Origin of the sequence: Pseudomonas sp., from assembly GCF_050739655.1 — a bacterium.
Lineage (GTDB): Bacteria > Pseudomonadota > Gammaproteobacteria > Pseudomonadales > Pseudomonadaceae > Aquipseudomonas.
Map to the genome: position 1 here is coordinate 1 of NZ_JBOIBY010000462.1, position 51805 is coordinate 51805.

The 51805-nt window shown below is 58.6% G+C and carries 71 protein-coding genes and 3 pseudogenes (1 of these 74 cut by a window edge); 31 read left to right on the top strand and 43 right to left on the bottom strand.

Annotation, left to right across the window (positions count from 1 at the left end):
* The 6 genes from ACRESJ_RS22165 to ACRESJ_RS22190 form a co-directional block, all read right to left on the bottom strand.
* A partial coding sequence (locus ACRESJ_RS22165) for a phage tail tip fiber protein (protein WP_431759826.1) occupies positions 1–3011 on the bottom strand: 3011 nt, incomplete at its 3' end.
* The gene (locus ACRESJ_RS22170) at positions 3008–3406 is read right to left on the bottom strand and encodes a DUF6950 family protein (protein ID WP_431759827.1); all 399 of its coding nucleotides are present in this window, start codon (positions 3404–3406) and stop codon (positions 3008–3010) included. The genes ACRESJ_RS22165 and ACRESJ_RS22170, both read right to left, overlap by 4 nt.
* A gap of 2 nt (positions 3407–3408) precedes the next feature.
* On the bottom strand, positions 3409–4011 hold the full coding sequence (locus tag ACRESJ_RS22175; protein WP_431759828.1) for a hypothetical protein: 603 nt from the start codon (positions 4009–4011) through the stop codon (positions 3409–3411).
* The gene (locus ACRESJ_RS22180) at positions 4011–4595 is read right to left on the bottom strand and encodes a hypothetical protein (RefSeq protein ID WP_431759829.1); all 585 of its coding nucleotides are present in this window, start codon (positions 4593–4595) and stop codon (positions 4011–4013) included. The genes ACRESJ_RS22175 and ACRESJ_RS22180 overlap by 1 nt, the downstream gene beginning before the upstream one ends.
* An 18-nt stretch (positions 4596–4613) precedes the next feature.
* Complete coding sequence (locus ACRESJ_RS22185; protein WP_431759830.1) at positions 4614–8318, bottom strand: phage tail tape measure protein; 3705 nt, start codon at positions 8316–8318, stop codon at positions 4614–4616.
* A gap of 66 nt (positions 8319–8384) precedes the next feature.
* On the bottom strand, positions 8385–8783 hold the full coding sequence (locus tag ACRESJ_RS22190) for a hypothetical protein (protein WP_431759831.1): 399 nt from the start codon (positions 8781–8783) through the stop codon (positions 8385–8387).
* A gap of 134 nt (positions 8784–8917) precedes the next feature.
* Here ACRESJ_RS22190 and ACRESJ_RS22195 point away from each other — a divergent pair, with 134 nt between their 5' ends.
* Positions 8918–9322: a hypothetical protein gene (locus ACRESJ_RS22195; RefSeq protein ID WP_431759832.1), complete on the top strand. Its 405-nt coding sequence runs from the start codon at positions 8918–8920 to the stop codon at positions 9320–9322.
* A 273-nt stretch (positions 9323–9595) separates the two neighbouring features.
* Here the strand turns inward: ACRESJ_RS22195 and ACRESJ_RS22200 are convergent, their stop codons facing one another.
* From ACRESJ_RS22200 to ACRESJ_RS22335, 28 genes are all read right to left on the bottom strand, one after another.
* Positions 9596–10111, bottom strand: coding sequence for a hypothetical protein (locus ACRESJ_RS22200; protein ID WP_431759833.1), 516 nt, complete (start codon positions 10109–10111; stop codon positions 9596–9598).
* A 48-nt stretch (positions 10112–10159) separates the two neighbouring features.
* Positions 10160–11329, bottom strand: coding sequence for a phage tail tube protein (locus ACRESJ_RS22205; protein ID WP_431759834.1), 1170 nt, complete (start codon positions 11327–11329; stop codon positions 10160–10162).
* Positions 11330–11389: 60 nt separating this feature from the next.
* Positions 11390–11788 (bottom strand): phage tail terminator-like protein, encoded by a 399-nt coding sequence (locus ACRESJ_RS22210; RefSeq protein ID WP_431759835.1) that lies wholly within the window; start codon positions 11786–11788, stop codon positions 11390–11392.
* Complete coding sequence (locus ACRESJ_RS22215; protein WP_431759836.1) at positions 11785–12165, bottom strand: HK97 gp10 family phage protein; 381 nt, start codon at positions 12163–12165, stop codon at positions 11785–11787. The genes ACRESJ_RS22210 and ACRESJ_RS22215 overlap by 4 nt, the downstream gene beginning before the upstream one ends.
* On the bottom strand, positions 12165–12551 hold the full coding sequence (locus ACRESJ_RS22220) for a glutamate 5-kinase (protein ID WP_431759837.1): 387 nt from the start codon (positions 12549–12551) through the stop codon (positions 12165–12167). Before ACRESJ_RS22220 ends, ACRESJ_RS22215 begins: the two co-directional genes overlap by 1 nt.
* A 2-nt stretch (positions 12552–12553) precedes the next feature.
* Positions 12554–12931: a hypothetical protein gene (locus ACRESJ_RS22225; RefSeq protein ID WP_431759838.1), complete on the bottom strand. Its 378-nt coding sequence runs from the start codon at positions 12929–12931 to the stop codon at positions 12554–12556.
* 3 nt (positions 12932–12934) lie between these two features.
* Positions 12935–13204 (bottom strand): hypothetical protein, encoded by a 270-nt coding sequence (locus ACRESJ_RS22230; protein WP_431759839.1) that lies wholly within the window; start codon positions 13202–13204, stop codon positions 12935–12937.
* A gap of 55 nt (positions 13205–13259) precedes the next feature.
* Complete coding sequence (locus ACRESJ_RS22235; protein ID WP_431759840.1) at positions 13260–14228, bottom strand: major capsid protein; 969 nt, start codon at positions 14226–14228, stop codon at positions 13260–13262.
* 10 nt (positions 14229–14238) lie between these two features.
* Positions 14239–14976 carry a DUF6651 domain-containing protein gene (locus ACRESJ_RS22240; protein ID WP_431759841.1) on the bottom strand — a complete coding sequence of 246 codons (738 nt, stop codon included), beginning with the start codon at positions 14974–14976 and terminating at the stop codon, positions 14239–14241.
* A 135-nt stretch (positions 14977–15111) separates the two neighbouring features.
* The gene (locus ACRESJ_RS22245) at positions 15112–16170 is read right to left on the bottom strand and encodes a phage minor head protein (protein ID WP_431759842.1); all 1059 of its coding nucleotides are present in this window, start codon (positions 16168–16170) and stop codon (positions 15112–15114) included.
* A gap of 3 nt (positions 16171–16173) precedes the next feature.
* Positions 16174–17553, bottom strand: coding sequence for a DUF4055 domain-containing protein (locus tag ACRESJ_RS22250; protein WP_431759843.1), 1380 nt, complete (start codon positions 17551–17553; stop codon positions 16174–16176).
* A gap of 2 nt (positions 17554–17555) precedes the next feature.
* Complete coding sequence (locus tag ACRESJ_RS22255; RefSeq protein WP_431759844.1) at positions 17556–19043, bottom strand: terminase; 1488 nt, start codon at positions 19041–19043, stop codon at positions 17556–17558.
* Positions 19044–19045: 2 nt separating this feature from the next.
* A complete protein-coding gene (locus ACRESJ_RS22260) occupies positions 19046–19654 on the bottom strand; it encodes a hypothetical protein (RefSeq protein ID WP_431759898.1) in 609 nt (202 codons plus the stop codon).
* Between the two features lie 298 nt (positions 19655–19952).
* Positions 19953–20141, bottom strand: coding sequence for a hypothetical protein (locus tag ACRESJ_RS22265; protein ID WP_431759845.1), 189 nt, complete (start codon positions 20139–20141; stop codon positions 19953–19955).
* The gene (locus tag ACRESJ_RS22270; RefSeq protein WP_431759846.1) at positions 20138–20332 is read right to left on the bottom strand and encodes a hypothetical protein; all 195 of its coding nucleotides are present in this window, start codon (positions 20330–20332) and stop codon (positions 20138–20140) included. The genes ACRESJ_RS22265 and ACRESJ_RS22270 overlap by 4 nt, the downstream gene beginning before the upstream one ends.
* Positions 20333–20335: 3 nt before the next feature.
* Positions 20336–20665: a phage holin, lambda family gene (locus ACRESJ_RS22275; RefSeq protein ID WP_431759847.1), complete on the bottom strand. Its 330-nt coding sequence runs from the start codon at positions 20663–20665 to the stop codon at positions 20336–20338.
* A 288-nt stretch (positions 20666–20953) separates the two neighbouring features.
* Positions 20954–21631 (bottom strand): hypothetical protein, encoded by a 678-nt coding sequence (locus ACRESJ_RS22280; protein WP_431759848.1) that lies wholly within the window; start codon positions 21629–21631, stop codon positions 20954–20956.
* A complete protein-coding gene (locus ACRESJ_RS22285) occupies positions 21628–22239 on the bottom strand; it encodes a recombination protein NinG (RefSeq protein ID WP_431759849.1) in 612 nt (203 codons plus the stop codon). The genes ACRESJ_RS22280 and ACRESJ_RS22285 overlap by 4 nt, the downstream gene beginning before the upstream one ends.
* On the bottom strand, positions 22230–22508 hold the full coding sequence (locus ACRESJ_RS22290; protein WP_431759850.1) for a hypothetical protein: 279 nt from the start codon (positions 22506–22508) through the stop codon (positions 22230–22232). The genes ACRESJ_RS22285 and ACRESJ_RS22290 overlap by 10 nt, the downstream gene beginning before the upstream one ends.
* Positions 22505–22975 carry a hypothetical protein gene (locus ACRESJ_RS22295; protein WP_431759851.1) on the bottom strand — a complete coding sequence of 157 codons (471 nt, stop codon included), beginning with the start codon at positions 22973–22975 and terminating at the stop codon, positions 22505–22507. The genes ACRESJ_RS22290 and ACRESJ_RS22295 overlap by 4 nt, the downstream gene beginning before the upstream one ends.
* Positions 22972–23529 (bottom strand): hypothetical protein, encoded by a 558-nt coding sequence (locus tag ACRESJ_RS22300; protein ID WP_431759852.1) that lies wholly within the window; start codon positions 23527–23529, stop codon positions 22972–22974. Before ACRESJ_RS22300 ends, ACRESJ_RS22295 begins: the two co-directional genes overlap by 4 nt.
* Positions 23526–23981: a hypothetical protein gene (locus tag ACRESJ_RS22305; protein ID WP_431759853.1), complete on the bottom strand. Its 456-nt coding sequence runs from the start codon at positions 23979–23981 to the stop codon at positions 23526–23528. Before ACRESJ_RS22305 ends, ACRESJ_RS22300 begins: the two co-directional genes overlap by 4 nt.
* A gap of 1 nt (position 23982) precedes the next feature.
* Positions 23983–24789: an ATP-binding protein gene (locus ACRESJ_RS22310; RefSeq protein ID WP_431759854.1), complete on the bottom strand. Its 807-nt coding sequence runs from the start codon at positions 24787–24789 to the stop codon at positions 23983–23985.
* Positions 24779–25564: a YdaU family protein gene (locus ACRESJ_RS22315; protein WP_431759899.1), complete on the bottom strand. Its 786-nt coding sequence runs from the start codon at positions 25562–25564 to the stop codon at positions 24779–24781. Before ACRESJ_RS22315 ends, ACRESJ_RS22310 begins: the two co-directional genes overlap by 11 nt.
* Complete coding sequence (locus ACRESJ_RS22320) at positions 25564–26301, bottom strand: phage antirepressor KilAC domain-containing protein (RefSeq protein WP_431759855.1); 738 nt, start codon at positions 26299–26301, stop codon at positions 25564–25566. Before ACRESJ_RS22320 ends, ACRESJ_RS22315 begins: the two co-directional genes overlap by 1 nt.
* A 358-nt stretch (positions 26302–26659) precedes the next feature.
* Complete coding sequence (locus tag ACRESJ_RS22325; RefSeq protein ID WP_223535338.1) at positions 26660–26866, bottom strand: hypothetical protein; 207 nt, start codon at positions 26864–26866, stop codon at positions 26660–26662.
* Between the two features lie 269 nt (positions 26867–27135).
* Positions 27136–27324, bottom strand: a complete 189-nt coding sequence (locus ACRESJ_RS22330; protein ID WP_168757765.1) for a hypothetical protein — start codon at positions 27322–27324, stop codon at positions 27136–27138.
* Between the two features lie 29 nt (positions 27325–27353).
* The gene (locus tag ACRESJ_RS22335; RefSeq protein WP_431759856.1) at positions 27354–27560 is read right to left on the bottom strand and encodes a Cro/CI family transcriptional regulator; all 207 of its coding nucleotides are present in this window, start codon (positions 27558–27560) and stop codon (positions 27354–27356) included.
* Positions 27561–27668: 108 nt separating this feature from the next.
* Between ACRESJ_RS22335 and ACRESJ_RS22340 the strand changes: the two genes are divergently transcribed.
* From ACRESJ_RS22340 to ACRESJ_RS22380, 9 genes are all read left to right on the top strand, one after another.
* The gene (locus tag ACRESJ_RS22340) at positions 27669–28541 is read left to right on the top strand and encodes a S24 family peptidase (protein ID WP_431759857.1); all 873 of its coding nucleotides are present in this window, start codon (positions 27669–27671) and stop codon (positions 28539–28541) included.
* 40 nt (positions 28542–28581) lie between these two features.
* Positions 28582–28770 carry a hypothetical protein gene (locus tag ACRESJ_RS22345; RefSeq protein WP_431759858.1) on the top strand — a complete coding sequence of 63 codons (189 nt, stop codon included), beginning with the start codon at positions 28582–28584 and terminating at the stop codon, positions 28768–28770.
* Positions 28771–28822: 52 nt separating this feature from the next.
* Complete coding sequence (locus tag ACRESJ_RS22350; RefSeq protein ID WP_431759859.1) at positions 28823–29056, top strand: hypothetical protein; 234 nt, start codon at positions 28823–28825, stop codon at positions 29054–29056.
* 86 nt (positions 29057–29142) lie between these two features.
* A complete protein-coding gene (locus ACRESJ_RS22355; RefSeq protein WP_431759860.1) occupies positions 29143–29343 on the top strand; it encodes a hypothetical protein in 201 nt (66 codons plus the stop codon).
* A gap of 28 nt (positions 29344–29371) precedes the next feature.
* The gene (locus ACRESJ_RS22360; RefSeq protein ID WP_431759861.1) at positions 29372–29590 is read left to right on the top strand and encodes a hypothetical protein; all 219 of its coding nucleotides are present in this window, start codon (positions 29372–29374) and stop codon (positions 29588–29590) included.
* Between the two features lie 104 nt (positions 29591–29694).
* Positions 29695–30441: a HipA family kinase gene (locus ACRESJ_RS22365; protein WP_431759862.1), complete on the top strand. Its 747-nt coding sequence runs from the start codon at positions 29695–29697 to the stop codon at positions 30439–30441.
* A complete protein-coding gene (locus ACRESJ_RS22370) occupies positions 30438–31274 on the top strand; it encodes a DUF3037 domain-containing protein (RefSeq protein WP_431759863.1) in 837 nt (278 codons plus the stop codon). Before ACRESJ_RS22365 ends, ACRESJ_RS22370 begins: the two co-directional genes overlap by 4 nt.
* A gap of 175 nt (positions 31275–31449) precedes the next feature.
* Positions 31450–31686: a hypothetical protein gene (locus ACRESJ_RS22375; RefSeq protein ID WP_431759864.1), complete on the top strand. Its 237-nt coding sequence runs from the start codon at positions 31450–31452 to the stop codon at positions 31684–31686.
* 117 nt (positions 31687–31803) lie between these two features.
* Complete coding sequence (locus tag ACRESJ_RS22380; RefSeq protein WP_431759865.1) at positions 31804–32049, top strand: hypothetical protein; 246 nt, start codon at positions 31804–31806, stop codon at positions 32047–32049.
* Positions 32050–32085: 36 nt separating this feature from the next.
* On the opposite strand, the gene ACRESJ_RS22385 is transcribed toward ACRESJ_RS22380, so the two are convergent.
* Positions 32086–32280, bottom strand: coding sequence for a hypothetical protein (locus ACRESJ_RS22385; RefSeq protein ID WP_431759866.1), 195 nt, complete (start codon positions 32278–32280; stop codon positions 32086–32088).
* Between the two features lie 250 nt (positions 32281–32530).
* Positions 32531–32851: a DUF1654 domain-containing protein gene (locus ACRESJ_RS22390; RefSeq protein WP_431759867.1), complete on the bottom strand. Its 321-nt coding sequence runs from the start codon at positions 32849–32851 to the stop codon at positions 32531–32533.
* A gap of 400 nt (positions 32852–33251) precedes the next feature.
* Between ACRESJ_RS22390 and ACRESJ_RS22395 the strand changes: the two genes are divergently transcribed.
* From ACRESJ_RS22395 to ACRESJ_RS22470, 16 genes are all read left to right on the top strand, one after another.
* A complete protein-coding gene (locus ACRESJ_RS22395) occupies positions 33252–33440 on the top strand; it encodes a hypothetical protein (protein WP_431759868.1) in 189 nt (62 codons plus the stop codon).
* 74 nt (positions 33441–33514) lie between these two features.
* A complete protein-coding gene (locus ACRESJ_RS22400) occupies positions 33515–33952 on the top strand; it encodes a hypothetical protein (RefSeq protein ID WP_431759869.1) in 438 nt (145 codons plus the stop codon).
* Positions 33949–34143, top strand: coding sequence for a hypothetical protein (locus ACRESJ_RS22405; RefSeq protein ID WP_431759870.1), 195 nt, complete (start codon positions 33949–33951; stop codon positions 34141–34143). The genes ACRESJ_RS22400 and ACRESJ_RS22405 overlap by 4 nt, the downstream gene beginning before the upstream one ends.
* Positions 34144–34393: 250 nt before the next feature.
* On the top strand, positions 34394–34615 hold the full coding sequence (locus tag ACRESJ_RS22410; RefSeq protein WP_431759871.1) for a hypothetical protein: 222 nt from the start codon (positions 34394–34396) through the stop codon (positions 34613–34615).
* Positions 34612–34812, top strand: a complete 201-nt coding sequence (locus ACRESJ_RS22415; RefSeq protein ID WP_431759872.1) for a DUF551 domain-containing protein — start codon at positions 34612–34614, stop codon at positions 34810–34812. The genes ACRESJ_RS22410 and ACRESJ_RS22415 overlap by 4 nt, the downstream gene beginning before the upstream one ends.
* Before the next feature lie 156 nt (positions 34813–34968).
* Positions 34969–36123: a hypothetical protein gene (locus ACRESJ_RS22420; RefSeq protein WP_431759873.1), complete on the top strand. Its 1155-nt coding sequence runs from the start codon at positions 34969–34971 to the stop codon at positions 36121–36123.
* Positions 36124–36130: 7 nt separating this feature from the next.
* Positions 36131–36913: an ERF family protein gene (locus ACRESJ_RS22425; RefSeq protein WP_431759874.1), complete on the top strand. Its 783-nt coding sequence runs from the start codon at positions 36131–36133 to the stop codon at positions 36911–36913.
* The gene (locus tag ACRESJ_RS22430) at positions 36897–37514 is read left to right on the top strand and encodes a lambda exonuclease family protein (protein ID WP_431759875.1); all 618 of its coding nucleotides are present in this window, start codon (positions 36897–36899) and stop codon (positions 37512–37514) included. Before ACRESJ_RS22425 ends, ACRESJ_RS22430 begins: the two co-directional genes overlap by 17 nt.
* A gap of 9 nt (positions 37515–37523) precedes the next feature.
* The gene (gene ssb, locus ACRESJ_RS22435) at positions 37524–37997 is read left to right on the top strand and encodes a single-stranded DNA-binding protein (protein ID WP_431759876.1); all 474 of its coding nucleotides are present in this window, start codon (positions 37524–37526) and stop codon (positions 37995–37997) included.
* A 1-nt stretch (position 37998) separates the two neighbouring features.
* Positions 37999–38355 (top strand): hypothetical protein, encoded by a 357-nt coding sequence (locus ACRESJ_RS22440; protein ID WP_431759877.1) that lies wholly within the window; start codon positions 37999–38001, stop codon positions 38353–38355.
* A gap of 81 nt (positions 38356–38436) precedes the next feature.
* Positions 38437–38748: a hypothetical protein gene (locus ACRESJ_RS22445; RefSeq protein ID WP_431759878.1), complete on the top strand. Its 312-nt coding sequence runs from the start codon at positions 38437–38439 to the stop codon at positions 38746–38748.
* 25 nt (positions 38749–38773) lie between these two features.
* Entirely contained in the window at positions 38774–39124 is a 351-nt protein-coding gene (locus tag ACRESJ_RS22450; protein WP_431759879.1) for a hypothetical protein, read from the top strand.
* Between the two features lie 9 nt (positions 39125–39133).
* Complete coding sequence (locus tag ACRESJ_RS22455) at positions 39134–39364, top strand: hypothetical protein (protein WP_431759880.1); 231 nt, start codon at positions 39134–39136, stop codon at positions 39362–39364.
* A gap of 268 nt (positions 39365–39632) precedes the next feature.
* A complete protein-coding gene (locus ACRESJ_RS22460; protein WP_431759881.1) occupies positions 39633–39878 on the top strand; it encodes a hypothetical protein in 246 nt (81 codons plus the stop codon).
* On the top strand, positions 39875–40600 hold the full coding sequence (locus ACRESJ_RS22465) for a hypothetical protein (protein WP_431759882.1): 726 nt from the start codon (positions 39875–39877) through the stop codon (positions 40598–40600). The genes ACRESJ_RS22460 and ACRESJ_RS22465 overlap by 4 nt, the downstream gene beginning before the upstream one ends.
* Before the next feature lie 226 nt (positions 40601–40826).
* Positions 40827–41300, top strand: a complete 474-nt coding sequence (locus ACRESJ_RS22470) for a hypothetical protein (RefSeq protein ID WP_431759883.1) — start codon at positions 40827–40829, stop codon at positions 41298–41300.
* 21 nt (positions 41301–41321) lie between these two features.
* Here ACRESJ_RS22470 and ACRESJ_RS22475 read toward each other — a convergent pair whose 3' ends face one another.
* Positions 41322–41711, bottom strand: coding sequence for a hypothetical protein (locus ACRESJ_RS22475; protein ID WP_431759884.1), 390 nt, complete (start codon positions 41709–41711; stop codon positions 41322–41324).
* 224 nt (positions 41712–41935) lie between these two features.
* On the opposite strand from ACRESJ_RS22475, the gene ACRESJ_RS22480 reads away from it, so the two are divergent.
* Positions 41936–42499: a hypothetical protein gene (locus ACRESJ_RS22480; RefSeq protein WP_431759900.1), complete on the top strand. Its 564-nt coding sequence runs from the start codon at positions 41936–41938 to the stop codon at positions 42497–42499.
* 61 nt (positions 42500–42560) lie between these two features.
* Here ACRESJ_RS22480 and ACRESJ_RS22485 read toward each other — a convergent pair whose 3' ends face one another.
* Entirely contained in the window at positions 42561–42737 is a 177-nt protein-coding gene (locus ACRESJ_RS22485) for a hypothetical protein (protein ID WP_431759885.1), read from the bottom strand.
* Positions 42738–43197: 460 nt separating this feature from the next.
* Here ACRESJ_RS22485 and ACRESJ_RS22490 point away from each other — a divergent pair, with 460 nt between their 5' ends.
* From ACRESJ_RS22490 to codA, 3 genes are all read left to right on the top strand, one after another.
* Positions 43198–43410: a helix-turn-helix transcriptional regulator gene (locus ACRESJ_RS22490; RefSeq protein WP_431759886.1), complete on the top strand. Its 213-nt coding sequence runs from the start codon at positions 43198–43200 to the stop codon at positions 43408–43410.
* Between the two features lie 63 nt (positions 43411–43473).
* Entirely contained in the window at positions 43474–43830 is a 357-nt protein-coding gene (queD, locus tag ACRESJ_RS22495; protein ID WP_046042818.1) for a 6-carboxytetrahydropterin synthase QueD, read from the top strand.
* A 259-nt stretch (positions 43831–44089) separates the two neighbouring features.
* Entirely contained in the window at positions 44090–45334 is a 1245-nt protein-coding gene (gene codA, locus ACRESJ_RS22500; RefSeq protein ID WP_431759887.1) for a cytosine deaminase, read from the top strand.
* Positions 45335–45515: 181 nt separating this feature from the next.
* On the opposite strand, the gene ACRESJ_RS22505 is transcribed toward codA, so the two are convergent.
* Positions 45516–46508 (bottom strand): diaminopimelate epimerase, encoded by a 993-nt coding sequence (locus ACRESJ_RS22505; protein WP_431759888.1) that lies wholly within the window; start codon positions 46506–46508, stop codon positions 45516–45518.
* A gap of 182 nt (positions 46509–46690) precedes the next feature.
* On the opposite strand from ACRESJ_RS22505, the gene ACRESJ_RS22510 reads away from it, so the two are divergent.
* Complete coding sequence (locus ACRESJ_RS22510; protein ID WP_431759889.1) at positions 46691–47842, top strand: MFS transporter; 1152 nt, start codon at positions 46691–46693, stop codon at positions 47840–47842.
* Between the two features lie 370 nt (positions 47843–48212).
* On the opposite strand, the pseudogene ACRESJ_RS22515 reads toward ACRESJ_RS22510, so the two are convergent.
* The 4 genes and pseudogenes from ACRESJ_RS22515 to ACRESJ_RS22530 form a co-directional block, all read right to left on the bottom strand.
* A pseudogene (locus ACRESJ_RS22515) lies at positions 48213–48842 on the bottom strand (TonB-dependent receptor domain-containing protein); the annotation flags it as partial.
* Between the two features lie 112 nt (positions 48843–48954).
* Positions 48955–49949, bottom strand: a pseudogene (locus ACRESJ_RS22520) (FecR family protein).
* Positions 49950–50094: 145 nt separating this feature from the next.
* Positions 50095–50507: pseudogene (locus tag ACRESJ_RS22525) on the bottom strand (sigma factor).
* A gap of 85 nt (positions 50508–50592) precedes the next feature.
* Positions 50593–51805, bottom strand: partial view of an ATP-binding protein gene (locus tag ACRESJ_RS22530; protein WP_431759890.1) — the 3' portion only. The gene runs 152 nt beyond the window's last position; the window shows 1213 of its 1365 coding nt (coding positions 153–1365); its start codon lies beyond the right edge, outside the window; its stop codon occupies positions 50593–50595.

Genomic DNA, 51805 nt, shown 5'->3' on the forward strand with positions numbered 1-51805 from the left:
AACACGTTGTTGGCGTCGTAGACCGATACGTTCAATGAGTTAATCACCAACCGCCCCTGCCCAGGAACGATGCCGTTAATTTCTAACGTGCCGTCCTTGTTCAGAATCCATCCTTGCTGTCCGGCGACATAGTTGGTCGAGCTGATGTAGTTGCCAATTTTGGCGTTGGTGATGGCGCCGTCCATGATGAATGCCGAGTTCATGAACACTTGGCCGCCTTGCACTGCAAACGGAACCGAAAGGGCGCCACCTGCAATGGTGTTGACGATGGCAAAACGGTCGGCTGCGACCAGGAACTGGCTCTGCAAGCCGGCCCCCGTGTTCTCGATGCCGAGACCTATGCCTGCCGCGATGTACTTGCCATCTGCGGCAATCTGCATCTTTACCGACCACATCGTCGACAACTTTCCGGAAGTGTCAGCGTAAGCCGTCGCTGTCTCCTGAATCTCGGCTGTATTGTTGTCGACCGTCGCCGTCAGTTGGGTGATCTTCGTTGCCGTCGCCGACTCGTTTGTGGCCACCACCTGCTCAAGCTCGGTGATGTTCGCCGCGTTCTCGTCGATCTTGGCGTCGAAGGTCGTCAGGCGGCGTGCTGTAGCCTCGTTTTCAGAGGTGCGCACCTTTGTTTCCGTGGCCATAGATGCGGTGCTTTCCCAGCCTTTCAGTGCATCCGCCAGCTCCCCTTCGCCATTGTCGTCTCTCGACGATGCCTGCAGCGCTTGGAAGGCTGTCGCCTGGGCGGTGACCACGCCGTCAATTACGGTTATGTCGGCGGTATTGGTCGCCACCTGCTGTGCCAAGCCGTTGGCGGTTTCAACCGTCTGCCCAACGTCGAGCCAGTACGCCGGGTTAGGCGGAGGCGTATCGAGTGGAACGTCGCCGGTCGCTTGATAGATCCGTTTGCCGACTACGACCAGGTCGTACTCAACGTAGGTCGATTCTGGGTCATACGCCTTAAGGCCATCCATCGCATCGATCTGCGCCTGAAGCCCCGGGATCTTATCGATCTCGTCGACGATGTCTTGCCCGAGTTCAGTTCGGCCAATCTTCCCAGCCAGCGCCGCGAGATAGGCTGACACGTCGTTCGAGGTCTGAGTCGGCACATAAAGGAACGAGCTTTTCCCGTAGGCGTTCGACGAGCGGATGAAGTAGTAATAGTTCGTCCAGAACCCAAGGCCGGTATGGGTGAAGGACAAGCCCTGCCCCAAGTAATCCGCATCATTGGCCGTAGCTGTCGGCGACGTGCTGAAGAAATACTCGTAGGTGCCGCCATTGAGGCCGGTCGCGGGGTTCTGCGGGATCAGCACGATGTTGTCGATCGAGGACTGCACCACGCAGCTTTCAGGAATGGGCGGCCCCATGATGCCTACAGTGATAGTCGCCTCGCCGGAACGAGCCATTGGTCCCAGCGCCGCCACGCTCATCGTGTAGCTACCAGACGGAAGGCCGTTGATGGCGCACTCGGTCGACGTTGCTGGCACCGAGTGTGACTGAACAGCCGTTGCACCCTGGCGAACAATGACGACGTAGGACGACACAATCCCGGCCGGAGGCGACCAGGACAGCACGCCCTGCACTACTTCGGCCCCGGTGTTTTGCGTCCAGGTCAGGCCCGTAGGCGACCCAAGGCCGCCGGCTGGCAGATTGATGAAGCCCAGCGGGTTGTAAGGTTCGCCCACGGCATCATCGAAGATCGCCGCTTCGTATTGCTTGACCTGAACAGTGCAGCCTTCGCCGCCACTCATTGACCAGTCGGAAACGATGAACTCGCCAAGGATGTTCAGCGACGGAAGGTTGACCCGAACCACGCGACCCGGCCGGCAGTTGTAGCCGGAGAAGTTCATCGGGATACTGATCGCGCCACCGGCTCGGCGTCGGCGCAACTCCATGTTCGCTAGGCGCTGCGCCTGATAGGGGTCGGTGACGTACGAATAAGTGAGCGTTTCCGCTGCCTCGCCGCCATCCTCGACGATCCACTCGGCGACACTGACTTCCGGGTAGTCGGTCTCTGTCCAGGACTGAGCGGGGTCGATAAACGTCCCGCGAACGGTGTTGATCGCTGAGTCATTGGTCGATTCAGTGCTGCCGGTGACAGTGCCGATCACCATGTCTTCGGTGATTTCGAAGTCGTACGGGCCGTAATAGGCGCCAGCCTGGAACATCCAGCGGCCACCCACGCGGATCAGATGCCCACCAGACGCAGCCTCAAGCTTCTGCAGAACGCCGGTGCGCTGCTCATCCGCGCCAATCACGCAGCCTGTCCGGTAGCGCTGACTGGTAGATCCATCGGCATTGGTCAGCGCCTCGTCACAGACGTTGGCCGCACTGGCGAAGGTCTCAAACACGATCTCGTCGTCAGGCACGCCGCAACGAGCCCGCAGGAACCAGAGCAAGTGCAGTGCTGTGTTGGCGCTGTAAACGGCGGTACCGGTGCGCGGGTCGTAAACGTCATTACGGCCACGCACGACAAATCGCGTATCTGGAATGCCCGATGGAAACTTCTCGGCGCTGTAGCGCAGGGAAACCCGAACATAGGAAAGCCCGCGGCCGATCTGGCTGTCTTTCCAGTCCGGGCAGTTAGCCTTTAGAAACGCATACACTTGGGTCGGGTTTACGACGAGCTCGTAGCTGGCCAGCGCGCCGAAGGTGCTGATCTCTTCCTCGCCCAAATAGATGGCTTCCAGCGCATCAATGGCGCCTTCGCACAGCACATAGACCAGGTGCAGCCATTCGCCCTCGCCCTGCGCGCCCGACTGCTCTTGCGCCCAAACGAGAACGCCGCCGGTTGAAACTCGACCGAGGATGAAGCGAGCCGGCGCTTTTGACGACCGGACGGTCTGCGCCGATGGCTCGTTGTCGCGCAAAGGTGACTTGGCAGTAAGCTTTTCCTGTTGCTCGGCCGCGTAGAAGGCCAGCGCCGCACCAGCAGCTGCGCCCCATGGACCGCCTTGAACGAAACCAATGGTTGCGCCGACCGCGACCTGGGCTATTTTCTTTACGCCGCTGCTCATTCAACCCTCCAGGCGGCCGATGGCGCGCATTCGACTCGGGCCGCGCCGTTGTCAGTTGTTGCCCAGTAATCGCCCGCCCAGTAAACGGCCATGCTCCGGCCGCCGGGCGCTTCGTACATCACGACGTCGCCGCGCTGGATGAAGCTCAGTGGAATCCGTGTGAAACAGGCGTCCCACGCCGCCTCTAGGCTGCCGTGCTGCTTCTTCAGCTGACGCTTGGCGCCCCTCTCGGTCGTGTACTTGCCGCGGTACTGCTCGGCAGGATCGACGCCGCACACCGCCGCGGTGCAGTCGGCAGCGAACAGGCAGCAGTCAAATTCGCCCCATGAAAAAGGCCGCTCTTGGGCGGCCTTGATCACGTCGTTCAGACGGGTTGTCCAGTCTCGATAGCGCATGGCTAGCTTCCATAGGTGAATGTCGGTGCGTCCTTCTTCGAGCCCCAGTAGATGGGCCACTCGGACATTTGCGCGATGGCGTAGAAGAACCGGTCGCCTTCATGGCGTGCGCGGTGGTTCTCATCGGTGAAGCGCTCGGTACCGGTACGGCTCCACTCGGCCATGCGGTCGGTGACCGGGACAGTGATGCTGTTGCCGTCTTCGCCGTTGCCGGCAAAGGAGAACTTGGAAGCATCCATGCGCCCGGAAAACAGGATGTCCGCTGCGTAGTTGCCAGCCTCGTCGAACACCACAAACATGACCTTGGCCCCACGCCCACGACAGCCGCGCACATTGGTTTCGGAGAGGATGTATGCATCGAGGCCGCTGAGCGTCAGCTCGACGGACATCGGCGACCCTGAGTTGTCGCTTTCCTGCGACTGGCTCACTTCGCCGAAATTGCCCACGCCTTGGTAGGTGATGCCATCGACCACAAGGTCTCCGGTGCCGGTGTGCGCGAATACCATGCCGTCGACGAAATCGAGCTGCACGGCATACACAGGCATGAACTTGCCGGTCGCGATGATGTTCACCACACTCTGGCTGAACGGGAATGCTGAGGGCATCAGAAGGCCTCCCTGAATTGGTAGCTGCCGTTTGCCACGACTTGGCGGACGGACATCGACCAGGTGTCAGAAGTCATGCGCATTTCCGAGTAGGGGTTCAGGTACTCAACCGCAGCGCCCGCTGTGAGCGCCTTGCGAATTCGCTTGTTGAGCAGCACAGTCACCCGGCCCTGCGCGTTAGCCGATGCCGGATCGGTCACTTCGAACATCTCGCCGGCGACAGTGATGTAGTCGCCAGCACTGAAGGCGGCCGCGCTGGGCGTTGCGCCCGCGATGACCATGCTCCGCGCCTGGGCGGTACCGGTAACGACCGTCAGCGTGCCGACGCTCACCGTCCTGCGCCGCGTGAAGGCTGGCAGGTTGAACGTCCCGAACATCCCATCGAGGCGCCCGAGGAACGCCGACAGCTCGCGCTCCTGGGCTCTGGTTAGCAGCCCAAAGGTCAGCGTGCACTGCCAGTAGGCGCCCGGGAAGCCGACGATTTGCTGGGCATTCGAGAGCGTCGAAGTGAACGCCCTGCTGTTGTTGACGATGCCCCACGTCATTTCTGACGGGCACAGCGAAGCCGGCCATGTAATAGCCATGCAGTACTCCTTAAAGGCTTAGCGCCGCGCGATCAGCTGGCGGATTGTTCCGTTCTGTTTCAGGTCGCGCACGACCAGCTCGTAGCCGCCCTTCGCCCCCTGCATGGCCGCCTCCTTCACCAGGTTTATGGTTGCGTCGTCCGGTGTGCCTTGGAAGCTGAAGGACTGATGAATGACCGGGGCAGCGCTTTGGGCGGAAGAGTTTTGCGTGACGCTTGAAGTCGGCGCCGCCGACCCTACATAGCCGCCATCTGCATAACCGTGCTTATTAATGCGCTCTAAGTAGTCACGCATGCCTGGCTGTTGAACCACTTCCTTACGGATCACGACCTCGCCGCCGTGCACAACACCCTTGGGCTCATACTTTCCGCCGTCGCCGGTATAGCCACCATCGGAGAAGCCGAACTTCGAGCTGTAACCCGCCGCCGAAGCGCCAAGACTCGATGACGTAGCTCCGGCAGAGCCAGCCGCGAGACCATTGCTCGCAGCGGATGCGCCACCAGTAAACCCACCGATCAACGTGCCGAAAATTCCAACCGCTGCTTGGCGAATCTGGATGCGGACCAAGTCAGCGATGATGCCGTCGGCCAGGTCCTTGAATGACAGCTTGCCGGTCTGCACAAACCTGATAATGCCGTCCTCCATATTGGTGAAGGCATTGGAGAACAGGTTTCGCGTCTGCCCGGCCACATCGGCCGCCTGCTCTTTATAGGTCTGAAACGCTGATCTTGCACCGTTAGACCAGTCTGCCTGGGCCTTATCCACTTTGGCCCAGCCGTCCTCCATGATCTTTACCTGCTGAGGAAACATCTCTTCAGTGATATTGATCTGGTCTTGCAGATCCTTGCGTTGCTGGTCGGTTGATGCTCTGGCAAGCTTGGTGCGCAGATCGAGGATTCGGTCATTATGATCGCTCTCCAGCTTCAGTCGCTCCGAGGCTCTTTGTGCCTCTTCCGATCCCTGACCAATAGCAGCGGCCGCCTGATTGGCAGCTTCCTGCTGGGTCTGAAGCTGCTTCTGAATCTGTAGTCGATACTGCTCGGCCTGGCTCAATTCGTCAGTTTTTGCGATGACAGCAGCGTAATCCTTGGATGCCTGCCCAAACGCAACACCGTATTGCTCCTGGGTGATCTTCCCCTTCGAAAGCGCAAGCTGCAGCTCTTCCTGCGCCTCGGTCAGATCTCGAGCAGCCTGGGCTGCCGGGTCTGCCTTTTTGTACAGAGCATCGAAGGCGCTCAATGCAGAACTCAGTGCGCCTTTTTCGCTTGACCCTTTTGGGGTTTTAGTTGGCTTGTTTGACGTGGTACCGGTAGTGATCTGGGCTGCAGCCTCATCTGCCATCTGCTGCGGAGTTTTGCGCGGAACAACTGGCGCTGCCGGTGCTGTGCCGCCATTGGTCAGCAGCCCATAGCCCCCAGGGTTCTGCTGCGCAGCCGGCTTGGTAAGCAGTGATGCGTAGGAGGCTGCAGCGACCTTCTCTATAGCTGTGATTTGACGCTTCGAGCTGTCCTCGGCAGATTTCGCCGCTTCTATGTCAGCCTTTTTCTTGGCTGCTGCAAGATCCTCGGCGGCCTGCATGGCGGTGTAGCTCGCCACCAGAAGCCCCTTCAGGCGCTCCTGCTCGGCTTTGTTGTTCTCCTTGACCGCGTCCTGGTACTTATTGAGCAGATCGGTCTGGGCTGCGATGGCCTTGGCCTGAGCTTGCTGCGTGGCATTGGCACCCATCTTGACGGCGGTGTATGCCGCTTCAGCTGCTGCGTTGGCGCCTACCAGGTCGCGAGCCTTGGTCAGTTGGTCAATGTACTTATCCCACGCCTGAGCGTTGGAGCCATTGGCCTTGCTGGTTTCGCCCTGCGAAGCTGCCAGCTTGCCGTTGCTGGCCGACAAGTCCTGTGTGTGTTTGTTGACGGACTGTAGGCGCTCGGCATATCCATCAGCCGATTGAATGTTGGTGTCATAGCCGGCTGCAATTCCTTCCAGCGACGACTTGAAGTCACCCGACAGGCCTTGCGTCGATTGCAGCCAAGCAGTTACATCGTCCAGGGTTTTCCGCCCTGACTTTACTTGCGCAATCATGCTCGACAGAGTCACCAGGTCGGACACCCGCGCAGCGCCTACGGAAGTGATCGCATTCTCAGCGATATTTCTGTACTCGCTGGCCGAGGCCGACGCCTGATCGAGTGCCGCCTTTTGTGCATCAGCCCACTTAGACGCCTGATTGCGCTGCTGCGCTGCGGTCAGGCTGTCAAACTTCTTGACCGTCTCGTCAATCGTCAGGTTTTGATCAATCAGCGACTGCGTGCCGGTGTCGGCTGAGCTGCTGAAGTAAAGGTAGGCGCCGGCAGCCAGCGATGCGGCCAGCGTGATAGCACCGAGCGGCCCGCCAATCGCCGCCAGGGCAGCGCCACGGGCTGCCGCTCCGCGAGTTAGGGCTGCATTCAGGTTGTTTTCTACGACTGCCTGCGCCGCCTTGGCTTCGGTCAACGCCAGCGTGGCAGCACGATTCGCGCTGGATGCCGCGATCTGGGCCTCCAGAGCAAATGCCTCAGCGTTGGTTCCGCGCGTCGCCAGCAGCTCGGCGTTGGCTCGGGCCAGCTTGGCTCCGGTCATTTGCTGCTCAGCTATGGCTCGGCGTGTAACGGTCTGCGCTGCCTGAACTTCGGCGGCAGCAGCCAGGCGAGCGGCATCCACCTGGCGCAATGATGCGGCGGCATCGACGGCACGGGCCTGGGCCGACAGCGCCAAAGATCCGACCAGCTTCACGCCCATGCTAGTGGCGAACGCGCCAGTAATAGCCATCAGTGCGTCGGTGTTGGCTACTACGGTTTTCAGTCCGTCGCCGCCCACTGCGACTACGTTACCGAGGCCGGTAGCGATGGACTGGATGCCGCTGATGACTTCGGGCTTGGCTAGCGAGTTGGCCAGCGCGTCTACAGAACTGATCAGCGGGTTGATGTCGATCTGGCCGACAGCGGCCAGGAAGTTGTTTTTCAGCGCCGTCGAAGCCTGCTCGAACCGGCGCGGCATGCGATCAAGCTCTGAGTTGAGCGAGGTCAGCGATTTCAGCAGGGCATTGGTCACGACCTCGGCAGTGATCTTGCCGTCGGCGGCCATCTGGCGAATATGTCCGTTGGTGACGCCCAGGTATTCGGCCAGCGCGCGAGTGATCCGCGGTCCCTGCTCCATAACGCTGTTCAGTTCTTCGCCGCGCAGCGTGCCGGACGCTAGGCCCTGGGACAGCTGAATAGCGGCGTTCGATGCCTCCTGCATGGTGGCTCCGGAAATGACGAACGCCTTGTTGATAGCATCGGTCACGCCAAGCAATTGCTCGGTGGTATAGCCAGCACCCCGTGTGGCGTTGGCCAGGCGGGTATACAGCGATACGGTCGCCTCGAGGGAGCTGCCCGTATTGTTCGCCATCGTCAGCAGCTTCTGGAAAGTATCGGTCGCTACCGAATTCGACGAACTAACGAGCGCCAAAGATCCCTGCATGGACTTGAAGGCGTCGGTCAGCCGGATGATTTCGCTGGCCACTCGACCTGCGCCCAGCGCAGCAAACGCCGCACCAGCAGCCCGCGCCGCAGATCCTGCACCATCCATGGAGCGGGTGGCCTGATCGCCGACAACGACCAAGTTGTTCAGGGTGATGCGCAGCTGCTCGCCATTGCGCTGGGCCTGCCGCGAATCGATGATGATATCCAGGCGGCTTGATTGCTGAGCCATGACTTTTCTCCAGGCAATAAAAAGCCCGCTCGGAGGCGGGCTCATGATGTCTTAAATTATTAGGCTTCAGCTTCTGGCTTTAAGGTCCTTCCGGATCTTGGCCTCGCGTATTTGCTCGTCAATTTCTGCCTGAATTAAATCTTCATTCGCTTTGACCTTGGCAGCAGCGCGTGCTCTGGCGTCAATAATTTCCTGATCTGATCGTTTTTGAGCGGCGATCTGCGCATCTTGCGACTGCATTCGAGCATTTCGGTCACTTCTTATTTTTGCCGTCGCTTTCTCTCGGCGCGGACAAACTACGAAAAAGAAATACCCGGCATAAATAACGCCGGCCAGCACAACGGCAGCAATGGCCGCGACAAAAAACGCTCCATAGGCTATGACGCCTACTGCGACAACCCCGGCAAGCCATGGCGCTACAGCTATCGCAATGATGGCGAGCAAAATGACGATTAGAATCTGCATAGCACCTCCCTGATAGATATGGCAATCTAACATCATCCAGTGGGGGCGCCAAAAAATCCGGCGTAGACGGGACTTACCACTACCCCTTCACTTCATGATTAGATGCCAGCCCACGACAAGCCAAGGAGATAGGTATGGAATTGTTTTCACTCAGCGCTGATGAACTATTAAGAAGTCGCGGCGCTCTGGCGCAGGTTGACGGTATCCCTACGCATGAGCTTGCAGACCAAAAATATGACATAGAAGCAATGCTTCAATGCTGCTACGCCGAGGAGGCAAGCTATTGGGCGCAGGAAGAAGGATCAAGACTCTGCGCCAAACCATTTTTCTTTGAGAGGGTCGCGATCCTGAGCAGAAAGGCCAAAGATTTCGCGCAAGAAGTGGCGATTTGCGAACGCTGGGTTTCAATCATAAGTGATTACAAGTCTCAGCCAATGGTCAAAAAGAAGCGCGCAGCCTTGGCTCATAAAGGACCGAGATCCATAGCCATCATCGCGAGACTAAAGGTTGCTAGGGCCGAACTGAAAAAGCACTCCTGACGCCCGCCCCGCCTCACCCTCTCTACTCAGACTTGTTCTTTTCTGCCCATCGCTCCCTGAAATCGTCATCGAGGGCGAATATCACTGCGTCAAACTCTTCGCGATCGTACTGCTCGCCGTAGGCGGCAAGGTAATCGTTCAGCGCTCCGATAGAGAGAGGCGCCGGAGCCCCGTTCATGCCGACATACTGACGACCCCGACTGACGACGTAGTAGGCCTGAAGAATGTCAGCCGTAACCCCGTCTATCTCCGGGGGCGCCGGGATATCAGCTCTCAGCCTTTCGTGGACTTTTCTTTTTCGGTCGTTTTCCGGACCCGCCCACTCGGCTGCCCAGCGGTAGGCGGCAAGGGCTTTTCCACTGTGTCGGCCACCTGCTCCTTCTGGCGCAGAGCAATGTCGTTGGCGGTCTTCAGGACGAGAAAGTAAACCTCGGGCATCTGCTCGATCAGTACGACGCCGCGTTCTGGGGTGTACGGGGCTGGCGTGCTTGGGTCTTCGGCTTCGGCCACGCCTTCCCAATCAAGGATCAGGTGCTTGCACTGCAGCTCGACAAACAACATGTCAGGGTCTGGAATCTCAAGCGGTGACTTCTTGAGGATGTCGAATTCATCGGTGCCAACGCCCATCTGGCGAGAGGCGAACTCCAGGTGACGCTGCACTTGGCGGAAATCACTGGTGTAGCCGGCTCTAGCCGACGATCCAACTTGCAAGCGGAGACCGGGTGCCGGCTCAATCCAGCGCGTGGAAATGGAGTCCAACGGGTCTTTCTTCTTCAGAATGAAGGTCATGCTGAGTCCTTGTAGCCGCCCGGTGATGGGCGGCTTTCCATGGGGCCGTTAGGCGGTAATGGTGACGTTCCGGGTTGCGGTCTTGCTCGGGTCCGAAACGCTGGTCGCGGTGATCACGGCGCTGCCAGCGGCCACGCCAGTGACCAGGCCGGTAGAAGACACGGTCGCCTTCGCGGGATCGCTGGAAGTCCAAGTAACGGCTTGGCTGGAGCCGGACGGCAGAGCGGTCGCGGTCAACTGGGCGGTTGCCGCTGCTGCGATATTCACAGTCGCCGGGGCAATCGACAGGCTGGTCACTGCCACGAACGGCGCGCGGGTAATGGTTGGCGGTGTGCGGCGGGCAGCCACATTCAGCTGTACCTCGATCACGTCAGTTGCCGCACCGTCCGGCCAGTCGCCGTTCACTTCCATTTCCGGGAGGGTGATGGTGTATCGGCCGTCGCCGTTCTCGATCGTGAAGCTCACGGCAATTGCATCGCCGGTCTGCTGCTTGATCCAGAGGTTGTACGAGGCGGCAGACCAGGCCACGGTGATCGAGCCCGTTGCGCTGAAGGTGGTCGGAATGACGTTACCGATGAATGCGCCGTTGTTGATGCAGCGCTGGGTCTGGACGTTGTTATCAAACGTCAGGTCCATGGCGCTGATGCAGGTGCCGCTTTCCGGCGTGGCCTCGACACCGTCCAGGGTCAGAGACGTGAAGTCCTTGAAGTTGAAGCGGCGGGCATTCGCCTCGGGTGCTGCACTGGAGAAATATGGGGTCGCATCGACCTTGCCAGCCCAGCCAATGGCCGTCATGTTGGTGGCGACGGTGATGTCGTCATCGGTGCCGAATGTGAACGCCATGCTTGCGACTTGGGCGCCGCGGGCGATTGAGGACACCAAGACATCGCTGGCGAACGACGCCACCGAATAGCTGATGCGCTCATCACCAACGGTCAGCGTATCCGACGACCAGCGACTTCCGAAGCAGGACTCAAGGAAGTCATCGATTGCGCCGCCGTAGCGCCACTTCTGGCCGATCTCGCCTGCCACGTCGATTGTGGTCGCGCTGGTGCCTTGGTTCATGCGCGTCTGCGAGATCTCGTTGTTTTCCGCGGTGTTTTGGGTCGGGCCGAGACCGTAGGAAGTACGGATCAGCTCTTTCCAGCCGGTGGCCGGGGTTACGCCCTGCGTCACTTCTTCGACGTAGGCCGTTCTGTTCTTGGCGCCACTACTCATTGGGTGCTGCTCCTATCGATAGGCGTAAAAAAACCGCCTTTTGGCGGTGAGTGAATGGGCTCAGTGCGCCCGGTAGGGAATTTGTATGTTGACCTGATACCAACCCAGCCCATCGTCACCCACGGTATTGGCTGACGCCGCGAAGCAATCGAAACCATCTTGGCTGAAGAACTGGAAGTGCTGGACCAGTGTGTCGGCCGCCTTGGTGATGGCGAGCGTTCCGGTGTAGGTCTTGACGAACAGCTGAATGATGATTACGCCGGTTCTGCGCACGCATGGCGCTAGGCCTATCTCGGGCGCACCGGAAAGGCCGGGCACATCAGACAGCCGCGCCCATATCGCCTTCCCTGCCGGATCGAAAGGCTTTGGCGGGTTCGGGTAATCGACACTTGCAGCCGGGATTCCGGTCCACTGCGTCATGCGCGTGATGATGATGGAACGGATCTGCTCAAAGGTCATGAATTGGCCCTCGCCACGCTATTGAATGCCGCACCAAACATGCCGATAGGCGCCTGCTTGGAATAGCCGTCCTCGAGGCGCTCAATGTATGGAAGGTTGTTCTGCAGATAGACGACCGTGTACGGCTCCAGGCCGCTCAGGCGACTCGCTCCGGCCATGATGGTGCTGCCGCCCGACTTGTCGTAGCTATCAAGCACCTGATACACGGGAGATCCGATGCTGACGATGGTGTTAGCCCTCGCTCGCCCGGTATCGACCGGCATCCGCATCGTTACCTCGTTAAGCATCTGAATCGCGATGGTCCTGATCTTTTTCGAAAGGTCTTGCTCTACGACCCCCATAAACAAGGTCGGCGGGACACTCCATCCTCTGGCCATTAAACCTTCCTCAGCTGGATCTGATACGTAGCCGACGCCGGATCAACCTGCACCGACTTGACCAGATAACTGACCGTCTGCGCGCGGTCGGCCAGATCAGGAGCGGCGATGGCGTGCCCGATTGCCGGGGCATCCGTAACTTCGTTGGTCAGCGCGATCAACTTCAGATCGCCCGACAGGATGTTGATATTGTCGATGCGCTTGGTTTCGTACTCGGCCAGCACGCCGCGCCCGGTGTAGGTCACGGGAACCGACGTATCCGTCTCTTCGACTGGGTCCCAAACGCCTGGACCTTGATACGAGCCAGTGAAGGCTGACACGGCATCGGCCAGCTTCCCGTCGAACGCCTTGGCCAGCTTGGCCTGAAGCTTGTCCTGTAGGCCCATGGTCAGCCCCTCACCATCGGAATGGAGTTGGTGCCCGTGGTCCAGGGGTAGATCAGCGCCATGGCGAAGTTCTCGCCGGACGACAGCGCGACCGAGCCTTGGACGTAGGTCTCGCTGACCGACGTGCCAGAGGTTGCCGATACCGTCTCGCTGACCGTCTCGCGGTCGGTAGCCTTGAACAGGTCGCCCGTCGAGGCAATCTTTGCAACTTGGGCGCCGGCCTGCTTGATCTCAGCCGGCACTTCGGCGGGAACAGGACGCTTGATTTTGCTGGTCAGCCAGGCATTGGCCTGCATCACAGACATGACCGGATCACCGGCACCCGCCCAGCCCGACCCCAGCAATGCGTCAACGTCTGCAACAGTGATGAAGTCGGTCATGGGTTATTCCTGATCGGCCTTGTCGAGCAGCTCGGCGAGCGCAGGCCGCTCGGCTTTTTCGTCGAACTGGATGCCTTTCTCGGTCAGCTTCGCCTTGATCTCGTCGACCTTCAGGCCCTTGGACGGCTTTTCGCTGCGAACCTTGATCGGCTCGGGGTGCTCGTAGTCTTCCGGCGCGAACTGGGCATCGATGATCTTGTAGCCCTTCTGGCGCAGCTCCGTCTTTCGCTCAGCGGTGACCGGGTGTTTCTCGTAAACGACTTTTTCGTCCATGGTGGACTCCATTCAACGGGAGGAAGGGGGAAGCCCGAAGGCCGCCCCCGATTCATCACTTGGTCGCGTCACCGATGGTGATAACGCCAGCCGAGGCCTTGATGCTGTTCGCAACCAGATCCCAGTTGGTGCCCGTGGCCAGCTCGGCGCTGGTTGGCGACTTTCCACCGTTGGCGGTGTCCCAGGTGTAGCCCTTCATGCCCAGACCGAAGTCGTAATCGGCCTGCATCGTGGTCTCGATACGCTCCTTTCCGTTCGAGGTCTCGATGTTAGTGATCAGGCTGGAACCATCCATCACCACTGCCGCACCGTCAGCCAGGCTCAACACCTTCTGCTTGTTCGGGGTGCCGGCCTCGTACAGAGCCGCGGCGTCGGTTACGATCACCGCTTTGCCGAGGATGTCGACCACCTGCACACCGCTGAAGGTGAACAGCTTCTCAGTGTTCGCCAAGTTCTTGCCGACCAGCTTGTGGTACATGGCGCCGGTCATGACCTGGGCAATCAGGCGCTGAGAGGCGTCACCGAACAGCGCGTGGGCGTTGTTGATGGCGATGTAATCCACGCCAGCAGTAGCCGACACGTCGTTGGTAGCGGATACCTGGTTGCCGATGGCGGCGACCAGAGCGGCGATGGAGGTGTTCAGCTGGTCCGCCATGATGGCTTCGGACAGGTTTCGGCTGATCACTTCCAGCGCTTCTTCCGGGCTCTTCTGCACCCAGGACAGTTGCGACGGCTCAAACAGGATCGGGCCAAAGCCGCCGGCTACCTTCACCGAGTCGTATTGCTTTTGGGACAGCGGCGTGGCTGCCTGATTGCCGTTCGCGGCGTAACGGTCAACACGGCGCTGGGCGCTGTGCAGGCCAGCCCAGAAGGACTCTTGCAGGAAGTCGCCGTCGATGCCTTGAGTGGTCAGACGGATGGAGCCGGCCGAGGCAGCGTTGAACTTCTCAACGTCCTGAGCCAGGGTTTCGATGGTGGTGCGCTTCAGGTACTCGTTGAATACCTTCATGTTCGACAGGGACATGTATTGCTCCTTAACTGGTTGCGGTCATTGCCTTGATGGCTGCTACGCGATCTGCTTTGCTGCCGCCAAAGTTGCCCTTGGCGCCGGAATTGCCGCCACCACCGTTCGGAGCGCCGCCGCCATTGGCGTTGGAACTCTTGAGGATGTGGTCGCGGTGCGGGTATTGCGAAACAAGGGTCTCGATGGCTTCGTCGAAGTCGGCCAGCTCACCCGGACGGGCGCGGCTAAAAATCTTCTGGCCCTGAGCGTCGTAGGCGACAACCTTGCCGTCTTCGATCTTCAGGTTTTGCCCGAAGGTGGCCTGAACCATGTCAGCCGGGACTGCCAGCTTTTCGCCGATGTACTTGGAGCGGGCGAAACTGCCGCCGATCTTCTCGGCATACAGCTGCTGCTCGAAGGTCTGCGCTTTGCCGGTCATTTCGTCCAGCTGGGTTTGGAAGGCCTTGCTGATCTCGTTGCGAACCGTGTCGATCTCACCGGCATCCACCAGTTTTTTCTGATCCAGCTTGGACACAACGTCCAGCGCATTGCGGGCGGCGGCAGGGTCAGCGATACCGTCGAAGCCTTTAAGGGACTTCTCGGCAGCCTCGGCGCGCTCGCGGTGACTCTTGGCCTCGGCATTCAGGCGGGTAATGGTGGACACGGTGCTTGAGGCATCGAAAGCCACTTCCTTCCCATCGTCGTGCACATAGACCGGCTTGCCTTCCTGGACAACTACATGGCCGTTTTCGTCGAGCTTGAGTTTCATTGTTTCTCCTTGCAGGCCATCCGGCCCAGTGCGCCCCGCTCATCCGAACAGGAAGGCAATAAAATGCCCCGTGAGTGCGAGGCTGGTTTGATTTGGCGCGCTACGTTTTGCGCGATTGCGTTTCGTGGCGCGGGATTACAGTCCGGCCTTGATGAATGCTTCAGGAACCATCTCTCGGAGCTGGTCCAGCGTGCGCGGCTTGAAGTTGTTGCCGATTTGCAGGTCAGAGAACTGCTCAGGCGTCATTCCGCTATCACGGAACAGCTTCGCCCTCTCCTTACCAATGACCGCATCCTGAAATGATGCCGGCTGCGTCTTGATCCACTCGTAATAGGTGGTATCGGCATTGATCTGCCCGTTCATGCTTGACCTGTCGGCCAGAGCGCCCAGTGACGGCGCATCCTTTAGGATCAGGATGAAGCTGGTCCTGCAGCGGATATGGAATGGAGGCCGCGGGCCTTCATCAATCGCGTACTCGGTGCCGTCAGCTGCCCGGCAATAAGCTGTCGTTCGCCCGTCCAGCGTGGCGATGATCTTCACGCCCTGCAGGATGTCGCTGTTCTGCTTGGCGAACTGATTGCGCGCCTGACTGGCAACGTGTTGCACAGCGGTGCGCGTCACGGCATCGGCGTTGCGAGCCGTGATCGCCAGAAGGCCGTCGGCGTACTTCATATCCCTGGTGCCGCGCAGGGTGCGCATTATCTCGGCGTTGGTCCTGCCCTCGAACCAGCCCTGCCGAATGGCACCCGTGACCCTCGAGCGCTCGGCCTTGCTCCAGTCTTCAATAAACGGGGTCAGCAGCTTGCCGCCGTCTGCGCCCTTCACGCCCAATGGCGACTTGAAGGCCGCCGTCTTTAGCGTGGAGAGCGCCGGGATAGTTGCCGTGTAGTTGGGCAGCGCAGCAGCAATCACCGCCGCCTCTGCTCCAGCCTGCCAAGTAGCGATATCCATCAGATCAAGCTGCATCTGATCGGTGTACTCAGTCAGGATGCCAGCCAGAGCCTCATCCACCTGCTTGAGCATTTCCTCAAGACGGGCGCGCTTGAAGTCGGTGATTTCTGACTTGCCCAGCTGCTCCCGTAGCGATCGATCGATCTGCTTTAGGAATGGCTCGAACTTCTCGACCTCGCTGGACTTGAGACTTTCCAACAGCACCGCGTTGCGGATCGTGTCGCTGATCTGGTCGCTGCCCATGGGTTAATCGTCCAGGCTCACGCCTTTGCTTGATTGAGTTTGTATGCGAGCCAGCTCCTTCGGCCAATCCAGTTCGTCGCTGATCACGCCGCGCCGCTGCATTTCGCTGTAGAGCGTTTCGTCGCTGAGCTTGCCGGAGTTGGCCATGCTGATGAGGTTCGGAAGGCTGATTTCAGGGGCGAAATCTGAGTCGAAGTTGCCGCGCATTTCGACGTGACCGCCATCTTGCAGGTTGCCGTAGTCAGCCAGGATCTGGAGCAGCTGAGCGATGCAGTCCGCGAACTGATGCGCCAGGCGCTCCAGCGGGGAAAGCTCTTGCGCCGCCTCTTCGTTGGCCTGAGCCGCCGTCTTGGTCGACTGCTTGTCCTTCTGGAGCAGCTTCGCCCCAGCCATGCGCATATCGTCGATCAGGTCTTGCAGCGACGTGCGCCCAGCCTCGATGGCTGCCCCGGTGTGCTCGACGTACTTGGCATCGCCGTCTCTCGGCATGCGGGTCGCGCTGGCCGAGCTGATGGTCAGCTGGAATTCTTCGTTGTCGGTGAACACGAACAGCAGCGGGACGCGGGCAACGTGCAGCAAGTTGTCCTGATCGCTCTGCGACTGCCAGTGCTTGACGTTGAGGTGGGCCAGTTCCAGAAGTGGCGGTTTGGCAGTCATCTGCCCGGTGCGACCGGTGTAGAACGTCACCCACGGGATGTATTTCAGGCTGGTTGCGCCCTGATCGTTCTGCACCCAAGCGCCGCCATTGTCCGACTTGCGGTAAGTCCGCCAGCTGCCAGGCTCCAGAACTCGAACCTGATCGATACACTTGGTGCCGAACTCGCCGTCTGCTTCCTCGACGCGCTCCATGTAGCGGACCTGAGCCAACTTGCCGCCGTCGAAGCGCCAGCCGAGCACCTGGCCCGGCTTGATGATGACCGCATAGGGGCGAACCCCGGCGGCCGTTTCCTCGGCGACAGTCTTGTACAGTTTTTTCCCTTCGGCATCGACGGTCGGCTGATGCTCAATCATCGCGTGACACAGGCCGTCAGCCAGTGCCGAGCGGAACCAGTCGACCGACCACGAATTGAGGTCGTTGCCGCTCAGGTCGATGTCAGTGCAGAGCGCCTTGATTGGATCTGGCACGTCCTCACCGATCTGTAGCGGCTCAGCGAACACTCGGGCGGTGTTGTTGCTGACCGTCTCGGCGTAGGCCGGGAGCAGCGTCGATAGTGCCAGGCGATCGCGGTAGGTTTCCTCAGCCTCAGCCGGGTACTGCGGTAGCAGTTTGGTGCCAGCCGCGCGCATGGCCTGAGTGCCGCCCATCAGCGGCTCAACAATGGCCCAGTGCTCGCGCATGCGCTCAACCGCGGGCAGGGCGATACTTGGGTCGCTGTTGCTCATATTCAGATTCTCAGGGATGTGGTGGAAGTTGGTGCTGGCTTGCGCTTGGTCATGGCGACAGCGAAGTAGCGGAAGGCGTCAGCGCCGTGCGATTTGTTGTCGTGCAGGGGTTTGTCTTTCCAGCAGCCGCGCTTGTCGTCCCACTCCTTGCGGTAGCCCTCAAGGTGGGTGATTCCTTCCTCGCACTTGGCCTCATCGAACACGCACTTGGGCAGGATCTCCCGCGCCGTCTCGATGCCGGTATCTACGCCAGATTTGGGAACGACCTGGAACTTGAGGGAGTACCGCTGTCCATCGATCTCGTAGCCCTCTTTGGCGATGTCCTTGCGACTCTTGGCATCGCTGCCGAACTCCCGGTTTTCGATGTCGTGCGGCCCCCAGTGCTCGGAATAGGTGTAACCCTTATCCTTGAGCACCTTCATGTAATGCCGCAGGCCTTCGCCGCTGTTCTCGTAGTAGTCGATGATGTGGTATTCGGTGCCGACCTGGCGCACGAACCAGATTGCCGTGGAGTCGCCAACGCCGATGTCCCAGAAGGTCATGACCGGCAGGTGCGAGTTGTCCGGAATCTTGCCGATTCGGCCCTCGGCATACAGTCGAGTGAACTGCTGCGCGTAGTAGGCGCCCTCGATCGTCTGCTGGAATGCTTCGGCAGGGATCGACGGGTATTCCCGCTTCATGTCATCGCCGAGGGTCTTTTCCTTGGCGGTGTACCAGGCGCGCTGGCCGGGATTGGTGACGATGCCGTACTTGGCGGTCAGTTCAGCGAAATACTTGCCCAGGCGCTCAGGGATGACGGCGTCGGTCGGGTCCAGCCAGTACAGCGAGTTACGCCACCAACTGAAGAAAAAGAATTTCCAGTCCAGTAGCCCGAGCGGAACCTTGGCGAGCTGCTGCTTCTCGGCCCCCTGCGAATAATCGAAGAAGTAACCGGCCCGGCCCTCTGCCGTCGACTCGATGGTGACGAAACAGTCAGCCGCCACCGCCTCGAAGGCGCCCGTGACGATCTCCCGCGCCTTGTGTGGGAACTTGGCGCAGATCTTCCCGAACTCGGAAACGTGCAGATAGCGCAGCGTGCCGCCACGGAACGATGTCGAGACGTACAGCGAGCCGCCTTTGCTGAAAACCAGCTCGCCAGCCGCATCATTGCGCGCCGGGTTTGCCGCCTTGATCTCTTTCGGCAGGTTGTCGTAGGCGTACTTCACCTTTTCCCGGAACAGGCGCTTGGCGTCGTTCAGAGTGTGGGCGATCAGGGCGCACTTCGCTGCCTCGAACAAGGCCGCATCCAGCTGGACGATACAGACGAGAGTGGTAAACCCAAGCTGCCGCGCCTTGAGGATGATGTTCCGGGTGTGCATTCCCTGGAAGTAGTCAATCTGCTCCTGCGTCATGCGGAAGCGGACCTTCTTACCGTTCTTGTCGGTAATCCAGTAGAGATTGTTCAGGCGCCAGAACCGATCCCGGAGCAGCTTCATATGCTCGGGCTTCATGGTCAGGCGTCCTTTGAAAGTTCGTCCATCAGCTTGGAGAGTTCTTCTGCCTCGCTGCCTCCAGACTTGGCGTCAAGGTCATAAGCCTGGCGCTCAAGGGAAATGAGGGTCTTCAGCGTCTCGGCCATTTCCTTCATCGTCTTGGATCGGCCAGGTAGATCAATGATCTTTTGGTATAGGTCGTTTCGCTTGTCCTGCCCGTTGTCGTCTTCGGAGCGCATCAGCTCGCCCAACTCTTCGAACAGATGCCGGTTATCAGTCAACCCTTCGAGCTCATCCAGCAGCTTGTTGGTCAGTCGGCGGCCGCGAGAAATGTCGCCACGGTGAGCCATGCGAATGTTCGCTATGACTTCGGCGTTTACCTCTATGATCTCTCTTTCGGTATCCGCCTTTTTGCTGGATACCTCACTGGATACCGTTCGCTTGGATACCAGCGCATCAGCCTTGGCCTGGATCTTTGCCTTGAGGTTTCGCTCCCAGCCATCCCGCTTGGCCCGCTTGTTGATAGCGCCGTGGGTAATGCCCTGGGTTGAGGCGATCTCGCGGATAGAGAGCAATCCAGCCCGGTAGGCTCGTTCGATCGCCTCCCAGTCGGGTTGCTTGGTTATCATGGCTTCACTCTGAAACTTGAAATGGTTCGGGTTGTCGGTATTGGTTACGAGAGCTGCTCTGGAGATTTGGAGATGCCAGGTCGTTTTGTCGTCGTAAATTCGAGACCGCTGGAAAACCGCAAGATCCATACCCCTTCTGAGACACCGCATTGGAGGGCGCGCGGCTACCTGATACTGGACTCACTCGAAGACAAAAGGCTTCCAGAGATCTACCCGAACCGCGATGAGGCCCAGGCAGAGTGCAATAGACGTAACGGAAAGTAGTGTCCAATTTATGCTGCAGTCACCCGCGGCACGCCTACCCCACCATCTTTGCCGTCTCACTGTGAGCGTGACCGTGCAACACCGCCACGACCAGGCCCTGAGGCAGACCAGCACCCTTTGCAGCATCAATCGCCTTGGCAATGACGCTATCCAGCTCAGTGACGGCCTTGTTGACGGCTGGGCTCAGTGGCAATGCGTGATGTAGCCGAGTGACGCTACTCACTTGCTCAGCTTCGGCTGAAGGATCACGCGGGCGACCATCACCAACAGGCCCAGCACGCCATATGCCACCGGCGGTAACACAGCTTGAAGCTGAGGCATCAGCTGTTCAGCTACGCCCAACACAGCGATAGCGCCACCCGCCTGCACGCTGGTCATGCTCAGCGCTTGTTTCCAGTTGTCGATCAGTTGCATGGGTCACTCCTGCCGCTTGGGCAATTTGAAGTCAGTGAATCGGTCGGCCAGGGCGGCAACCTTCTTCACGCCGAGGGTGCCGATGCAGGCGCCGACGGCAGCTGCAAGGCTGGAGGGAAGATTGAAGTATTCGAGCAGTGGGAACGCCCCAGCGGTGATCGCGCCACACAGGCAGGACTCAAGCAGGGCCTGTCGTCGTCCACCCCCGCCGTAGATCACGCGCAAGAAGGCGATCCAGCAGGACAGGGTCGCGGCATAGAACATCGGTGAGTGCTGGCTAAGCCAAGCCATGACGATGAGCCAGGTGTCCGGTTTGTCGGGCATGTTTGGCATCCGGATTCCTCCCTTGCGGGGAGCGAGATTGGTCCGGCACTCCCCGCCTCTCTGATCCGCTCGGAGCAAAGACGATGGCGTGGGTGCCAGATACGAAAAAGCCCCTGCGGATGCAGAGGCCTGAATGAGGCCCTCAAAAGTCGCGACGGGTGATCGCGATGAGGGCTGGAGGGAAATTCAAGACGCAAAAAACCCGGCGCAGTGGCCGGGCTTGAGTGTTGGTGTGCGTGTGGCGTGAATTGCGCACTATGGGGAAAGTACGCAAAAACTCCCGTCATGTCAATATGTTTATGCCGCGTCTTCTTCTTTTTCCGCGTGAATCACCTGCCATAGTGGTTGCTGCGCCTGGATATCCACTTCAGCGATCACTGCTTTCAGGGATTCCCACAGGTCGAGCCAGTCGCGCGTCCAGTTCTTCGGATCGATCGTCACACCGAAGAACTCTTTCATCTCGGCAGCCACCCGGGCCGGCCCCCACTCTGCCGCCCCGCTCACCTGAGCCTTGTACGACTGGAGCGCCAGGGTGACGAGGTAGTGCGCCTTCACGCGCTTGGCCGATGTCAGGTCAGGCAGTTCCGCCTTCGAAGCGATCAGCAGCACCGCGTTCATGACGTGCTGCATAGTCATCATCGGGTGATACAGGAAGTGCCCGAACTGCTGCACCTGGAACGGCAGCGTATCGATTGCGCGCAGAACCTTACCGATCGTTGCCAGGTGCGCGGCTCGGGCAGTAGATCGCCCGATAGGCGTCCGGCGTGTCTCGCTGATGCTGATCCGTTGCCGGGTGGCCATGATACGCTCTGCCTTGTCATCGCCCAGCGCGGCGAACACCACCTCGTGCTGGCGAGCCTTGGCTTTCTTGATTGATGCTGCCGACTGCGCCGAGTCGATTGCTGCAGCGGTGATGGAGGCGTTCGATTCATGTTGAGAGTCAGTCCATGCCTGACGTGCGCCAATTAGCTTCATGCTGCTGCCCTCTTCAGTTCCTTGGTCATTGCCCGGTAGTGGGCCTTGATGGCTTTGATTTCTTCCACGGTGTACTTGCGAGCCGGATGAGGCCCTTCAATCCATGCAACCTTCTCGGCGCCGATGCGCTTCACCAGCCGGATGCGGTACTCCACCGCGTTGCCGGACAGGTTGCGGTTGCACTTCACGCACTGGCGGTGGATGTTCAGCGGCTCGAAGCGCAGCTCAGGGCAGGCGCCGACGGATCGGTAGTGACCGGCGTCCCACCGGCTGCCCGTCATCAGGTCGTTGTCGTTCGGCATCGAGTCGCAGCTGATGCACGGCAGATGCGCGTCACGCAGGCGCACGAACTCGTTCACAGCGGCTTGGGCTTCGCGCAGGTGATCCGCCCTGCTCTTCAGCCTCTCCTTGCGGACCTTGATCTCTTTGCGCTCGACCTGAGCCAGAGCCTTGCGCGCCTTCTCCTGGTTCTTCGGCGCATCCAGAATTGCGCAGGCCGGACTGCAAACCGCCTGCCCCAGGCGCGCCGGGACGAATGAGGCCCCGCAGGTTTCGACTCGGCATTTCTTCGGCTTGGGTGCCTTCTTCTCCTTGATGGCTACGCGCACGGTTCGGCCTCCTTGGCGTTATGCTGCTCGGGAGCGAAGTCACCGCGCAGTGGCATGAGCCATTTTTCCCAGACAATGGCCTTGTCTTCGCTGACAACCCATACAGCCTCGCCACCTTCTTTCTCGTACACGCCCGGGTCCATCGGATCTCGACGATCAACGGGGCCAACGCAGTGACGACTGATCAGCTCCACGCATGTACCGATCACCGGCGGGAACGTGTGATTGACCACTAGCGCCAGATCGCCAGGCTTGAAATGATGGCTCATGCAGCCACCTCACCCAGCAGATCCGTGAACACCACGCCGCGCTCCGTGAAGTCGGTGACGATGCGGTCGGTGTAAGCGATGCCCTGGGCGCGACTGAACAACCGGGTTACCGGGAATCCGTCCGGTCCGAACAGTGGGCAGGCCCCCATCAGGTCCAGCTTTTGCCCGTAGGTCAGGTGCCGCATGGTCTGGTACCAGCCGTTGCGGAAATCGTCGTCCTCGTTCAGCAGGATCTGGACGCCGAAGTGAAGCTTGCAGTACCGGCGAGCGTCCTCCACATCGCCGATCTGCGTCATCGCGGCAATGCGCTGGTACAGGGAGAACCACAGAGCGTTCTGGTCGAGCGTGCGGTCCTTGCCCGGTCGCAGCGATACGACGACGAACTTCTTGTCGCGGTACATCGTGGTCAGGCAGTTGATGGCTTCGGAAAGCTTGGCCTGGCTGTTGACGCTGATTTTGTCGGTCATGCCTGCTCTCCGTTGCCCGTGGCGTCTCTCTCGGCATCTTGCTCATCCGCCCAAGGGAACCGCGCGTACTCGCTGAAATCCATTTCCCAGTGCTCGGGCTCGGTCATGCCTACGTTGTCGTAATGCGCTTTGCAGTGCCTGCAATCGAACACATAGAGCCCTGCACCGTGCTCGAAATAGTCCTCTGCATACGCAAGAAGATCCGACTGCATCAGTGCAAGCTGTTCGATGCAGATTGCTCCTTGCACTGCGCTGATGAATGGATCATCACCCTCGCCAAGAAACACCTGAATCCAGACCGACTCCTCTTGATTTCGCCATGCGTCCGCGTCGTATTTGGCCTGTTCCAAATCATCGAGCAGTACCTCGTTCTCGGCCTTGAGCTGGTCGATCTCCGCTTCGGTCGCCGCAGTCGAGGCCAGCCAAGCCTGCCATGCTGTTTCATCCTCGGGGAGAATGAACCTGCCACTCGACTTGTTGAAGCCTACGTTCAGGACGTGCGACTGAGTTTTCAGCCACTCAACGAACTGATCGCGCATTTTGTCGATGCTCATTCCCCGAGCTCCTTGAGCAATTGGCGCGCACCCATGACGGCCCCTTTATCACCGGATGTTTTGCTGATGTCGGAAAGAAATCCCCGCACCCTTCGGCTCTCCGCCTTCAGGTCTACGACCATCGACAGGATCTCTTCCCTGTCGCTGTTCATGTCGGCATTGAGCGCATTTCCGATTGCGCCTAAGTCCATACAAGCAGCAAGCAGCATTCTCTGGTTGCGCTCCAGTTCGGCTATCAACTCCAGAACCAACTCAGGAGCGCAGGCCAATACCAGGTCTGCGTAGTCCTTGTTCTGCGACATGAAATCCGGGAATGACCGGTTCTGATGCACATCGAAGACGATTCCGTTGTCATTGCGTATGTAAAGCGCGCCATGGCTACGCATGAATCGAAGCGGCTGATGGTTCCGGCATGCCTCGGCCAGCCGTTTCAGTTCGGTGTAATCGGTCATGTCAGAATCCCTCCTTGCCGCGCTGCGATTCCCACTCGAACGGCACGACGATCATTCCACCTTCGCGCAGACGGTCGACGCAGCGCTCGCCCATGGCGCCGGATAGCTGCCCGGCATCGAGGTTGGAGATCACCACCGTCGGGCGCTCCTGCTCGTACCGTCCGTTGATGATTGCGAAGAGAGTGGTCAGCTCGAAATCACTGGGCTGCTCCTTGCTCACGCCAACTTCGTCCAGAACCAGCAAATCAGGGGTGACCAGACTTGACAGGATTTCGGCCTCGCTACGTTCGCTGTGCCTGTCATACGTGGCGCGGATCGCCTGCAGGATCGCTCCCACGGTGCGATACACGGCCGTGCGAGATGTGTTGTGCAGTAGCTCGTTGGCCATGGCCACGCCCAAGTGCGTTTTCCCGGTACCGGGCTTACCGATCATCACCATGCAGCGACCGGTCTTCAGGATCTCGTCGAACACCTGCACATAGCGCTTGCAGAAGCTCAGCGCCTTACGCTGGCCGTCGCTCTCGACCTGATAGTTCTCCAGGGTGCGAGCAATGAACCGCTTGGGGATCAGCGCGTCGCCAAGCTTGCGAGCGATTGACAGGCGAATCTCATAGGCGCGATTCGCCTCTGTCGCCGCCTCGCGCTCTTCATTGGCCAGCCGCTGGCATTCGGGACAACCGCCCTTCAACTCGCGGTTGAGGATGACGGTGACCTTCTGCTCGTACGGCCCGTGCTTGTCGCACTCGGCAGGCTGGACGCGCATGTTTGGCAGGACTTCTGTCATGGAGACGACTTTTTCAGAGCGCATAGCTGCCGTCCTCGCGCTGGGTCAGGCCTGCGGTGTAGTCGCGTTCAGCGAAGCCGGTGTGGCGCGATTGCGGGAACGGGTGGACATTGTTTGGCAGCAACACCTCATCTTCCCAGCGCTTGCCATTCAACCAGGTGGTCGGCATCGGGATGTACTTACCACCCTCCTTGATCCAATCCGCAGAGACGACCTGAGCCGACAGACCCTTGCAGATCACTGCGAACAGGTCATCAGTGACCTTGAGCTTCGTCCATGCCTTCTGCGCCTTGGCCTTGTCCTGCTTGCGTGGATACAGTGCCCAGAATTTCGGGAACAAGTCTTCCTTGGCCGATTCGCGCAACGCAGATGCGCAAGTCTCTTGATCTATTGGTTCATGGTTAGTGGTTAGTGGTTCTTGGTTAGGTGCCGGTTCGTGCACGACTGGTGCACGCTCCGTGCTATTTCCTGCACGCCTCGTGCGCTTATCCGCTTCACGCTTTTCCGCAATTTCCTTATTTTTCAATGCTGTAGCGTGATAGCTAGTAATTTCGTCCTGAATACGGGTTTGGACGTAACGACCGTCAATGAGCTCGAAGAACTTGCGCAAAACAAGCTCAACTGCGTCGATTTCGTCCTTGTTTCTGGCCCAGCACCAGTCGATTGCTTCTTCCATCGTAGGGAAGCGTTCACGGTCATAGCACGCATCGAGCAAGAGCGTGTACGCACCGTGCTCAAGCATGGTTAGGCGCCCGGCCTTCTTGTGATAGTCACCAATGTTGCGCTTGAAGTAATGCATCATGCGACCTCCCGGAGCTGGTATTGCGCCCACAGGCCGGCAACCCAGTTGACGCCTTTGGGGGTGAATTTGGACTGGTTGAACGAGTGGCCGCTGTCACTGGTGCCCGCCCGGACTTCAAAGCGCCCGGCGTCGATGTGAGGCTGATACGCCTGCCATTCGCCGCCCATGCGGTACATGATTTTTTTGTCGATCAGGAATTCACGGAATCGCGACTCGTTGGCCTTGAGCAGCTTGGCGGTTTGGCGGAAGCCCTTGAGGCCAGTTGAGTCGACGTATTTTTCGACGAAAGCGATCTTTGGCGCCGCCTCGATGAGGGCCTGGCTGGCCTTCTGCTGCAGCTCGAATTGTTCGGCCCAGGCACGGGCAGCAGCAGCCGGATTGGAGAAGTCGGGAAGCGTGGCGATAACGCGGCCGCCTTCCAGCTCTCGCCAGCGCTTGATCACTTTCATACGCATTGCTGCGCTGTACCCGGTCAGGAGGCAATCCGTGTGCTCGCGATCCAGCAGATACTCGGTTTGCTCCCTGTTCATGCTGTCCAGATAGATGTGAGCAAAGTCGCTCACATCTTCATTCAGCTCAGAAGTCATGGCTTGAATGTCGCGCTTCACATCCGGATGACGCTTCCCGGTGAGTTCTGCGATTTCGCGCGATGACATAGTGCGCGACACGTTTTCATGATTCACAAAACGTGTCGCAACATTGGTAGGGGTATTGATATGTGGCTGGGTTTGCATATAATCGGTCCCACATCGATGTTTAAGAGAGCCGGGTCACTACCCCGGCTTTTTTATGCCTGCGGAAATACCAGTCCCTCTAAAGGGACCTTTTCCTTCGGTCCCTAATAAGGGACGACGCGTTCACCTTCGCGGCCCGAACTGGACTACGTTGTCACTTACTGCCGACTTCCTTCTTCGCGAGAGAAACCGCCCGGCCTTGCGCAAGATCTGCGATGCCAGCTCATCAGTGCTTATCCCCATCTCCGAGGCCCAAATCTCCAGGTCCTCGAAGTCGTTCTTCCTGAACTGCGCCACCTCAACCTCTCGGATAGGGGGTGCATCGTTTACTGCTGGCATTGGCCCTCCCCTGACCTATTCAGGCCCTGAGCTTTTTTTCGCTGATTAGCGGCAGATAGCCGTGCTCTTTCTTGAATGCCAGAGCCGCAAGAATGATTTCGCGGGCCAGCACGCTGTGTTGCGCCTTGAGCTCATGGGCGTAGTCCTTGAGCTCGTGGAAATCTTCGTCATCCAGACGAACCTTGACCTGGTGGTCGTGGCGGTGGGCTTTGTCGTCATAGGCCATCAGGTGTTCCCCTGGTTGCTACGGTGATCGTGTGGTCTGGATGACCTTTACAGTTACGTTTCAGGGCCTGCTCAGTCCCTTCTACGGAAAGGCTTTACTGTGCCCCGCGGACTGCGGGGCTTTGTCCGTTGGGCCAGTTCTCGACGCATCAACTCGGCTGCCAGCTCTTCAGGGGTTACCCCCCTCTTCGCTGCCTCACGCTCAAGCTGCTCCATCTGCAACTGGTCCAACTGGACCTGTTCGATAGGCATGGGGCCTCCTTTAGGCCTTCAAGCCACTTGGTGTTCGTCGGTATTCTCCGAAGCCAGCGCAGCCAACTGCGCTTCCAGCAGTTCGCGGCATAGAACCGCGCGCTGAGTTCGATGGAACTTGGCCAGGGCCTGAATTAGCTCGAACGTGTCCTCATCGACCCGGACCTTGATCTCGCGGTCATGTAGGTGCTTGGGGTTGGCGTACATGCAGGTCTTGCTCCTTGCTATTGGAAAAGTTAGGCGGCGGATTTCTTTAGGGCTGTCTGCGCCGGGAAGGCCTTGAGTTCATGCGCTTCAAAAGTCCCGTCGCGATTGCAGATCACGGAAATTCTTCTCTCCGCCGCGATGGCCTTGCTGATTGCGGCTGGGCTGACCCCAAGAGCCTTGGCCGCAAAGGCCTGCCCTTTAGTAGCAACCAGCTCCGTAAGTGGGATCTGCTTCATTCTGGAAATCTCGAATGGTGTTCTCAAACCCAATATTAACCGCCGGTTAGCTTTCTAGCAATACCGCCGGTTGACGCAAATAAATTAACCAACGGTTAAATTTCGCGGATGAGCAAAAAGAAAGAGCTATCCCCCGAGCTAAAAGCTGAGTGCGACGCCGCCAAGGCGCTTTTCGTATCGAAGAAGAATGCGCTCGGGCTTACCCAGGCAAGTCTTGCCGCTGAGGCTGACATCTCGGCTGCGGCAGTGGCCATGTACCTAAACGGCACGAATCCGCTGAACGCCAAATTCGCGGTTGTTTTGTCTCGTTTGCTTGGCGTGCCCGTTGAGCGATTCAGCAAAAGACTCGCGAACGAAATCAGCGGATTAATGAGCTCCACTGAGCAATCTGTCGCGCAACCGTCAACTCTTTCGGCTTCCGACCTGGTTCGCCAGATGTTGGAAAAGCAGGGAAAAGGGCTCAGCGAGGATGCCCGCCGCCGATTACTTGCTGCGGCCGAAAGCAACGATGGAGGCGGCGTTCTTGAGGTCGACTACTACCGACCAGGAGTTGTGGGTGACGAGGTATGGATCGCGCATTACGACGTCCGCGCCGCCATGGGTGGCGGGCAGATACCCCATGACTATCCGGAGTTGCTCCAGGACGTCAGGGTAAGCCCCCAACACCTGCGCGAGATGGGCGTCGAATTCAAAGAGCACTTCCATCTCAAGATGGTGACCGGTTGGGGTCAGTCGATGGCGCCGACGATCAAGCACCGCGACCCGCTCCTAGTCGACATCAGCATTCGGGAGTTCGTAGGGGACGGGATCTATATGTTTTCGTGGGAAGGCCACCTCTACATTAAGCGCCTGCAATGGATCGGTGACGATCAGATCAAGATGATTTCCGATAACGAGCGACACCCACCACAGACGATCAGAGCTGACGAGACCTATATCCAGGCGCGCGTGCTGCTCGTTTGGAATGCTCAGTTGGTTTAGCTGGCACCAAGGCCGAGGTATCTGGTTTGAGGATTTAGGCATGGCGCACTCACTTCAATACCACATTGTGGAATCCGTTCGCACTATTGAGGCTGAAGCGGGGAAGTTGCTCGATATGGCTGCAATGCTCAAAGAAGCTGGGAATGTTGAGCTGGCTATGGCTGTTGTAATCCAGGCGAACAAGCTTATTGAAGCGGCGGTAATGCTCAGAATTGCTATGACGCGGTGAAGGCGGGACAGATTGTACGAACTAAGTAGCCAGGATGACATTAGGGGAATGGATGACTCTCAGTAACGTAGAACAAGGCCTGAAACGTGACCTTCAAGGCATTGCCTCCGACCTGAAATGGTCGGCGGTGGAGCTGAAGCGTATCGCTGAGCGATTGACCCTCAGCGGCAATGATTTCGATGCTCAGGCTATCCATCGCCTGATCGCTATTTTTAAAGATGGTGAAGCGAAGCTGAATACCCGGGCGGTGGAAATGACAGCCCCCTGCCCTGAGCCGGTAGCCTGAGGTCAATATGTCCCTCACCAAGCCCGACCGAGAACCGCGGGGCATAAATTTTAAGATACGGAGTTCTATCGATTCCAAGGACAGGTATGAAAAATACGATCAAACTTTTTGCGCTGACCATGCTTGCTGGTTGTAGCACTCTCAAGCCAGAACCCCTTCCGCTCCCTGCGGGCAACATGCCGATGACGGAGCAGGAATACCAAGAAGCTGAGCTGTTTCTGCTCAAGAAGCAGAAACTACCGCCGGATGAGCACCTGAAGCACCGCAATGAGACTCCGGTGCGCTAGGGTTTGACCGACGACGCGAGGGATTTCGATGACGCAAAGCAAGCCCGACCAAGAACCGCCCAGCAACCCCAAAAAAGCAACCGCTGCTGACATTGAGCGGTCTATCCAAGCCCTAAACATACTGGCCGAACGCCTTTGGGGTGATGGCCGAGAAGCCGAAGCGAAAGCCCTCATTGATGCCTTAGATGCATTGAACCGGGCGCTGGATCGGATCCGGATTGGTGAGAGTCGCAAGACCCTCCATTGAGGCTACAACTGGTGGGGTATGCGGATGAGCTGAAGGCCGGGAGGATTGTGCGGGGGAAGGCTGAGTAACGGGTTCAATACATTTACACTTACGCAAGGATCGTCATGCCTGACCGGATAACGGCAAAGGAAATTATAAGACAAAGTCATCAAGGCATATCTGTTCAGCCGTTCCTAATCAGAGCAGATGACGATCAGACCTATTTCGTTAAAGGACTGTCCCGAGCTCTTGGCGCCGGTTTGGTTTCCGAGGCTCTAGCGGCCGAACTTGGGGCTCATTTTGGCTTGCCAATTCCTCCATGGAAGGTAATGGACATCCCACAAGAGCTTATTGACTTTAGCGTTATGGACAATGTCCAAGACCTGAGCGGTGGGCCGGCATTCGCATCCCTGCAGGTAGATAATGCCTCTGATCTGCTTTGGGCGAGCCTAAACTCCCTCCCGGTAGATCTCAAAAGACGAGTCCTCTTATTCGACTGGTGGATTCTCAATGGAGACCGGGGCTTAGGTGAGCGTGGAGGCAATGTGAACCTGATTTTAGATCCTAAAGGTGACTTGGCGGTCATTGATCACAATGTTGCGTTCGACCCTGAGCTTTCCTTCGAGGAGTTCCGCCAGTACCACGTATTCCGCGATCAGCTAGGCTTCTTTCAAGGTAATCTGCTCGCTCGTCTAGATTATCTTCCACAGCTTGACGCAGCCCTCGGCGATTGGGGTAGGATCACATCCCTTTTGCCGGACGAATGGATCTACCGTGACCAAGGTCATGGCGATGAGATCGAACCAACCCTTCAGCAAAGACTTCAAATACTAGAAAGGTTCAAGGAAGAGCAGTTCTGGGGGCAGCTATGAAATACATTTGTAACTATTCGATCCTGAGGTTCCTCCCTTACCCTGAAACCGGTGAGTTCGTGAACATTGGCATCGTGCTGCTCGCAAACAATGGTGAGTTCCGATACAGGATCACGAACAAGCGTCAAAGAGTCACACGCTTTTTCGAAACCCTTGACCACAAGGTATTTCTTAGAGCTCGAGACGAGGTCGAGAGTGAGTTTGCGCGACTGGTCGGTTTTTCCGCGGATAACAGGAATAACCTGTCGTTGCTGGTCTCGACCTTCAAGCACCTCATTCATCCTCGCGAAACGATGATGCGGTTTAGTCAACCGGGCTCGATCACTGCTGGGGATATTGGCAGCGTACTTGACGAGCTTTTTGATCACTACGTGAATCACAGCTTCGCCAACAAGGAGTACCAGGAAAAGGTCTTGGAGCGGCAGCTTGGCAAGCTATTGGCCACCAGCAACCTGAAGCAGCGGTACAAAGAGCAACGCCTGGGGACCAAGGATTACGACGTAAGATTTCCCTTTGTGATGCTGGCCGATCAGGTCGCAGAACAGGCCATCAAGCCTTTGTTTTTCGGACAAGCAGAACCCGCCAAAATTCTTGAGCATGGCGATGCGTGGCTGTCGAAAGTTATGCGTCTGAATAAGGCGAAGCGCTTAGCGAACGATACGCTGTTCATCGCTGAGCCCCCTGCCTCAGACAAGCCAAAGCTGCTCAAGGCGTTCAAAGAGGTTACAGATGCCTTGGCAGAATTCGATGGGGTCAGAGTTGTGAGTTCGAAAAACTCAAGTGATCGATTACTTGAAGAAATTCGGCGAGGAATTCCGAAAACTGCTCATTGAATCATTCAGCCCGGTCCAGCGCCGGGCTTTTTGTTTCTGTCCCTGTCACACATTCGTCACACATGGCGGGCACAATCCGCGCCACTGATGGATCAGTATCCCGTCTACAGAGAGCCCGCCCCGTGCGGGCTTTTTGCTGCCTGCTACGCTTTCCTCACACCAACGAGGATCAGCCATGCCAGACGATCCAACCCCCGCCCTGCTCTACCGCCTGAACCAAAACATCATGGCCCTAGGTTGTGCCGTTGAAGAGATTGGCATTTGGATTGATCAGCGCGGCTCTACAGAGGTTTCCGACCGCATTGAAGATCACTTGGCCGTGATTACCGGCAACGCGGACTTCATGGCCGAGGCCATTGCCGAGCTGATTGCCAGGTGCGAACCTGAAGAAGAGATTGATCCTGAGGATTGAGGATAATTTAGAGTCTGAAGCTCGCCACCATTGCGTGCTTTTGCTCCCACTCCTCCCCGTCTGTTTGATCCCATTGACAAGTCTTACGGCGCTACGGTGACGTAGAAGGAGCGGAAAATGGACACGATGAGCAAGAGCGAACTCGAAGCGGTGCTTTCAAACCGCCTGCCGCAATGCACCATCGTTTGCTCGTTAAACCCAGATGGAAGTGTTTCTGTCGAAGTGACCGGGCCAGATACCCATCAGTTCACGATTGCCAACATAGACAGGTCGAAATACCTCGGCGAGTCCGGGATCAATAAACTGGCTCGCGAGATTTTGGAGGAAATGATTCTCTCGCGGCAGGGGTCCAACTTGACCTGAAAGGAGCCCTGTTGCACCGGACGCCACGTGCGAGCTCTACGCCCCGCCCTCAAGCCCCTCTCTCGTATAAGCCAACACCACACCGGCATCCCTGATCAACTGTTGCCACTCCAGCGCACTGATCAACCCCTCCTCATCCATCGAATCGGCCATCTTCAGCAATTCGTCATATTGCTCTTCGGCTGTCATCCGGATTTCTGGCTCCCTAAGCAGCTGCAGCCAGGCCGCCATGGCCTTGTTCCTTCGCTCTGCAAACATGGTTGCGTCCTCTCTTGACTACTTCGGTAGAGGCGCCTGTAGATCTCAGCGTTCAGCACTGGTGACGAATGGTGGCCGTGCACTACGAGATGCAGTTAGGTACACGTGGCCCTGAGCGAACTTTTTGTTTCTGTCTCTCACCGCAGCGCGAGGGATGATCTAAGCTTCCATCGATCCTCATGACTTTATAGCCCGCCCCCTCGCGCGGGCTTTTTTTCGTCCGTCAGAAAGGTGCTGGCTCTTCCATAGCCCTCTCGAATGCATCCTCAACTTCAACCACCCGATCTTCTTCAATCTGTGGCTCCCACCTCAGCGTCACCGACTCGTCGTCATTGAAAGTCATGTCGATGGCATCTGCCTCAGCCAGCAGCCCCATCACCTCCTCCCACTCTCGATCCCCATCAGTATCTAGTCGATGGATCGTTACCCAGCGCTGAATCTGCGCGACCGGGTGATTGATCATTGATGAGACGCGAAGGCCAAGCCTTTCAATTCCTGACATCGCCGCCTTCTCCTGATGTTTCTGCTCTTGCGCCTGATCCATCCACTGCCTCCAATGCTGTACATCCATACAGTTAAGCAAAGCATAACCGAATGCTTGGAAAAATAAATTAACCGCCGGTATTGACGACAAAGATACCGGCGGTTAATTTACACCCATCGCAACCGAGCACCCAATCAGGGACCGGCAGTGAAGGGCCTGAAGAGACCCGCCGCTCTTTAACAACCAGCGCAATACGAACAAAGACAGCACTGCCTCTACGGCGACCGGAGATCAGATAGCCCCGAAAGGCTACCAACGCGAGGAACACCTCGACGGCTGACTAGAGCGAAAGGCTCGAACCGCGTGAATGACCCGATAAGCAGAGCCAGTAGCAACGGAACATTTCACTGATGCACCTGGTTACCCGGGTGCATTGGGAAAACAACCGGAGGGCAACACGATGACCGAGGCAGCAGCAACACAAACGAAATGCACGTACTGCGGCAAGCCAGCTGAAAAGGTTGTGCGCCGCAACATCCACGACCGCACACGCGATCCGTACACCAACCGTCAGATGCTTCGCACTCGGGAGCTGCCGTTTTGCAGCGCCGAGCATGCAAGCAACTACCAGATGGGCTGCGAAGGCTGAAGATTTCACTGGCTGGCCTTGGCGACAGGGCCAGACGGGAAATCAACCGAACACACGCCGATCTGGAGGCGACCATGAACGCAGCACTGAAGATTTGTCAGTTCAACTACGACGCGCAGTTGCCTCCCCCGGTTAGCGAGCAAGACGAACAACGCGAGTGGCTGGAAAGCGCCGCCGAACAACTGGTGTGCGGCTCGGATGTGACGTGGAAGCGTCGGTTTGGCCCGGCACAGAAGGTGACCGCGGCGGAATACGCCACTCACCTGCAACTGCACTTGAGCCAGCGCCAGATTGACGGCCTGGACGATCGCGATTCGTTCGCCAAGCTGGTGCTGAGTGTAATCGTGGGCAGCCCGGCAGAAGCACTGACCCACGCCAAGCACCTACTGGGTACTGATCACCCTGTCGCACAACTGGAGTTGATCGCCGCCGACCTGCTTCGGACGTACGCAGCTGATGCGGTGGCCGCCGAGCGTGAAGACGCTCAAGACGATGCTGGTGGCGAGCTTTGAGCCCGCACATCGTCATCGATCAGGCGCTCGAAGCTCTGGAGCATCCCGCAAGCCGAGAAATCGACGACAGTCTCGCCGAAGGCTTGATCGTCAGGGTCTTCACCGCGGGCGACATCACCATCGAAGAATTCCACCACTACAGCGCCCGCCTGCTGAAGATCAGTCGGCAGCGCAAGGAGTTGCCAGCATGACGCAGTGCAATTACCAGATTTCTTGGGTGGGTAGCTGCAAGGCGCCCGCTGACGAAAGAGGGCTCTGTGAAAAGCATCGCAGCGTGAAGTGCTGCGTGTGCGGTGAACAGGCTCTGACCGAGTGCGCCCACACCGGCCAATTCGTGTGCGGTGCACCGCTCTGCTCTGCCTGCGAGGGTTTCACGGACCAGGACAAGGCCTCGGGAAACTGGGGCTTCATGAATCACACCCATCGCCCGAGGGTTCAGCCATGACAACGCCACTGGTAAAAACGCTGATCAACGAACAGCTCGACGAGTTGCCCGAGCATTTGGCCGTACCAAGTGACCGCCTGCTGATGGTGTTCAAGGGGCCGACGATGTGGGACGCCATGCAGGCAGCCGAGCGGGCTCATATTGAAAACCCGCAAGCTTGGAGCCGACGCGCGTGCCTTTGCGGCGAGTGGACTTTGGCGTACGAGGTTCGGGCATGAGCGAGTGGATCAGCATCGACGACAGCCTGCCCGCCCCCAACAAAAGGGTTCTGGTGTGTCGTGTAGGAAAAACCCGTCACCAGCCATTCTTTGCAGTCAGGAAGAATCGCGAACTTAAGCCATGGGAATACATCGACGGCGACACTTGCCACACCAGGATCACGCACTGGCTGCCGATCCCGGATATGCCGAAATGACCGCCTACCAGCGCGCCAAGCGCCTCCACACCTGGCGCGGATCTGCCATCGCCCTTCTGCTCTTCACCGCCTGGATGCTGGCAAGCGCCTACTCCGGTCAGCTCACCCAATAACTCACACCTTCAAACGCTGCGTGCATCGCGGCAAGGATTCCCCATGTCCGCAGAACAGCAACTGGCCGTCGTGCCGCCACAAGAAACCGCCCTGGCCGTCTACTCCGCCGAAAAAGGCCTTGAGCCTTGGTTGCAGGTGATCCGCAACAAGATCGATGGCTTCACGCCGGACATCAGCACTCGCAAAGGCCGCGACGCTATTGCCTCTATGGCCTACGCAGTTGCCCGCTCCAAAACGGCGCTGGACGACGTCGGTAAGAAGCTGGTCGCCGACCTGAAGGAAGTCCCGAAGAAGATCGACGCCGAGCGCAAGCGTGTTCGCGACACTCTGGACTCATGGCAGGAAGAGGTTCGCCGACCACTGAATGAGTGGCAGGCCGCCGAAGATGCCCGGGTCGACAAGCACAACGATGCGATCGAGCGAATCAGGTTGTTGGCCGTGGATCTGGACGGCATCACCGCCGAAGACTTGGCCGAACGAGCTGTACAGCTTGAAGCGGTTGCCCTGGGCGATGCATGGGAAGAGTTTGAGCCGGAAGCTGCCCGAGCCAAGGACAAAGCGCTTGGCGTGCTACGCGCTGCCCTCGCCGCTCGACAGCAGTACGAAGCTGAGCAGGCTGAACTGACTAGGCTACGCGCTGAAGCTGAAGCGCGCGCCAAGGCTGACCATGAAGCAGCAATCGCCCGTGAAGCAGCGGAGAAAGCCCAGCGCGAAGCCGAAGAAAAGGCCCAGGCTGAGCGCGAGGCCGCTGCACGGCGCGAACAAGCGCTGATCGATCAGGCCGCACAGGCTCAGCGTGAAGCCGAGCGTAAAGTCCGCGAGGCCGAAGCCGCCGCCGCGAACCAGGCCCTTCAGCTAAAGCTGGCCGCCGAACAGGCTGAGCGCCAGAAGCTGCAAGCCGAGGCGGATCGTGTCGAGGCCATTCGCCGCGCCGAACAGGACCGCATTGCCGCAGAGCAGCGTCAGGCCGCAGCGGTTGAACAGGCTCGACTTGACGAGATCGCCCGCCAGAACGCTGCCGCCGACGAAATCCTGCGCCAAGAAAGGCTGCGCGAGGAAGACCGTGCCCATAAAGGCGCCATCTACAAGGCTTCGAAAGAGGCATTCATGCAACACGGCATGACCGAAGACTGCGCGCGCCTGGCTGTGAAGCTGATCGCCAGCGGCTTCATCCCCGCCATTTCCATCAAGTACTGAGGTCGCCATGAGCAATCTTGCAGTGACAGAAAAGGTCGAGCGCGTCCCGGCCATTCAAACCGAGTCGGCAACCATCATGTCGATCATTCAGCAGGTGGCCATGAGCCCCGACGCTGACATCGACAAGATGGAGCGCTTGATGGCGATGCATGAGCGCTTCCAGGCGCAGCAGGCCAAGCAGCAGTACGACGATGCCCTGGCCCAGATGCAGGAAGAAATGCCGGTGATCGGTGAGCGCGGCGGCATCAAGGACAAGAGTGGTCGCATCCAGAGCACCTACGCACTCTGGGAAGACATCAACGAAATGATCAAGCCGGTGATGGCCAAGTATGGCTTTGCCCTCACCTTCCGCACACCGCGCAATGAGCGAGGCATCGAGGTTGAAGGCGTACTGAGCCATCGCGCCGGGCACCGAGAAATCACCTCGATCGTCCTGCCGGTCGATGCATCGGGTAGCAAGAATGGCGTTCAGGCAGTGGCGTCCAGCGTCAGCTACGGCAAGCGCTACACCGCAGGCCTGCTGCTGAACATCACCACGACCGGCGAAGACGACGACGGCAACGGACCGGCCGCGAAGATCACCCCGCGCGTGACTTCGGCCCAGGCCGCGCAGCTCGCCATATTGCTGGAGAAATGCAGCGACAAGGCAAAAGAGGCCTTCAAGAAGATGCACGGCACCCCGGCATCCGTCGAAAAATCACTGTTCGACCAGGTGCTCGCAATGCTCACCAAGTCAGCGACCCAAAACAGCAAACCAGCCGAGGACAAAGGCAATGAAAGTAATCAGTAACGTAGAGCAAGGGACTCAAGAGTGGCTGGATCTGCGCCTAGGCATCGTGACTTGCTCGGAGCTGGACACTCTTCTGGTCAACGGCAAGGGCGAAGCGGGTTTCGGCGCCGGTGCATTCACCTACATGAACACCCTGATCGGTGAGCGCATTACCGGCGAGGCTGCCGACCCGTTCCAAGGCAACCGGCACACCGAGCGCGGCCATGAGTACGAAGGCATTGCCCGCGGCCTGTACCAGTCGCAGCTAGACGTCACCACCGAACAGGTCGGCATCATCCTGAATCACGGAATCGGCTACTCGCCAGACTCTCTGATTGGTGAAGACGGCCTGTGCGAGATCAAAACCAAGCTGCCGAAGTTTCAGGTGGAAGTGATCCTGTCCGGCGAGATCCCGAAGGAGCACGTAGCACAGTGCCAGGGCGGCTTGTGGGTTTCGGATCGCGAGTGGATCGACTTCGTCAGCTACTGGCCGGGCATGAAGCTGTTCGTCAAGCGTGCCTACCGCGACGAAGTGATGATTCGCAAGATGAACGAACGCGTCAAAACCTTCTACGAAATCCTCGACGAGCGCATGAATCGCGTGCTCGGCATCGCCGCATAAGGACATTCAATGCCAACTCTTACCGACGTCGGCCGCATTGGCCGTGACGCTGAACTGCGCTACACCCCAGGCGGTGATGCCGTGATCAATCTGGCTCTGGCCTGCGACTACGGCCGCAAGGGTCAGGACGGCAAGCGCCCGACTCAGTGGGTCGATGCGACTCTCTGGGGAAAGCAGGCCGAGGCCATGGCGCCATATCTGCTCAAGGGTCAGCAGCTCTACTTCACCATGGACGACGCCCACATCGAAACCTACGCCAAGAACGGTGGAGGTGAAGGCGTCAAGCTGACCGGCAAGATCATCCTGATCAAGTTCGTCGGCTCACCGCCTCAGGCGGCCAATCAACCGCAGCAGCAGCCAAGGCCTCAGCAGTCCCGGCAGCAGGCGGCATCCCGACCAGCGCAAAACCAGCAGGCCGCCCCGCCCGACAGCTTCGACGACGACATCCCCTTCGCGCCCCTCCACCACTTAAACGGTGCCTGACATGGACCAAGCAATCGAAGAAGCCGCAAAGCGGCAAAGCGGATTGGAGGCGGCGAAAGCTGCCTTCTTTGCATCTGGGGGTCAGGCTCAGCTGATCCCAACTGGCCTCGGCAAGGACAGCCCCGGTGTCGATCAAATCCCGAAGCCGGCGTACGGCTATCGGAACATCGAGGCACCCAAGAGCAAGCGCGGAAGGCTCATCGGCGACGACGAAAAAGCCGCACTGGCCGCTCAATTGTTGGAGTGCAAAGCGATAGGCATGACTCGGTATAAGGCCAGCAAGCACCTCGGCATCAGCGAAACACTATGTCGCCGGCTGATTGCCGATTACTCACTCGACTTCCCGGCGTCCGCCTGATGAGCAGGATGGCACGCGTACAACAACGCAAACGACAATCCTGGCTGGCACTGCCCGCCAGCGGCATTGAAGAGGTATCCCATGGCAGCCGAGCCGAAAGAACGATCAGCAAAGACTGCGGCGAGGCGAAAGACTCGCGGCGAGGAAGAGATTCGGCTGCATTGCATGGCCGGTACGAGGCAAGCGCTTGCTGAGCTCATGGCCTGGAGCGGCATCGAGGAACAGGGCGAGGCGATCACGTTGATGATTCATCATCTTCATGCGTTAGGGCCTCAAAAGTCCGCGCCTGTGTTGGCCCCGCCGCGACACGAAATCACGATCAGCGAAAACGTGTCGCGCAAACTTGAGCTCGCCTACAACCGCGAAGCCCTGCGCATCTGTCACGACGAATAATCACTCGCCTGCATTGGAGAACACCATGGATCTGAAAATCAGGGCGCTATACCAATGTGGGGCGTGCCGAGAAATTCACGACGATGAAGATGGCGCTCTGGAGTGCTGCCAGCCAGAGATCACCGAGCTATTCGAATGCCCGATCTGCAAGAAGCACCACGAGGACGAAGACGATGCGCTAACTTGCTGCGGCGTCGACGCCATCAAATGCCCCTCCTGCTACCGAGACTACGCCTCAATTTCGCTTTCGTTTCAGGCGATAAAAATTGCCGGTCACTGCATCACCTGCAATCCGATGTTCACCATTGACCAACAGATCGCGATCCAGGATCAGCACTACCAGGAAACTGGCAAGCGCGAACACTTGCACGACTGAGGCAAAAAAATGACCCCACAGTTCGAAAGCCCCAACGGGCTATGGCGGCGACTGGGCTACTCCATTGAGCGCGGCCCGCGCGGTGAGCGGACAATCCGCAGGCCAGATGGATCAACGGTAAGCATCGATATCGATCATGGTCGCCACACCGGGGAAGTGGCCGCGGCCAAACAAGAGCTCGCGCGTTTGCCGCATGGTGAACGCGAGTGCAAGGCCGCTCAGATCGACATCTTTGCCTGAGCCACCCTCACCTATTTCGATAAACCCTCGGTACCGGAGCGGACAATGCATCTCGCCATCGAGCAAGCTCTGCAATCAGCCGAAGCCCTTCTTCTGCCTCGGCGTCTAGCACCTCATCGGGAAGGCAGAGCAACCGCACCACCTCTTCCCCGATCAATCTGATCGCCATTACATCGGTTTTCGCACTCATCGCAGCCACCGCCAGGTTTGCGCCAGGTGCAAATCATCATCCCAATTTACGAATCACGCCAGCCGGCGAGGAACCCCTATGAATATTTACCGGCACACGTTCGCAGCTACTTGCCCAAACGACGGGGACTTAATCGTTTATCGACTCGAAATACGCAGTCTCTGCATGATCTGGGTCGAGCACATCAAGGCAGCGACGGCGCTCATCAAGGTTGGAATCCAAGAACAGATTGCCGATCAACTACAGGAAACGCTTGGCGGTCACCTTATCCTCACTGGTACGCACCAAGGCATCGACATCGAATCGATAAGGCTGCCTGAATGATCGCTTATCACGGCACCCCTGTCGGCGGCACCCGCCAGGACGGCGCCCGCTTCCTGGCTGGGCGTCACGCACTGGTGCCGTTCCCACGCCAGGACGACATCGGCATTGTTGCTGATGTCTGCCAGTCGTTTGTTTTCGACAATGGAGCCTTCTCGATCTGGAATAAGGGCGGAACCCTGGATGTCGACGGCTACACCCGCTGGGTTGAGCAGTGGCACCGGCACCCGGGCTTTGACTGGGCGCTGATCCCGGACGTGATCGATGGTGATGAGGCTGCGAACGACGCTCTTCTTTCAGCCTGGCCAAGGGAGTTGCGCGGCGTGCCTGTCTGGCACCTACACGAATCGCTTGAGCGTCTTCAAAGACTCGCCGCTGAGTGGCAGACCGTCGCAGTAGGCAGTTCCGGCCAGTGGTCAAGCCCAGGCACCCGTCCGTGGTGGAAGCGAATCGGCGCGGCGATGGATGCTATCTGTGACGATTACGGCCGGCCAATGTGCCGACTCCACGGGCTGCGCATGCTTGACCCTGCAATTTTCCAGCTACTGCCGCTGGCCTCTGCCGACTCCACGAACGCCGCGGTGAACGGAGGCAGTATCGCCCGCTTCGGGATGTACCCCCCACCAACGGCGGGCCAGCGTGCCAATGTAATCGCCGACCGAATCGAATCGCACAACAGTTCGCCGATCTGGCAGCGAGAAACACAGGCCGAAATGGCGCTCTGACCACTCAAAACCACCCCGTACGGCTGATCACGTTGATCAGGCGAATCACGGCAGCAATCAGATTTATCCATTCGGTCAGACGTTTCATGAGGCGGGCGCTCCGGTGTTTTTGATATCCAGATACTGCCGCCGAAACATGGGAGATTGCCAACCAATCCCCTGTGGATAACTTTCCCAACTCCGAACCACCTCCACCGCCCGGGCATACCCCGGCATAGGACGCCCCATGCCCACAGAAAACCGAATTACCGAGCAGCCGGATGAAGTGAAGCGCTACCGTTTCAAAGGGGCGGCCGGCGAGTACGTCTATGCCGGCGACTTCAACAATGCAACTCGCCATTTTCTGGACGCCGCTGAGCGCTGTTTTGCTGCCGAACGCCGCGAGCAAGCCCTGCACCAGCGCCTGAACGCAGCGGATCAGCGGATTGATGAGCTGACCGTGCCTGCCGGTTACTGCCTCATGCCCACAAGGCTGACTGCCGAGAACGGCGCCAAAGCTCTGCTGCTTGGTGAGTTCAAGTTGGAAGTCACGCACTACTGCCCTGAGTGCATCGATCTGGATGAGCCTTCAGAGGGTTGTGAGATTTGCGACGGCGAAGGTGAGTATGGGCATCGGTACACGATCCCATGGGATCAAATCAAATTCATCTACAGCGAGGCCGTGAAAGGCCTAGGGAAAAAACCGAACTCCCCGCAGTAACGCTCTCCCCCTTTAGCAGGATCAGCCTTCCTTCTCGAGCCAGTAATTCATTCGAGCCTCTGGATCGTTGATGGCCGCACCACATGAGTCGGAGTACTTGTTCAATAGAATCGAAAAGTTTGCGATGTCGTTGTCCAACTCCTTCACCATGGACTTGATTGCCATTTCTACTCTTGCATTGGTTACTTTCTCGCTGGTCAATACATTAGAGCCTGCCGTGGCCAAGTCCGCGGCCTTATCGAACTGCTTCGCCTCTTCAGGCTTAGAACGTGAAACGATCTTCGAGGTTATCGAGTAATAAGCTGCGCACTCCGCGAATTCGTGAGCGAGGTTATTCGATGCTCGCTCAGGCTCGTACGCCGATGCCAAGCCGGCCGGGAGCACCAAGAAGAATGGGAGATATTTTCGCAAGTTGATCATCCTTTCGCTGCGATGTGCGACATGTAATACACCAGTAAAGCACCTCTGTAACTCCCTCCCCCTTCAAAGTCAGCCGCTACCTCAGCTCGAAAATCGTAACGCCGCCACGGAAATCCTAATTTCCGGCACCAATTCTCAAATTTCGTTAACCAACTCAAAGTCAGCCGCTATAGCGGCAAGGACAGGTATTGCCCGTGAGCATCATCGACGACGTCATGACCGACAAAATCACCCTGCACGGCCTGGGCTTTGTGCAGGTCCAGCTGGAGGGCAATCAGCGCCTGCATGTCTGGCACCCCGAACTTCCGCGCCGCAGTTGCTTCGAGCACTCAGCCATCCACAATCACCGGTTCGACTTCGATTCGCTGATCCTAGTTGGTCAGCAAATCAATATCGAATACGCGGACCTGCCTTCAAGTTCCGCCTGCTTCAAACAGGAAACACACGAGCTTTACCTGCACGAAGGCGCGCGCTCCAGCCGAGGCGGTCGGCCATGGGTTCCTAATGGACGTGTCGAGATGCTGCAAACGAGGGCGCAGATTATCAATGCAGGTTCAACGTACCGAATGAGGGCGTACGACTTTCACCGTACGGAGCCGGGCGGCGACGGCAAGGTGGCGACCATCATGAAAAAAGGGTGGGAGGGCCAGAAAGGCGCGCAATCAAGCTGCTTGATTGGCATAGAGCCTGATGGCGACTTCGATCGGTACCAGTGGTCACCCGCTCAACTCTGGGAGATCGTCAGCGATGTGCTGCTCGGCGTGAAGGTGACGCCATGATCGCCCTCGCCTGGTTCGCCTACGTGTACTGCTACAAGGGGAGAAGCAATGGTCGTTAAGTTCACCTTTTCCTCTGCAGCCAGCCTGCCAACATAAAAGCAAGACCTTGGATTAACAGACCTAACGCCGAGAAACCGACCATTTGGCCCTCCAGCAGATCTTTGATACCAACACTCACCCCTAAAAAGGCCAACGGAATCCCGATGAGGAACAATGGGTTTCGTACCGCCTTATTCATACACACACTCCTTGGTGAACTTTTCTCAATTAAAGCACAGAGCCTGCCGGTGTACGGCGGGCGAGGAATTTTGCATGCCCAGAGTTATGCGATCAGTTGCTGATTCGACCGCAGAGCACGGTTTTCTGGTCGAGCCGGCGACATACGAGCAGGCCGAAGAGGCCGCCGGATTCCGGCTTGATCGACGGCGCAAGTACTGGATTACACAGGATGGGGAGGTCGAGGAAGAAGGTGTAGCGACATTGGCGTGTAGCGGGTGCAGTTGCGGCTGCGAGGGTGGGTGCAGCTGCGGGCCATCTGCCGGTTGCAGTGAGTGCGGCTACACGGGCAAGCGGCGCTTTTACTTCGGTTACCCCGCGCAATCTCCCGAGCAACGAAAAGAACTTCGAAACATATAACCACCTTCTGCCGCCACGTGCGGCTCAGTGAAATAAACGCCGCAAGCGGCAAGGAGCAAAAAATGGCAGCAGCACAAAACATTGATCGTTTCCTGCGCCTCGAAGAGGTGCTTCACACCACCGGCCTTGGCCGTAACACGGTTTATCGACGGATCAGGGAAGGCACCTTCCCAAAACAGGTTAGAATAGGCCCCAACTCGGTGGCCTGGCGTCAGTCTGCAATCTCGCAATGGATGCTCGATTTGAACCCCAGCAACGATCAATCAGTACATTGATCAGTACACCAGAAATCTTATTTAGCCTTTAAGCCTCTAATCTCCTGCCCTACAGGTCATACCGTGGAAATCTTCAAAGAATTTACCTTCGAATCCGCCCACCGCCTGCCCCACGTCCCGGACGGCCACAAGTGCGGCCGCCTGCACGGTCACTCGTTCAAAGTGGCGATTCATCTGAGCGGCGACCTTGATCCGCACACCGGCTGGATCCGTGACTTCTCGGAGATCAAGGCGATCTTCAAGCCCCTGTACGAGCGCCTGGACCACAACTACCTGAACGACATTCCCGGCCTTGAAAACCCGACCAGTGAAGTGCTGGCCAAGTTTATCTGGCAGGAATTGAAGCCTCTGCTGCCGGAGCTGAGCGCCATCCGCATCCACGAGACCTGCACCAGCGGCTGCATCTATCGCGGCGAGTAACCCGAACAATGCAAAGCCCTTGTGGGAGCTAGCTGCTAGCGATGGTGTATCAGTCGACACCCCAGTAGCTGACACTCCATCGCTAGCAGGCTAGCTCCCACATTGAACCGCGCTCCGTCAGTTGAAAAAAAACCACCTTCTTAGGTGGTTTTTTTATGCCTATGCTTTTTTTGGCTTCCATCTTGAACTGGCGCAGGTTGCCGACACCGCGCTAACGTAAGGAGACCACCTGCAAGAAATGACTAAAAGGACTCTCCCGATGCTCATCATCAACGCCCGGCTGCGCAATCAGGAAGGTCTGCATGAGTTGCACCTGGAAAACGGCCTGATCAGCAACATCGCCCGTCAGACCGAGGCGCCAACTTTGGGGCCGGAGGATCTGGACGCTGGCGGCAATCTGGTGGTGCCACCCTTCGTCGAGCCGCACATTCATCTCGATGCGACCCTGACCGCCGGCGAGCCCCGGTGGAACATGAGTGGCACGCTGTTTGAAGGCATCGAATGCTGGGGTGAGCGCAAGGCGACCATCACCCTGGAAGACACCAAGACCCGCGCGAAGAAAACCATTCAGGCCCTGGTCGCCCACGGCATCCAGCACGTGCGCACCCATGTCGATGTCACCGACCCGCAACTGACTGCCCTGAAGGCGATGCTGGAAGTACGCGAGGAAAGCCGTCATCTGGTGGACATGCAGATCGTCGCGTTTCCCCAGGAAGGCATCGAGTCCTACCGCAACGGCCGGGACTTGATGGAAGAAGCGATCCACATGGGCGCCGACGTGGTAGGCGGGATTCCGCATTTCGAATACACCCGCGATCAAGGCGTCAGTTCGGTGAAGTTCCTGATGGACCTGGCCGAACGCACCGGTTGCCTGGTGGACGTGCACTGCGATGAAACCGATGACCCGCACTCGCGCTTTCTCGAAGTGCTGGCCGAAGAAGCCCGCAGCCGGGACATGGGTTCCAGGGTCACCGCCAGTCACACCACCGCCATGGGCTCTTACGACAACGCCTACTGCGCCAAACTGTTTCGCCTGCTCGGCCATGCCGGCATCAGTTTTGTCTCCTGCCCCACCGAAAGCATTCATCTGCAAGGACGCTTCGATAACTTCCCCAAGCGTCGGGGCGTGACCCGGGTCAATGAGTTGCTCGAAGCCGGCTTGAACGTATGCTTTGGCCAGGACTCGGTTGTCGACCCGTGGTATCCACTGGGTAACGGCAATATTTTGCGGGTCCTCGAAGCGGGACTGCACATCTGTCACATGCTCGGTTATCGCAACCTGCAAAGCGCACTGGACCTGGTGACCGACAACAGCGCGAAGGCTTTGGCGCTGGGTGATCGTTACGGTTTGGTACCGGGGCGGCCGGCGAATCTTTTGATTTTGTCGGCGCAGAACGACTACGAAGTGATCCGCAGCCAGGCTTTGCCGTTGTACTCGGTGCGCGCAGGCAAGGTGTTGATGAAGCGGACGATGCCGGTGGTGGAGTTCAGTGGTTTGGTGTGACACCTTCGCTGAGAACCCCGCTTTCCTTGTACAGATCGTTCCCACGCTCCGCGTGGGAATGCCTCAACGGACGCTCCGCGTTCGGCTTTTGATTGGGACGCAGAGCGTCCCGGGCTGCATTCCCACGCAGAGCGTGGGAACGATCATCATGGCGGGCTTGCCCGCGATAGCTATTTCAAGATCACCCCACCAACCGCGCCGTGCCAAACAGACTGACCCGACTCAATTCCCCCTGCTCTTGCTCCAGCAAAATCGGCGCAGTCCCACCGGGCATCACCACCTTCACTTCACCCGCGCCGACCCAGCCCACCCGCCACGCCGCACAAGCCACCGCCGTGGCGCTGGTACCCGATGATGCGGTTGGCCCTTCGCCCCTCTCGAACACCCGTGCAAGCACTTGCTGCCCGGACTCATGCATCGCCCATTGCAAATTGATCCCCGCCGGACACGGCCGCCCTGCCCCTGTCGGCATGGCATAGGCGATACGCGTCAGTCCTTCGTTCAATGCGGGTTCGCGCATCAGCTCATTGCCTGGCAAATCCTCGACACGGTCCACCAACGTCACACAATGCGGATTGCCGACCCGAGCGAACTGGCTGCGCGACCAAGCGCCATTGAGTGCTGACAATTGTTCAACGCAGCTGAGCTCGCGACCGTTCAGCACTGCTGTTTCAACCCCAACGGCACTGACTGCATCGGGGCCGAAGCCGGGCCGACCCAGATCGAGCCAGAAACCCTGCACGCCCTCGACCTCTGCCGATTTCACCGACGTTTCTCCAGGTGAAACGGCATCAGCCTTGTCATGGTGAACCTTGAGTACGCAAGCTTCGTCGCTGGGCAGAAGCCCTTGATCGCTGAGCGCCTGGGAAAAAATCGTCAGCCCATTGCCACTGCGCTCCGCAAGGGTGCCGTCGGTGTTGACGATCAACAGATCAAATGGCGGCGACGACTGGAACGGTCCCACCAACAAGCCATCGCTACGATGCTCCTTGCTGCCCGGCGGTTGAGTGCCGGGCGCCCAACTACAGCACGCCTCGATGGCCGCCAGCGCCCAGGCCTGGCGAGTTTGCACGGCATCGCTGGCCTGATCGGGCAGGTCGATACCCTGGTGGCGCAGGTCCTGCGGTGCCACAACCATGTAGATATTGCCCCGTGCATCGTACATCCGCGCCATGGCGCCCTCCCTGCTGGATTGATCGGTGGAGTAATCGGTGGTCCTCAACATATCGCGAAACATGCCCTGGCTGTGCAAGGATGTCCGCCTGCCTGACCGCAAAACCTTGCGGACGCTGGTCGAACGCTTGCCGGTTGACCACTGTCCCTAGGGGGACGCGACGTTTTTTGCCAAGGATCGATATGACCAATCTCAACACCCAGAGCACTTTCGTTCCCGGACGCCTGGAACAAATGTCCACGCGCATCGCGTTTTTTATCGCCGGGATCGGCATCGCCGCGTGGGCGCCGCTGGTGCCCTATGCCAAGGCGCGGGCTGGGCTGGACGAAGGCACGTTGGGCCTGCTGTTGCTGTGCCTGGGGGTGGGTTCGATTCTGGCGATGCCCATGGCCGGCATCCTCGCTACGCGTTTCGGTTGCCGCAAGGTGGCAACCGGCGGGACGCTGATGATCTGCGCGGCGCTGCCGTTGCTGGCGACGGTGTCATCGATTCCCGCGCTGATCGCGACGCTGTTCCTGTTTGGTGCCGGCTTGGGCACGGTGGATTCGACGGTGAACCTGCAAGCGGTGATCGTCGAACGGGCCAGCGGCAAGAACATGATGTCGGGCTTCCATGGGATGTTCAGCCTCGGCGGGATCGTCGGCGCGGCAGGCGTCAGTGGCTTGCTCGGCCTCGGGCTTTCACCGCTGGGCGCGATGCTGGTGGTGATCGTCGTGGTGCTGGTCGCGCTGGCGAAGGCGGCACCGCACCTGCTGCCCTACAGCAACGAGAGTTCGGGACCGGCGTTCGCCGTACCCCATGGCATCGTGCTGTTCATCGGTGGGATGTGCTTCATTGTGTTCCTCGCCGAAGGCGCCGCGCTGGACTGGAGCGCGGTGTTTCTGGCACAGGAGCGCGGGATCGATAAAGCCTACGCGGGGCTGGGTTATGCAGCGTTCGCCCTGACCATGACCGCTGGACGATTGACCGGTGATTCCATCGTGCGACGCCTGGGCGCCACCCGCGTGATCGTATTCGGTGGCCTGACGGCAGCGGCGGGTTTGTTCCTGGCCACGTTCGCCCCAAGCTGGGAAGCGGCGATTGCAGGGTATGCGCTGCTTGGCGCCGGTTGCTCGAACATTGTTCCGGTGCTGTACACCGCCGTGGGCAAACAGACAGTCATGCCGCAAAGCATCGCCGTGCCAGCCATTACCACACTGGGTTATGCGGGCATTCTCGCGGGGCCTGCGGTGATCGGCTTTGTCGCCCATGCCGCCAGTTTGAGTTTCGCCTTCGGGCTGATGGCGCTGTTGCTGGTGGCGGTGGCGATTGGCGGAAAGGTGTTGAAGGTCTGAACAACGACACAAAACCCTGTGGGAGCGTGGCTTGCCCGCGAAGAGGCCGGCACATTCAACATTGATGCTGACTGACCTGACGCTTTCGCGGGCAAGCCCGCTTGCCACAGGTACTTTTGTCGACCACAACAATTGTGAACGACACAAAACCTGTGGGAGCGTGGCTTGCCCGCGAAGAGGTCGGCACATTCAACATCAATGTCGACTGACCATACGCCATCGCGGGCAAGCCTCGCTCCTACAGGTACTTTGGTCGACCACATGACTTATGAACGACACAAAACCCTGTGGGAGCGGGCTTGCCCGCGAAGAGGTCGGCACATTCAACATCAATGTCGACTGACCTGACGCCCTCGCTCCCACAGATCAACTATAAGAACCCAACACTGGCCTGCACAAAGAACGTACGCGGGGCGCCAACGTACATCCCCGCGTTGTTGTCGCTGGAGCGGGTGAAGTACTGCTTGTCGAAGACGTTTTTCACCCCGGCGCCAAGCTTCAGGTTCAACACTGACGGACCGAAGTCATAGCCGCTATGCACGTTCCAGGTGACGTAGCCCGGAATGTCGCCGTACTGACCATCCGCGGTGCCCTCGGTGATGTAGTTGTTGGTGAAGCTGCCATCGGCATTCACCGCAACACCCGGCGAGCGCTGTTTGGACTGGGCAAAGGCGTCGATGTTGTACGTCCAGCGATTGATGTCGTAGCGCAGGCCGGCAGTGGCCACCTGACGCGAGTAGAACGGCAGATCACGGCCCTTGAAGCCAGGAATCTCGCCTTCATGGACAGCGCGGGTGTAAGTGAACCCGGCATTGGCCGTCAGGCCATCGAGGCGAGGGCCCAGCGTCGCCATGTCGTAGTGCCCCGACGCTTCGACGCCCTGGTGGGTGGTCGCGCCGAGGTTGGTCCAGCCCGCATCGTTGCTGATGTACTGCAACTCTTTATCGAAATCGATGTAGAACAGCGTCACTTCGCCGCCCCACACTTCATCGTTGTAGCGCGGTGGATATTTTCACGTCGAACGTAGTCCTGTGGATCGCAAGAGTGTGCGTTTGTTAATGCAAACCAGTTGCAGTTGAATAGGAAGACGATGAACTCGAAAAATCCTGAATTTATTTTGAAGTTATTTCCTGACTGCCGTCATCGAGGGTCCGCACGGCTACTGGAAGGATGTTCGGCAAGGCCTTGAGCAACGCATCGGTGTTGTCGGGTTTGAATACGCTGGTCAGCCGCAGATTGCCCACGGCCGGGCTTGCGACCTTAAGCGGCTTCTCTCGATATCGCGAGACTTGCTCGGCAACGTCAGCCAGGCTTGCGTTGTTGAACACCAGCTTTCCGTTGCGCCAGGCTGTCAGCTCGGCCGGATTGACCCCATAGGCAGCCGCCACCTTGCCCTGCGCATCGACGTGAGTGCCCAGGCCTGCGGTGAGGTTGATGAAATCCTTGTCGGCGGCATCGCGCCCCTGAACCTTGACCGTCCCCTGCTCCACCACGACCCGGGTCTCGGCGCTGGCGCGGCGCACATCGAAACGGGTGCCGGTGACCGTGACCTTGCCGGCCTGGACCACGAACGGTCGGCTGGTGTCATGCTGGACGCTGAACATCGCCTCGCCTTCGGCCAGTTCGATGCTGCGACGATCCTTTCAAAGCGCACTTGAATGCGGCTGCGGCTGTCCAGATCCACCACCGAGCCATCCGGCAACACCACTTGGCGACGTTCGCCGAGCGCCGTGGAAAACTCGGCGGTGTAAGGCGTCGGGCGATTCAAACCGCTGAACCATCCCAATCCCAATCCCAATCCCAACCCAAGCGCGACCGCCACCACACTGGCGGCCACCGCATAACGCAGTACCGGGCGCCGCTGAATACGCGCCGGCGGCTCCTGACACAACGCCCGCAGGCGCGCAGCGGGCACCAAGTCGGCCGCTTTCCACAGGCCCTGGAGCAATTCATATTCGTTTCGATGTTGAGGATGTTCGTCCAGCCAGGCTTCGAACCGGCCTCGCACCTAGGCATCAACGACGGGCTCTTGCAAACGCACGAACCACCGCGCCGCCTCATCGCGAACTGTTGTTTGCCCGCACGCACAATCACGAGTATCCATCATGGAAGTTCCTGTTTGGCTGGGGTTAAGAATTCACACCGCACGCTGGTGTAGGAGCTACCGCAGGCTGCGATCTTTTGACTTTGCTGTTCATAGGCACGATCAAAAGATCGCAGCCTTCGGCAGCTCCTACACAAAGCTCTGCACATCATGATTGCAGGCCTTCAAGGCGGCCGCGCAGATGCCGCAGCGTGCGGATCATATACTTCTCCACCATGTTCTTGGACAGTCCCAGGCGTTCGATGGAATCGGCCAATTGGATCGCCTGCATGAAGTGCTCCGGGTCGCCGGTTGACGACACACTGACATCAATCGCCTCGGACTCCATGGCGCTCCGCCGATCCTCACGCCGATAACCATCCACGGCGATATTGCGCGCGTCTGGTGCAGGTACGCCCGAGGTTGTTCCACCCCCTTCGAATCCGACTCAAGCACCCGCACAAAGGTATCGAGGGCCAGATCCTCAGCCTGCTGACGGTTTCTCAGGCGACGGGTCCAGGTGCCAACCAACTCTTCGTAATGCTCAAAAAAACCATGTCTACGGGGCAGCTTGGGGGTCATTGCGGTGCGCTGTGGGTACGGGGGCGCGAATAGTTATGCTTCCTTTTAAGCCAAGGCAGCGATTGGCGGCTCAGTGGCTATTGCGTCATTCCCCCTGCCGCCCCGAAGCGTTGAACCGTTGAGTACCCGGCAGCTCGATACGCGCAACCAGCCCCGAACCACGGCGATTACGCAGCGCCAGCTCCCCACCTTGTTCGCGAACGATCGCCCGGGCAGCGGACAGTCCCAACCCCACGCCGCCGGTATCACGGTTGCGTGAAGTTTCAAGACGATAAAAAGGATCGAACACCCGATCGAGGGCAGACTCGGGAATGCCAGGCCCCTCATCACTGACTTCAATACAGACCAATTGCTCGCCACCGCTCAAATCAATGCGTGGCTTTTGCGCATACTTCACCGCATTTTCCAGCAGGTTGACGATCACCCGCTTGATGCCCAGCGGGCGACCGTCGTACACCAGGTGAGCTGGGCCGGCAAAATCGACCACGATGCCTTGATCGCGAAAATCATCGATGATCGTTTGCAGCAATTCCGAGAGGTCAAATGCCGTGGTTTGCTCCATATGGGTTTCATCACGGAAAAACCCCAGCGCCGCGCTGATCATCGTTTGCATCTCTTCGATGTCGCGAACCATTTTGCGCTGATGCTCCAGGTTTTCCATGAACTCGCTGCGCAGGCGCATGCGCGTCAAGGGAGCCCGCAAGTCATGGGAGATGGCCGCGACCATTTGCGTGCGCTCGCTGACAAAATGCCGGATCTGCGCCTGCATGGTATTGAACGCGATGATCGCCTGACGTATTTCATGGGGGCCTTCGATCTTGATCGGCGGTGCACGCAGGTCACCGCCAAAGCGCCTTGCGGCACTGGCAAAACGTTGCAGCGGGTTGGCCAACTGCCGTGTGGCAATCCAGGCGACCAGCAAGGTTGCAATCAGCCCCAGGCCGATGATGATCGCGATCCGCACGCGTGAGTCCAGCCCCCAGCTTCGTTCCGGGGGCGTGAACGACAACCAGCTGCCATCGCGCAACTGAACCAGGGCCACGTAGTGCGCCTGGGGGCTTCCGTCTGGCCAGTCGCCGGGGTTGAACACTTCAATGTCGCGGGGGTTGTCGCCCAGCAACTGAAGTAGCGGCATCCCCTTGGGCTTCACCTGAGTACCGCCCGAGGGCAGATGGAAATCGGCGCGCTGTGGGTTCCACATCACCTCAAGCATCGGATTGCTCGCGGCGGCGGCCAATTGCGGGCGCAATGACGCGGGTGCCGCTTCGATCACCCGGACATTCGCGGCGATCTGCTCC

What these genes read in the sequence shown, in the direction of transcription:
- ACRESJ_RS22170 (WP_431759827.1), bottom strand. Translation starts at nt 3,406, where the DNA reads ATGCGCTATCGAGACTGGACAACCCGTCTGAACGACGTGATCAAGGCC.
- ACRESJ_RS22175 (WP_431759828.1), bottom strand. Translation starts at nt 4,011, where the DNA reads ATGCCCTCAGCATTCCCGTTCAGCCAGAGTGTGGTGAACATCATCGCG.
- ACRESJ_RS22180 (WP_431759829.1), bottom strand. Translation starts at nt 4,595, where the DNA reads ATGGCTATTACATGGCCGGCTTCGCTGTGCCCGTCAGAAATGACGTGG.
- ACRESJ_RS22185 (WP_431759830.1), bottom strand. Translation starts at nt 8,318, where the DNA reads ATGGCTCAGCAATCAAGCCGCCTGGATATCATCATCGATTCGCGGCAG.
- ACRESJ_RS22190 (WP_431759831.1), bottom strand. Translation starts at nt 8,783, where the DNA reads ATGCAGATTCTAATCGTCATTTTGCTCGCCATCATTGCGATAGCTGTA.
- ACRESJ_RS22195 (WP_431759832.1), top strand. Translation starts at nt 8,918, where the DNA reads ATGGAATTGTTTTCACTCAGCGCTGATGAACTATTAAGAAGTCGCGGC.
- ACRESJ_RS22200 (WP_431759833.1), bottom strand. Translation starts at nt 10,111, where the DNA reads ATGACCTTCATTCTGAAGAAGAAAGACCCGTTGGACTCCATTTCCACG.
- ACRESJ_RS22205 (WP_431759834.1), bottom strand. Translation starts at nt 11,329, where the DNA reads ATGAGTAGTGGCGCCAAGAACAGAACGGCCTACGTCGAAGAAGTGACG.
- ACRESJ_RS22210 (WP_431759835.1), bottom strand. Translation starts at nt 11,788, where the DNA reads ATGACCTTTGAGCAGATCCGTTCCATCATCATCACGCGCATGACGCAG.
- ACRESJ_RS22215 (WP_431759836.1), bottom strand. Translation starts at nt 12,165, where the DNA reads ATGGCCAGAGGATGGAGTGTCCCGCCGACCTTGTTTATGGGGGTCGTA.
- ACRESJ_RS22220 (WP_431759837.1), bottom strand. Translation starts at nt 12,551, where the DNA reads ATGGGCCTACAGGACAAGCTTCAGGCCAAGCTGGCCAAGGCGTTCGAC.
- ACRESJ_RS22225 (WP_431759838.1), bottom strand. Translation starts at nt 12,931, where the DNA reads ATGACCGACTTCATCACTGTTGCAGACGTTGACGCATTGCTGGGGTCG.
- ACRESJ_RS22230 (WP_431759839.1), bottom strand. Translation starts at nt 13,204, where the DNA reads ATGGACGAAAAAGTCGTTTACGAGAAACACCCGGTCACCGCTGAGCGA.
- ACRESJ_RS22235 (WP_431759840.1), bottom strand. Translation starts at nt 14,228, where the DNA reads ATGTCCCTGTCGAACATGAAGGTATTCAACGAGTACCTGAAGCGCACC.
- ACRESJ_RS22240 (WP_431759841.1), bottom strand. Translation starts at nt 14,976, where the DNA reads ATGAAACTCAAGCTCGACGAAAACGGCCATGTAGTTGTCCAGGAAGGC.
- ACRESJ_RS22245 (WP_431759842.1), bottom strand. Translation starts at nt 16,170, where the DNA reads ATGGGCAGCGACCAGATCAGCGACACGATCCGCAACGCGGTGCTGTTG.
- ACRESJ_RS22250 (WP_431759843.1), bottom strand. Translation starts at nt 17,553, where the DNA reads ATGAGCAACAGCGACCCAAGTATCGCCCTGCCCGCGGTTGAGCGCATG.
- ACRESJ_RS22255 (WP_431759844.1), bottom strand. Translation starts at nt 19,043, where the DNA reads ATGAAGCCCGAGCATATGAAGCTGCTCCGGGATCGGTTCTGGCGCCTG.
- ACRESJ_RS22260 (WP_431759898.1), bottom strand. Translation starts at nt 19,654, where the DNA reads ATGATAACCAAGCAACCCGACTGGGAGGCGATCGAACGAGCCTACCGG.
- ACRESJ_RS22270 (WP_431759846.1), bottom strand. Translation starts at nt 20,332, where the DNA reads ATGCAACTGATCGACAACTGGAAACAAGCGCTGAGCATGACCAGCGTG.
- ACRESJ_RS22275 (WP_431759847.1), bottom strand. Translation starts at nt 20,665, where the DNA reads ATGCCAAACATGCCCGACAAACCGGACACCTGGCTCATCGTCATGGCT.
- ACRESJ_RS22280 (WP_431759848.1), bottom strand. Translation starts at nt 21,631, where the DNA reads ATGAAGCTAATTGGCGCACGTCAGGCATGGACTGACTCTCAACATGAA.
- ACRESJ_RS22290 (WP_431759850.1), bottom strand. Translation starts at nt 22,508, where the DNA reads ATGAGCCATCATTTCAAGCCTGGCGATCTGGCGCTAGTGGTCAATCAC.
- ACRESJ_RS22295 (WP_431759851.1), bottom strand. Translation starts at nt 22,975, where the DNA reads ATGACCGACAAAATCAGCGTCAACAGCCAGGCCAAGCTTTCCGAAGCC.
- ACRESJ_RS22300 (WP_431759852.1), bottom strand. Translation starts at nt 23,529, where the DNA reads ATGAGCATCGACAAAATGCGCGATCAGTTCGTTGAGTGGCTGAAAACT.
- ACRESJ_RS22305 (WP_431759853.1), bottom strand. Translation starts at nt 23,981, where the DNA reads ATGACCGATTACACCGAACTGAAACGGCTGGCCGAGGCATGCCGGAAC.
- ACRESJ_RS22310 (WP_431759854.1), bottom strand. Translation starts at nt 24,789, where the DNA reads ATGCGCTCTGAAAAAGTCGTCTCCATGACAGAAGTCCTGCCAAACATG.
- ACRESJ_RS22315 (WP_431759899.1), bottom strand. Translation starts at nt 25,564, where the DNA reads ATGCATTACTTCAAGCGCAACATTGGTGACTATCACAAGAAGGCCGGG.
- ACRESJ_RS22320 (WP_431759855.1), bottom strand. Translation starts at nt 26,301, where the DNA reads ATGCAAACCCAGCCACATATCAATACCCCTACCAATGTTGCGACACGT.
- ACRESJ_RS22325 (WP_223535338.1), bottom strand. Translation starts at nt 26,866, where the DNA reads ATGGCCTATGACGACAAAGCCCACCGCCACGACCACCAGGTCAAGGTT.
- ACRESJ_RS22330 (WP_168757765.1), bottom strand. Translation starts at nt 27,324, where the DNA reads ATGTACGCCAACCCCAAGCACCTACATGACCGCGAGATCAAGGTCCGG.
- ACRESJ_RS22335 (WP_431759856.1), bottom strand. Translation starts at nt 27,560, where the DNA reads ATGAAGCAGATCCCACTTACGGAGCTGGTTGCTACTAAAGGGCAGGCC.
- ACRESJ_RS22340 (WP_431759857.1), top strand. Translation starts at nt 27,669, where the DNA reads ATGAGCAAAAAGAAAGAGCTATCCCCCGAGCTAAAAGCTGAGTGCGAC.
- ACRESJ_RS22345 (WP_431759858.1), top strand. Translation starts at nt 28,582, where the DNA reads ATGGCGCACTCACTTCAATACCACATTGTGGAATCCGTTCGCACTATT.
- ACRESJ_RS22350 (WP_431759859.1), top strand. Translation starts at nt 28,823, where the DNA reads ATGACTCTCAGTAACGTAGAACAAGGCCTGAAACGTGACCTTCAAGGC.
- ACRESJ_RS22355 (WP_431759860.1), top strand. Translation starts at nt 29,143, where the DNA reads ATGAAAAATACGATCAAACTTTTTGCGCTGACCATGCTTGCTGGTTGT.
- ACRESJ_RS22360 (WP_431759861.1), top strand. Translation starts at nt 29,372, where the DNA reads ATGACGCAAAGCAAGCCCGACCAAGAACCGCCCAGCAACCCCAAAAAA.
- ACRESJ_RS22365 (WP_431759862.1), top strand. Translation starts at nt 29,695, where the DNA reads ATGCCTGACCGGATAACGGCAAAGGAAATTATAAGACAAAGTCATCAA.
- ACRESJ_RS22370 (WP_431759863.1), top strand. Translation starts at nt 30,438, where the DNA reads ATGAAATACATTTGTAACTATTCGATCCTGAGGTTCCTCCCTTACCCT.
- ACRESJ_RS22375 (WP_431759864.1), top strand. Translation starts at nt 31,450, where the DNA reads ATGCCAGACGATCCAACCCCCGCCCTGCTCTACCGCCTGAACCAAAAC.
- ACRESJ_RS22380 (WP_431759865.1), top strand. Translation starts at nt 31,804, where the DNA reads ATGGACACGATGAGCAAGAGCGAACTCGAAGCGGTGCTTTCAAACCGC.
- ACRESJ_RS22385 (WP_431759866.1), bottom strand. Translation starts at nt 32,280, where the DNA reads ATGGCGGCCTGGCTGCAGCTGCTTAGGGAGCCAGAAATCCGGATGACA.
- ACRESJ_RS22390 (WP_431759867.1), bottom strand. Translation starts at nt 32,851, where the DNA reads ATGGATCAGGCGCAAGAGCAGAAACATCAGGAGAAGGCGGCGATGTCA.
- ACRESJ_RS22395 (WP_431759868.1), top strand. Translation starts at nt 33,252, where the DNA reads ATGACCGAGGCAGCAGCAACACAAACGAAATGCACGTACTGCGGCAAG.
- ACRESJ_RS22400 (WP_431759869.1), top strand. Translation starts at nt 33,515, where the DNA reads ATGAACGCAGCACTGAAGATTTGTCAGTTCAACTACGACGCGCAGTTG.
- ACRESJ_RS22410 (WP_431759871.1), top strand. Translation starts at nt 34,394, where the DNA reads ATGACAACGCCACTGGTAAAAACGCTGATCAACGAACAGCTCGACGAG.
- ACRESJ_RS22415 (WP_431759872.1), top strand. Translation starts at nt 34,612, where the DNA reads ATGAGCGAGTGGATCAGCATCGACGACAGCCTGCCCGCCCCCAACAAA.
- ACRESJ_RS22420 (WP_431759873.1), top strand. Translation starts at nt 34,969, where the DNA reads ATGTCCGCAGAACAGCAACTGGCCGTCGTGCCGCCACAAGAAACCGCC.
- ACRESJ_RS22425 (WP_431759874.1), top strand. Translation starts at nt 36,131, where the DNA reads ATGAGCAATCTTGCAGTGACAGAAAAGGTCGAGCGCGTCCCGGCCATT.
- ACRESJ_RS22430 (WP_431759875.1), top strand. Translation starts at nt 36,897, where the DNA reads ATGAAAGTAATCAGTAACGTAGAGCAAGGGACTCAAGAGTGGCTGGAT.
- ssb (WP_431759876.1), top strand. Translation starts at nt 37,524, where the DNA reads ATGCCAACTCTTACCGACGTCGGCCGCATTGGCCGTGACGCTGAACTG.
- ACRESJ_RS22440 (WP_431759877.1), top strand. Translation starts at nt 37,999, where the DNA reads ATGGACCAAGCAATCGAAGAAGCCGCAAAGCGGCAAAGCGGATTGGAG.
- ACRESJ_RS22445 (WP_431759878.1), top strand. Translation starts at nt 38,437, where the DNA reads ATGGCAGCCGAGCCGAAAGAACGATCAGCAAAGACTGCGGCGAGGCGA.
- ACRESJ_RS22450 (WP_431759879.1), top strand. Translation starts at nt 38,774, where the DNA reads ATGGATCTGAAAATCAGGGCGCTATACCAATGTGGGGCGTGCCGAGAA.
- ACRESJ_RS22455 (WP_431759880.1), top strand. Translation starts at nt 39,134, where the DNA reads ATGACCCCACAGTTCGAAAGCCCCAACGGGCTATGGCGGCGACTGGGC.
- ACRESJ_RS22460 (WP_431759881.1), top strand. Translation starts at nt 39,633, where the DNA reads ATGAATATTTACCGGCACACGTTCGCAGCTACTTGCCCAAACGACGGG.
- ACRESJ_RS22465 (WP_431759882.1), top strand. Translation starts at nt 39,875, where the DNA reads ATGATCGCTTATCACGGCACCCCTGTCGGCGGCACCCGCCAGGACGGC.
- ACRESJ_RS22470 (WP_431759883.1), top strand. Translation starts at nt 40,827, where the DNA reads ATGCCCACAGAAAACCGAATTACCGAGCAGCCGGATGAAGTGAAGCGC.
- ACRESJ_RS22480 (WP_431759900.1), top strand. Translation starts at nt 41,936, where the DNA reads ATGACCGACAAAATCACCCTGCACGGCCTGGGCTTTGTGCAGGTCCAG.
- ACRESJ_RS22485 (WP_431759885.1), bottom strand. Translation starts at nt 42,737, where the DNA reads ATGAATAAGGCGGTACGAAACCCATTGTTCCTCATCGGGATTCCGTTG.
- ACRESJ_RS22490 (WP_431759886.1), top strand. Translation starts at nt 43,198, where the DNA reads ATGGCAGCAGCACAAAACATTGATCGTTTCCTGCGCCTCGAAGAGGTG.
- codA (WP_431759887.1), top strand. Translation starts at nt 44,090, where the DNA reads ATGCTCATCATCAACGCCCGGCTGCGCAATCAGGAAGGTCTGCATGAG.
- ACRESJ_RS22505 (WP_431759888.1), bottom strand. Translation starts at nt 46,508, where the DNA reads ATGGCGCGGATGTACGATGCACGGGGCAATATCTACATGGTTGTGGCA.
- ACRESJ_RS22510 (WP_431759889.1), top strand. Translation starts at nt 46,691, where the DNA reads ATGACCAATCTCAACACCCAGAGCACTTTCGTTCCCGGACGCCTGGAA.